At 44.9% G+C, this 57,671-nt stretch carries 50 protein-coding genes, 1 rRNA gene and 1 other annotated feature (1 of these 52 running past the window's edge); of the genes, 32 read left to right on the top strand and 19 right to left on the bottom strand.

The window, feature by feature from the left end; genetic code table 11:
- The 7 genes from xerD to FKN16_RS06610 all read left to right on the top strand — a co-directional run.
- Positions 1 to 596, top strand: partial view of a site-specific tyrosine recombinase XerD gene (gene xerD / locus FKN16_RS06640; RefSeq protein WP_005397336.1) — the 3' portion only. Its footprint begins 322 nt before the window's first position; the window shows 596 of its 918 coding nt (coding positions 323–918); its start codon lies off the left edge, out of view; its stop codon occupies positions 594 to 596.
- 59 nt (positions 597 to 655) lie between these two features.
- Complete coding sequence (gene dsbC, locus FKN16_RS06635; protein ID WP_012842135.1) at positions 656 to 1,444, top strand: bifunctional protein-disulfide isomerase/oxidoreductase DsbC; 789 nt, start codon at positions 656 to 658, stop codon at positions 1,442 to 1,444.
- A 44-nt stretch (positions 1,445 to 1,488) separates the two neighbouring features.
- Positions 1,489 to 3,228 carry a single-stranded-DNA-specific exonuclease RecJ gene (recJ, locus tag FKN16_RS06630; protein WP_170902330.1) on the top strand — a complete coding sequence of 580 codons (1,740 nt, stop codon included), beginning with the start codon at positions 1,489 to 1,491 and terminating at the stop codon, positions 3,226 to 3,228.
- A 173-nt stretch (positions 3,229 to 3,401) separates the two neighbouring features.
- Positions 3,402 to 4,500 (top strand): peptide chain release factor 2 gene (gene prfB / locus FKN16_RS06625; protein WP_100068604.1). Its coding sequence is split into 2 segments (ribosomal slippage): positions 3,402 to 3,476 and positions 3,478 to 4,500, totalling 1,098 coding nucleotides; the frame shifts between segments, so codons are not numbered across the junction.
- Positions 4,501 to 4,534: 34 nt separating this feature from the next.
- Positions 4,535 to 6,052, top strand: a complete 1,518-nt coding sequence (gene lysS, locus FKN16_RS06620) for a lysine--tRNA ligase (RefSeq protein ID WP_005397328.1) — start codon at positions 4,535 to 4,537, stop codon at positions 6,050 to 6,052.
- Between the two features lie 244 nt (positions 6,053 to 6,296).
- Complete coding sequence (vpsR, locus tag FKN16_RS06615) at positions 6,297 to 7,631, top strand: cyclic-di-GMP-binding transcriptional regulator VpsR (RefSeq protein ID WP_046873964.1); 1,335 nt, start codon at positions 6,297 to 6,299, stop codon at positions 7,629 to 7,631.
- A gap of 529 nt (positions 7,632 to 8,160) precedes the next feature.
- Entirely contained in the window at positions 8,161 to 8,412 is a 252-nt protein-coding gene (locus FKN16_RS06610; protein WP_005397324.1) for a hypothetical protein, read from the top strand.
- Between the two features lie 134 nt (positions 8,413 to 8,546).
- Here the strand turns inward: FKN16_RS06610 and FKN16_RS06605 are convergent, their stop codons facing one another.
- Positions 8,547 to 9,581, bottom strand: a complete 1,035-nt coding sequence (locus FKN16_RS06605; protein WP_170902329.1) for an NADP(H)-dependent aldo-keto reductase — start codon at positions 9,579 to 9,581, stop codon at positions 8,547 to 8,549.
- 154 nt (positions 9,582 to 9,735) lie between these two features.
- Between FKN16_RS06605 and FKN16_RS06600 the strand changes: the two genes are divergently transcribed.
- A complete protein-coding gene (locus FKN16_RS06600; RefSeq protein ID WP_170902328.1) occupies positions 9,736 to 10,047 on the top strand; it encodes a DUF6482 family protein in 312 nt (103 codons plus the stop codon).
- A gap of 15 nt (positions 10,048 to 10,062) precedes the next feature.
- Here the strand turns inward: FKN16_RS06600 and mutH are convergent, their stop codons facing one another.
- On the bottom strand, positions 10,063 to 10,743 hold the full coding sequence (gene mutH, locus FKN16_RS06595; RefSeq protein WP_005397318.1) for a DNA mismatch repair endonuclease MutH: 681 nt from the start codon (positions 10,741 to 10,743) through the stop codon (positions 10,063 to 10,065).
- A gap of 619 nt (positions 10,744 to 11,362) precedes the next feature.
- Between mutH and rppH the strand changes: the two genes are divergently transcribed.
- From rppH to FKN16_RS06570, 5 genes are all read left to right on the top strand, one after another.
- Entirely contained in the window at positions 11,363 to 11,884 is a 522-nt protein-coding gene (rppH, locus tag FKN16_RS06590; RefSeq protein WP_005381953.1) for an RNA pyrophosphohydrolase, read from the top strand.
- A gap of 2 nt (positions 11,885 to 11,886) precedes the next feature.
- Positions 11,887 to 14,133, top strand: a complete 2,247-nt coding sequence (gene ptsP, locus FKN16_RS06585; protein ID WP_170902327.1) for a phosphoenolpyruvate--protein phosphotransferase — start codon at positions 11,887 to 11,889, stop codon at positions 14,131 to 14,133.
- 6 nt (positions 14,134 to 14,139) lie between these two features.
- Positions 14,140 to 14,931, top strand: a complete 792-nt coding sequence (locus FKN16_RS06580; protein ID WP_006743341.1) for a sulfite exporter TauE/SafE family protein — start codon at positions 14,140 to 14,142, stop codon at positions 14,929 to 14,931.
- Between the two features lie 88 nt (positions 14,932 to 15,019).
- On the top strand, positions 15,020 to 15,841 hold the full coding sequence (gene lgt / locus FKN16_RS06575) for a prolipoprotein diacylglyceryl transferase (protein WP_005381948.1): 822 nt from the start codon (positions 15,020 to 15,022) through the stop codon (positions 15,839 to 15,841).
- A 9-nt stretch (positions 15,842 to 15,850) separates the two neighbouring features.
- Entirely contained in the window at positions 15,851 to 16,702 is an 852-nt protein-coding gene (locus tag FKN16_RS06570) for a thymidylate synthase (RefSeq protein WP_005381947.1), read from the top strand.
- Positions 16,703 to 16,773: 71 nt separating this feature from the next.
- Here FKN16_RS06570 and FKN16_RS06565 read toward each other — a convergent pair whose 3' ends face one another.
- Both FKN16_RS06565 and FKN16_RS06560 read right to left on the bottom strand, forming a co-directional pair.
- Positions 16,774 to 17,916 carry a flavohemoglobin expression-modulating QEGLA motif protein gene (locus FKN16_RS06565; protein ID WP_170902326.1) on the bottom strand — a complete coding sequence of 381 codons (1,143 nt, stop codon included), beginning with the start codon at positions 17,914 to 17,916 and terminating at the stop codon, positions 16,774 to 16,776.
- A 148-nt stretch (positions 17,917 to 18,064) separates the two neighbouring features.
- Positions 18,065 to 19,210: a Na/Pi symporter gene (locus FKN16_RS06560; protein ID WP_031780616.1), complete on the bottom strand. Its 1,146-nt coding sequence runs from the start codon at positions 19,208 to 19,210 to the stop codon at positions 18,065 to 18,067.
- Between the two features lie 386 nt (positions 19,211 to 19,596).
- Between FKN16_RS06560 and nhaR the strand changes: the two genes are divergently transcribed.
- A complete protein-coding gene (gene nhaR / locus FKN16_RS06555; protein ID WP_005381942.1) occupies positions 19,597 to 20,487 on the top strand; it encodes a transcriptional activator NhaR in 891 nt (296 codons plus the stop codon).
- Positions 20,488 to 20,776: 289 nt separating this feature from the next.
- Positions 20,777 to 21,079: a metalloregulator ArsR/SmtB family transcription factor gene (locus FKN16_RS06550; RefSeq protein WP_005397309.1), complete on the top strand. Its 303-nt coding sequence runs from the start codon at positions 20,777 to 20,779 to the stop codon at positions 21,077 to 21,079.
- Positions 21,080 to 21,385: 306 nt separating this feature from the next.
- Here the strand turns inward: FKN16_RS06550 and rpsT are convergent, their stop codons facing one another.
- A complete protein-coding gene (gene rpsT, locus FKN16_RS06545; protein WP_005381938.1) occupies positions 21,386 to 21,646 on the bottom strand; it encodes a 30S ribosomal protein S20 in 261 nt (86 codons plus the stop codon).
- Positions 21,647 to 21,951: 305 nt separating this feature from the next.
- Between rpsT and murJ the strand changes: the two genes are divergently transcribed.
- From murJ to ispH, 6 genes are all read left to right on the top strand, one after another.
- Positions 21,952 to 23,514, top strand: a complete 1,563-nt coding sequence (murJ, locus tag FKN16_RS06540) for a murein biosynthesis integral membrane protein MurJ (protein ID WP_046873949.1) — start codon at positions 21,952 to 21,954, stop codon at positions 23,512 to 23,514.
- A gap of 70 nt (positions 23,515 to 23,584) precedes the next feature.
- Positions 23,585 to 24,520, top strand: a complete 936-nt coding sequence (ribF, locus tag FKN16_RS06535; protein WP_006743103.1) for a bifunctional riboflavin kinase/FAD synthetase — start codon at positions 23,585 to 23,587, stop codon at positions 24,518 to 24,520.
- A gap of 64 nt (positions 24,521 to 24,584) precedes the next feature.
- Positions 24,585 to 27,413, top strand: a complete 2,829-nt coding sequence (ileS, locus tag FKN16_RS06530) for an isoleucine--tRNA ligase (RefSeq protein WP_170902325.1) — start codon at positions 24,585 to 24,587, stop codon at positions 27,411 to 27,413.
- Between the two features lie 73 nt (positions 27,414 to 27,486).
- Positions 27,487 to 27,996 carry a signal peptidase II gene (gene lspA / locus FKN16_RS06525; protein ID WP_012842131.1) on the top strand — a complete coding sequence of 170 codons (510 nt, stop codon included), beginning with the start codon at positions 27,487 to 27,489 and terminating at the stop codon, positions 27,994 to 27,996.
- A gap of 156 nt (positions 27,997 to 28,152) precedes the next feature.
- A complete protein-coding gene (gene fkpB / locus FKN16_RS06520; protein WP_012842130.1) occupies positions 28,153 to 28,584 on the top strand; it encodes an FKBP-type peptidyl-prolyl cis-trans isomerase in 432 nt (143 codons plus the stop codon).
- A gap of 23 nt (positions 28,585 to 28,607) precedes the next feature.
- Positions 28,608 to 29,573, top strand: coding sequence for a 4-hydroxy-3-methylbut-2-enyl diphosphate reductase (gene ispH / locus FKN16_RS06515; protein ID WP_170902324.1), 966 nt, complete (start codon positions 28,608 to 28,610; stop codon positions 29,571 to 29,573).
- A 46-nt stretch (positions 29,574 to 29,619) separates the two neighbouring features.
- Here ispH and FKN16_RS06510 read toward each other — a convergent pair whose 3' ends face one another.
- The 4 genes from FKN16_RS06510 to FKN16_RS06495 all read right to left on the bottom strand — a co-directional run bounded on the left by FKN16_RS06510 (position 29,620) and on the right by FKN16_RS06495 (position 34,273).
- The gene (locus FKN16_RS06510) at positions 29,620 to 30,090 is read right to left on the bottom strand and encodes a low molecular weight phosphatase family protein (protein ID WP_249370521.1); all 471 of its coding nucleotides are present in this window, start codon (positions 30,088 to 30,090) and stop codon (positions 29,620 to 29,622) included.
- 74 nt (positions 30,091 to 30,164) lie between these two features.
- Positions 30,165 to 30,893, bottom strand: coding sequence for a two-component system response regulator BtsR (gene btsR / locus FKN16_RS06505; RefSeq protein WP_006743107.1), 729 nt, complete (start codon positions 30,891 to 30,893; stop codon positions 30,165 to 30,167).
- Between the two features lie 31 nt (positions 30,894 to 30,924).
- Positions 30,925 to 32,595 (bottom strand): sensor histidine kinase, encoded by a 1,671-nt coding sequence (locus tag FKN16_RS06500; protein ID WP_046873944.1) that lies wholly within the window; start codon positions 32,593 to 32,595, stop codon positions 30,925 to 30,927.
- Between the two features lie 193 nt (positions 32,596 to 32,788).
- Complete coding sequence (locus FKN16_RS06495; RefSeq protein ID WP_048626658.1) at positions 32,789 to 34,273, bottom strand: carbon starvation protein A; 1,485 nt, start codon at positions 34,271 to 34,273, stop codon at positions 32,789 to 32,791.
- A 280-nt stretch (positions 34,274 to 34,553) separates the two neighbouring features.
- On the opposite strand from FKN16_RS06495, the gene FKN16_RS06490 reads away from it, so the two are divergent.
- Positions 34,554 to 34,895, top strand: coding sequence for a DUF2799 domain-containing protein (locus tag FKN16_RS06490; RefSeq protein ID WP_139060881.1), 342 nt, complete (start codon positions 34,554 to 34,556; stop codon positions 34,893 to 34,895).
- Between the two features lie 113 nt (positions 34,896 to 35,008).
- Positions 35,009 to 35,281: a hypothetical protein gene (locus tag FKN16_RS06485; RefSeq protein WP_170902322.1), complete on the top strand. Its 273-nt coding sequence runs from the start codon at positions 35,009 to 35,011 to the stop codon at positions 35,279 to 35,281.
- 51 nt (positions 35,282 to 35,332) lie between these two features.
- On the opposite strand, the gene murQ is transcribed toward FKN16_RS06485, so the two are convergent.
- Positions 35,333 to 36,262 carry an N-acetylmuramic acid 6-phosphate etherase gene (gene murQ / locus FKN16_RS06480; RefSeq protein ID WP_170902321.1) on the bottom strand — a complete coding sequence of 310 codons (930 nt, stop codon included), beginning with the start codon at positions 36,260 to 36,262 and terminating at the stop codon, positions 35,333 to 35,335.
- Between the two features lie 36 nt (positions 36,263 to 36,298).
- The gene (locus tag FKN16_RS06475) at positions 36,299 to 37,411 is read right to left on the bottom strand and encodes an anhydro-N-acetylmuramic acid kinase (protein ID WP_074192062.1); all 1,113 of its coding nucleotides are present in this window, start codon (positions 37,409 to 37,411) and stop codon (positions 36,299 to 36,301) included.
- Positions 37,412 to 37,510: 99 nt separating this feature from the next.
- On the opposite strand from FKN16_RS06475, the gene nagZ reads away from it, so the two are divergent.
- From nagZ to tyrA, 3 genes are all read left to right on the top strand, one after another.
- On the top strand, positions 37,511 to 38,494 hold the full coding sequence (gene nagZ / locus FKN16_RS06470) for a beta-N-acetylhexosaminidase (RefSeq protein ID WP_046873941.1): 984 nt from the start codon (positions 37,511 to 37,513) through the stop codon (positions 38,492 to 38,494).
- A gap of 207 nt (positions 38,495 to 38,701) precedes the next feature.
- Positions 38,702 to 39,778, top strand: a complete 1,077-nt coding sequence (locus FKN16_RS06465; protein WP_170902320.1) for a 3-deoxy-7-phosphoheptulonate synthase — start codon at positions 38,702 to 38,704, stop codon at positions 39,776 to 39,778.
- A gap of 21 nt (positions 39,779 to 39,799) precedes the next feature.
- Complete coding sequence (tyrA, locus tag FKN16_RS06460) at positions 39,800 to 40,927, top strand: bifunctional chorismate mutase/prephenate dehydrogenase (RefSeq protein ID WP_065645177.1); 1,128 nt, start codon at positions 39,800 to 39,802, stop codon at positions 40,925 to 40,927.
- Positions 40,928 to 41,004: 77 nt separating this feature from the next.
- Here the strand turns inward: tyrA and FKN16_RS06455 are convergent, their stop codons facing one another.
- From FKN16_RS06455 to ettA, 3 genes are all read right to left on the bottom strand, one after another.
- Positions 41,005 to 42,006: a M23 family metallopeptidase gene (locus tag FKN16_RS06455; RefSeq protein WP_005397491.1), complete on the bottom strand. Its 1,002-nt coding sequence runs from the start codon at positions 42,004 to 42,006 to the stop codon at positions 41,005 to 41,007.
- 28 nt (positions 42,007 to 42,034) lie between these two features.
- Positions 42,035 to 42,403 (bottom strand): PilZ domain-containing protein, encoded by a 369-nt coding sequence (locus FKN16_RS06450; RefSeq protein WP_046874174.1) that lies wholly within the window; start codon positions 42,401 to 42,403, stop codon positions 42,035 to 42,037.
- A 231-nt stretch (positions 42,404 to 42,634) separates the two neighbouring features.
- Positions 42,635 to 44,302, bottom strand: a complete 1,668-nt coding sequence (gene ettA, locus FKN16_RS06445; protein WP_005381894.1) for an energy-dependent translational throttle protein EttA — start codon at positions 44,300 to 44,302, stop codon at positions 42,635 to 42,637.
- 373 nt (positions 44,303 to 44,675) lie between these two features.
- On the opposite strand from ettA, the gene FKN16_RS06440 reads away from it, so the two are divergent.
- Positions 44,676 to 46,613 (top strand): transglycosylase SLT domain-containing protein, encoded by a 1,938-nt coding sequence (locus tag FKN16_RS06440; protein WP_170902319.1) that lies wholly within the window; start codon positions 44,676 to 44,678, stop codon positions 46,611 to 46,613.
- Between the two features lie 13 nt (positions 46,614 to 46,626).
- Positions 46,627 to 46,935: a trp operon repressor gene (gene trpR / locus FKN16_RS06435; RefSeq protein ID WP_012842123.1), complete on the top strand. Its 309-nt coding sequence runs from the start codon at positions 46,627 to 46,629 to the stop codon at positions 46,933 to 46,935.
- A gap of 110 nt (positions 46,936 to 47,045) precedes the next feature.
- Here trpR and yjjX read toward each other — a convergent pair whose 3' ends face one another.
- The 5 genes from yjjX to FKN16_RS06410 form a co-directional block, all read right to left on the bottom strand.
- On the bottom strand, positions 47,046 to 47,579 hold the full coding sequence (yjjX, locus tag FKN16_RS06430) for an inosine/xanthosine triphosphatase (protein ID WP_005397487.1): 534 nt from the start codon (positions 47,577 to 47,579) through the stop codon (positions 47,046 to 47,048).
- 24 nt (positions 47,580 to 47,603) lie between these two features.
- Positions 47,604 to 48,782 carry a prephenate dehydratase gene (gene pheA, locus FKN16_RS06425; protein ID WP_005397485.1) on the bottom strand — a complete coding sequence of 393 codons (1,179 nt, stop codon included), beginning with the start codon at positions 48,780 to 48,782 and terminating at the stop codon, positions 47,604 to 47,606.
- 12 nt (positions 48,783 to 48,794) lie between these two features.
- Positions 48,795 to 48,916 (bottom strand) — a sequence feature (Phe leader region).
- A 108-nt stretch (positions 48,917 to 49,024) separates the two neighbouring features.
- Positions 49,025 to 49,351 carry a ribosome-associated translation inhibitor RaiA gene (gene raiA, locus FKN16_RS06420; protein ID WP_005397484.1) on the bottom strand — a complete coding sequence of 109 codons (327 nt, stop codon included), beginning with the start codon at positions 49,349 to 49,351 and terminating at the stop codon, positions 49,025 to 49,027.
- 325 nt (positions 49,352 to 49,676) lie between these two features.
- Positions 49,677 to 51,158 (bottom strand): lytic transglycosylase F, encoded by a 1,482-nt coding sequence (locus FKN16_RS06415; protein WP_005397483.1) that lies wholly within the window; start codon positions 51,156 to 51,158, stop codon positions 49,677 to 49,679.
- Positions 51,159 to 51,302: 144 nt separating this feature from the next.
- On the bottom strand, positions 51,303 to 52,031 hold the full coding sequence (locus FKN16_RS06410) for an outer membrane protein assembly factor BamD (RefSeq protein ID WP_006743118.1): 729 nt from the start codon (positions 52,029 to 52,031) through the stop codon (positions 51,303 to 51,305).
- Positions 52,032 to 52,167: 136 nt separating this feature from the next.
- On the opposite strand from FKN16_RS06410, the gene rluD reads away from it, so the two are divergent.
- The 4 genes from rluD to FKN16_RS06390 form a co-directional block, all read left to right on the top strand.
- Positions 52,168 to 53,145, top strand: a complete 978-nt coding sequence (gene rluD, locus FKN16_RS06405; RefSeq protein ID WP_005385913.1) for a 23S rRNA pseudouridine(1911/1915/1917) synthase RluD — start codon at positions 52,168 to 52,170, stop codon at positions 53,143 to 53,145.
- Between the two features lies 1 nt (position 53,146).
- On the top strand, positions 53,147 to 53,875 hold the full coding sequence (gene pgeF / locus FKN16_RS06400) for a peptidoglycan editing factor PgeF (RefSeq protein ID WP_170902318.1): 729 nt from the start codon (positions 53,147 to 53,149) through the stop codon (positions 53,873 to 53,875).
- A gap of 144 nt (positions 53,876 to 54,019) precedes the next feature.
- On the top strand, positions 54,020 to 56,593 hold the full coding sequence (clpB, locus tag FKN16_RS06395; protein ID WP_005397478.1) for an ATP-dependent chaperone ClpB: 2,574 nt from the start codon (positions 54,020 to 54,022) through the stop codon (positions 56,591 to 56,593).
- 507 nt (positions 56,594 to 57,100) lie between these two features.
- Positions 57,101 to 57,671 (top strand): 16S ribosomal RNA (locus FKN16_RS06390); the annotation flags it as partial.

Raw genomic sequence — 57,671 nt, 5'->3', positions numbered from 1 at the left:
TCAGTCCTAAACTGCCACAACGCTTACCCAAAGATATTAGCGAAGAGCAAGTGGACGCCTTGCTCGAAGCGCCAGACCCGAATGATCCTGTGGAATTGCGGGATAAAGCGATGCTGGAATTGCTGTATGCGACTGGTTTGCGTGTGACGGAATTGGTCAGTTTAACTATGGAAAACATTAGTTTGCGTCAAGGTGTTGTGCGTGTCACAGGTAAAGGCGGTAAAGAGCGCTTAGTGCCAATGGGGGAGAACGCGGTAGATTGGATCGAGACGTTTATTCAACAAGGGCGCCCTGCGTTACTTGGTGATACATCATCTGATATTGTTTTTCCTAGCAAACGCGCAAGGCAAATGACTCGTCAGACGTTTTGGCACCGTATTAAGTACTATGCTTTGATAGCAGGGATTGACACTGAACAGCTGTCGCCGCACGTACTGCGTCATGCCTTTGCCACGCATTTATTGAACTATGGCGCAGATCTCAGGGTCGTACAGATGCTATTAGGACATAGTGACTTATCGACCACGCAAATTTATACTCACGTGGCGACTGAACGATTGAAGCAGATCCACAGTCAACACCACCCAAGAGCATAACAATGGTTAGATTCATCCATGTCTTCTTGGAAAAACGATTTTATATTAAGGTGAATTTCATGAGCGTATTACGCCGACTAACTCTGCTGACTTTACCATTTTTTGTTACCGCGTGTGGTGCAGAAGAAAGTCAGGCTAAAACGGACACTCCTGCACAGCAAGTGGCACCAGCTGCGCAAAGCAGTTTTGATGAAGCAGCATTAAAAACTAAGTTCTCAAAGCTTGGTTTATCTATCGTTGATATTCAGCCATCAGAAGTTGCTGGTTTATTGGAAATCCAAACTAATGGTGGGATCTTGTTTGCTTCAAATGATGGTAGCCATTTTATCGCTGGTACGCTTTATGCCATCAATGACGATGGTAGTTACAAAGATGTCATTGCAGAGCGCCAAGCGCCGCTTAATGCGGAGAAAATCGCGCAGTTCTCCGATAGCATGATTGAATACAAAGCCGACGATGAAAAATATGCTGTGACCGTATTTACTGATATCACTTGTGGTTACTGTGTGCGTCTGCATAGCCAAATGCAAGGCTATAACGATCTAGGTATTACAGTGCGTTACATGGCTTACCCTCGCCAAGGTGCTACTGGCCCAGTGGCAGAGCAAATGGCGACGATTTGGTGTGCTGAAGATCCAAAGTCGGCAATGCACAACGCGAAAGTGAATCGTACGTTTGATAACCCTGCGAAAGACTTAAAACAGTGTAAAGAAACCATCCAATCACATTACAATCTAGGTCGCCAATTGGGAATTTCTGGTACGCCAGCGATCTTCTTACCGAATGGCGAAATGGTTGGCGGTTACCTACCACCTGCAGAGCTATTGAAACGTTTAAAGCAACAATAATCCTTTAGGAGCAGAGCCGGCAAAGTCGCCGGCTCTTTTCAAGCATGATAGAAATTCAACGACGTCCTGAACCTGATCTTTCCCTTCTTCCTGATTCCATTCCTCCGATTCTCAAACGTATCTACATCAACCGTGGGATTACGGATCCTGCGCAACTAGAAACGTCAGCTCGTGGTTTGCATTCTTACCAAAAACTCGGGGGGATTGAGCAAGCTGTCGAGCTTTTGTTTCAGGCAATAAAAGAACAAAAACGCATCATCGTTGTCGGTGATTTTGACGCTGATGGTGCGACGAGCTCTGCATTGTCGGTGCTCGCGCTGCGTATGCTTGGTAGTCACAATGTGGACTACCTAGTACCGAATCGTTTTGAAGACGGTTATGGGTTAAGCCCAGAAGTCGTTGACCAAGCATTAGAGCTTGGCGCTGAGATGATCATGACGGTAGATAACGGTGTGTCATCAATCGAAGGCGTACGTTACGCAAAAGAAAACGGTATTACCGTGCTCGTTACCGACCACCATTTACCGGGACAAGTGTTGCCTGATGTGGATGCAATGGTGAACCCAAACCTTGAGAGCTGTCATTTTCCGTCTAAAGCGCTCGCTGGTGTCGGGGTCGCGTTTTATCTCATGATGGCACTATGCGTTCATATGCGAAAACACAATTGGTTTGCTGAGCAGGGCATGCAAGAGCCTAAGTTGATGGAACTGATTGACCTTGTTGCACTTGGTACAGTTGCCGACGTTGTCCCACTGGATGAAAACAACCGCATTCTTGTGCACCAAGGCCTGCAGCGTATTCGTGCGGGCAAAGCGCGCCCTGGCATTCAAGCATTGATTGAGGTCGCGAAGTGCGATGCGCGTCGTTTGGTGGCGTCCGATTTTGGTTTTGCTTTAGGCCCTCGTATCAATGCTGCAGGTCGCCTTGATGACATGTCATTTGGTGTTGAACTGTTGATGTGTAACAACATTCACGCCGCTCGTCGTATGGCAAGTGAACTGGATGGTTTGAACCAAACTCGTAAAGAGATTGAAGAAGGCATGAAGCAAGAAGCGATGGCTTTCTGCGAGCGTCTTCAGTTTGGTGAAGGCAGTGAGCTTCCTTATGGCTTAGCCTTGTTCCAACGTGATTGGCACCAAGGTGTGATTGGTATTTTGGCCTCGCGCATCAAAGAGAAGTTTCACCGTCCAGTCATCGCATTTGCTGATGGCGGAGAAGGGACAATTAAGGGCTCGTGTCGTTCTATTCCGGGGTTACACATGCGTGATGCGTTGGATTTCATCGACACGCAAAACCCAGGTTTGATCATCAAATTTGGTGGTCACGCGATGGCGGCAGGCTTAACAATTAAAGAGCAGGATTTCGAACGTTTCAGCCGTTTATTTGATGAAGTGGTAAAAAAGGAACTCGATGAAGCGGCGCTAAAAGGCGTGATCATGTCTGATGGTGAACTTAAGCCTGAAGAATTCTCTATGCATGTCGCTGAACAGCTGCGGTCTGGTGGCCCTTTTGGACAAGCCTTCCCTGAACCAATCTTTGATGGTGAGTTTAAAGTGTTGCATCAAAAGCTGGTGGGTGAGAAGCATCTTAAATTGATGTTAGAGCCGCTTTACAAAGGTCACCCTACCAATGTGATGATCGACGGCATTGCATTTAATGTCGATTTGCGTCGCTGGCCGGATGCATCAGTTAAAACGGTACGTTTAGCTTACAAATTGGATGTGAATGAATTTCGTGGTAATCAATCACTGCAATTGATGATCGATCATATCGAAGCTAAGTAATATCTAGATTAACCTTTCTTATAGAGTACGGTTGCCCTTAAGAGGGTGTAAAATTTTATGACCGTGCTCTCTCTAACCGCAATCTGATTTCTCATCCGAAATTTTCCTGTATCTCGGTCACATTTTTCAGTAGAATTTCTCGGTTAAATTCTATTCTAAAATGTTGAGTAAACATGTTTGAAATCAATCCAATTAAAAACCGTCTGCAGGACGTGTCTCAGCGCACAAATGTCCTGAGGGGGTATCTTTGACTATGACGCGAAGAAAGAGCGTCTAGAAGAAGTCAACGCAGAGCTTGAACAACCTGATGTATGGAACGAACCTGAACGTGCACAAGCACTGGGTAAAGAGCGTGCATCGCTAGAAGCGGTTGTTGAAACTATTGATCAACTAGAGCAAGGTGTAGAAGACGTAGAAGGTCTTCTTGAGCTGGCTGTAGAAGAAGAAGATCAAGAAACATTTGACGAAATTGAACCAGAACTTGCTGAGTTGGAAGAGAAACTAGAAAAGCTTGAATTCCGTCGTATGTTCTCGGGTGACCATGATAGTTCAGATTGCTACATCGATTTGCAAGCTGGCTCTGGTGGTACGGAAGCACAAGACTGGACCAACATGCTGCTGCGTATGTACCTACGCTGGGCAGAGGCGAAGGGCTTCAAAGCTGAAGTGATTGAAGTCTCTGAAGGTGAAGTCGCGGGTCTTAAGTCGGCAACAGTTCGCATCTCTGGTGAGTATGCCTACGGTTGGTTGCGCACTGAAACGGGCGTTCATCGTCTTGTTCGTAAATCTCCGTTCGATTCAGGCGGCCGTCGCCATACGTCATTTGCGTCTGCGTTCATCTATCCAGAGATTGATGAAAACATCGACATCGACATTAATCCTTCTGACCTACGCATCGACGTTTACCGTGCGTCAGGCGCAGGTGGTCAGCACGTCAACACCACAGAATCTGCGGTACGTATTACGCACGTACCAACGAACACTGTGGTTCAGTGTCAGAATGACCGTTCTCAACATAAGAACAAAGATCAGGCAATGAAACAGCTTCGAGCGAAGCTATTTGAGCTTGAATTGCAAAAGCAAAACGCGGAAAAACAAGCTAATGAAGACGCTAAGTCTGACATTGGCTGGGGTAGCCAGATCCGTTCTTACGTATTGGATGACTCACGTATTAAGGACCTCCGTACGGGCATTGAAAACCGTAATACTCAAGCGGTTCTTGATGGCGATCTGGACAAATTTATTGAAGCTAGCCTGAAATCAGGCCTATAAAGCTTTTCACCGACAAAAACAGGATACATCTAAAATGACTGATGCTGTTCAAAACGAAACTGTACTAGAAGAAAATAAGCTGATTGCTGAACGCCGCGCTAAACTGGATGAAATCCGAAAGAGCTGCAAAGCAAACGGCCACCCAAACGACTTCCGTCGTGACGCACTAGCGGGCGACCTTCAAAAAGAGTTCGGTGAAAAGACGAAGGAAGAGCTAGAAGAGCTTAACCACGTGGTTGCAATTGCTGGCCGTATTATGGCTAAGCGTGGTCCATTCCTAGTAATTCAAGAAACATCTGGCCGTATCCAAGCTTACGCTGCTAAAGACGTACAAAAAGAGCTAAAAGAGAAATACCAAGGTCTTGATATCGGTGACATCATCGGTGTTAAAGGTGCGCTGCACAAATCTGGTAAGGGTGACCTATACGTGAACATGGAAGAATACGAGTTGCTAACTAAAGCACTTCGTCCACTTCCTGAGAAGTTCCACGGTCTTACTGACCAAGAAATGCGTTACCGTCAGCGTTACGTTGATCTGATTGTGAACGAAGATTCACGTAAAGCATTTATTGTACGTTCTAAAGTAATGTCTGCAATTCGTAACTTCATGATCTCAAAACAGTTCATGGAAGTAGAAACGCCGATGATGCACGTGATCCCTGGTGGTGCAAGTGCACGCCCATTCATCACGCATCATAACGCGCTAGACATGCCAATGTACCTACGTATTGCACCTGAGCTATACCTGAAGCGTCTAGTGGTTGGTGGCTTCGATCGCGTATTCGAAATTAACCGTAACTTCCGTAACGAAGGTCTTTCTCCACGTCATAACCCAGAATTCACTATGATGGAATTCTACATGGCGTACGCGGATTACAAAGATCTGATGGACTTTACTGAAGAACTACTAAGCTCGGTAGCGCAAGAAGTTCTAGGTTCAACATCAATGCCTTACGGTGATGAAACGGTTGAATTTGGTGGCACTTACACTCGTATGAGCATGTTTGAAGCAATCAAGCAGTACAACCCAGATCACGCGCAAATCCAAGCGCTAACCGAAGAAGATCTACAAAACCGTGAACTGATGGTTTCTATCGCGAAATCAGTACATGTTGAAGTAGAAGACTTCTGGACATGTGGTCAGCTTCTAGAAGAAATCTTCGGTGAAACAGCAGAACCTAAGCTAATGCAACCAACGTTCATCACTGGCTACCCAGCGGACATCTCTCCATTGGCTCGCCGTAGCGATGACAACCCGTTCTTTACAGACCGTTTTGAATTCTTCATCGGCGGTCGTGAAGTGGCGAATGGCTTCTCAGAGCTTAACGATGCAGAAGATCAAGACGCGCGCTTTAAAGCACAGGTTGAAGCTAAAGAGTCTGGTGACGACGAAGCTATGTTCTACGATGCAGATTACATCACTGCACTAGAGCACGGCCTACCACCAACGGCAGGCCAAGGTATCGGTATCGACCGTCTGGTTATGCTACTGACTAACACGCACACTATCCGTGACGTGATCCTATTCCCAGCAATGCGCCCACAAGCATAATTTGGCAGGATGATCAAAAAAACCACCTTCGGGTGGTTTTTTTATGCCTTTTAGTTAAATGAGTTCAAGTTGTTGCATTTGCTTTTTAATAGGATATGCAAATAAACATTCGCCAAATCTCAATCTATTGCATAGTCTTAATACTGAGACAGACGTGGGGGCGCGGAGTCTCGATAATGTTACCCGCTCGCAAAGATAGGTTTGTGGCGCAAAATTTCTATTAACAATGAAAAAGGGTTAGAGAATGGCTGGGCAGTTTAAGATGGATTCCATCCCGGGATCGCTTGTGGTAGTTGGCGGTACTTATGAGCCTTGGTTATCAGTACTTGAGCAAGTGGGCTGGAAGTGTCACCAAGTGGGTGACTTACGCAAAGCTAATACGTTGTTAGAGGATATTGGTCCATGTATAGGTATTGTCGATCTCAGCCATGACGAATTCAGCTTGAACGGTTTGGCGAACTTAGTCAGTTCTCACAAACACGTGCGTTGGTTAGCGTTTATTCGTGAATCTCAGCTTGGCACTGACACCATATGCCAGTTCATTGTTAACTTTTGTATCGACTTTTTCACTGCGCCAATCCCGGATGCCCAGCTTTTAAGCACGATTGGTCACCAGCTTGGTATGCTCAAGTTGGAGAAAAAAGTTTGGCCTAGTTTTGGTAGCAGCTTAGACATGGGGCTGATCGGTGAATCTATCCCGATGAAGCGTTTACGCGATCAAGTAAAGCGAATCGGTCCGACGGACGTCAGTATTCTGATTTCAGGGGAAAGTGGTACAGGTAAAGAAGCAGTTGCTCGCGCTATCCACAAAGTCTCTTCACGTTCTCATAAACCGTTTATGGCAATTAACTGTCGCGCGCTCAATGAGCAACGTTTCCAGGCGGAAGTGTTTGGTATTAACGCTGATGAAGATATGGAAGCATGCATGCTCGAACAAGCGGATGGCGGTACGGTGTTGTTTAATGACATTCTTACCATCTCAAAAGAGCAACAAATGAATCTGCTGAGATTCTTGCAAGAAGGCACCATTGATACCAAAGATGGTGTAAAAGCGGTCAACGTGCGCATCCTTGCGGCTAACTCGTCAGATGTAGAAAAAGCCTTGATTGACGGAGATTTTAATGAAGAGCTTTACCACTACATTAACGTATTACGCATTAATGTCCCGAGCTTAAAAGAGCGCGCGAGCGATATTTCTTTGTTAGCGCGCTACTACTTACAAGAGTTTTCTAAAGAGTATAACTCGCAAGCAAAAAGCTTTTCTGAGGATGCACTCAAGGCACTGACACGTTATTTCTGGCCAGGTAACGTACGTGAGTTGATGAACCAAGTGAAACGAGCGGTTCTGATGTCTGACAGCGTAATGATTGAAGAGCATCACCTAGATTTGCCTCAGCGTAATGACTCAAAGCGTAGTTTGAAATCGATTCGTGAGAAGAGTGAGCGTGACGCGTTACTGGTTGTTTTGGAATCTCATTCTGGTCAAGTTTCGAATGCGGCGAAGGAGCTTGGTGTTTCACGCGCGACGATGTATCGACTACTGAACAAACATAATTTGATTTCTGATCAAGCCATGTAAATTTGTTCTTTCTGAAGTTAAATTGGTGAATGAATATCAGTGAAGGAGCGGCTACAAAGCCGCTCTTTTTGTTTTGTATTCAGTTTGATTTATAAAATCCGTAATTTCATATATTCCCTAGGTGAATATGTTATATAGAAAAGTATATGAAACTGAATTGCGGTGTATTGATTTGTTTTTAATCAAAAAGACAAAAAATGTTTGATATATATTCATCAAAGCTTACAATTTAACCGTAACTCAATGAGTTATACCTTTCATAAACGGATTAATTTTTAGCTAGGAGGCGCAAGATGAAACATTACGTTGTTAATACCACTGCTTGCGCTGATCGTATGCCTATCGCTCCGATGACTCTTAAGTCGGATGATACCAATACCACTGGCTCACAAGATAAAAATTAATCCGTAACCTATCTTATTTATTACTAGGCTGCGGAAAAGTAGCGGCTTAGTATCAACAGAGCACCTCTGTTCATTTTACGCACTATTTTTCCCAGTCGAATACATCGATAATCGGAGAAAATATTATGCGTCACTCTATTTACCTACAACTGGCAACTTTGCTATTGAAAGCAGACCTTAAACGCGAAGAAAAGCAATGGCAGCGAACCATACGCCGCACTGCTCATGATGTTCCATGGACGAATGTTCATCTATTGAGGGATATTGGTTTAGATAGCGATGGTCGTTCCACACGCGCCAATGTTCCGGATGCAGTAAAAGTTGAACGTCGAGTTCGTCACCTTCGTCGAGTTTTAACGTCGCGAATAATGACGTAATCGTTAGCGTGTTGGACTGACTGAGTTGCTATCGAGTCATTCAACACGCTTAACGTGCGATATGAAGTCATACTTCATTTGATGAACAGTTGACCTTGAAGGTCAGCTGTTTTCGTTTGAGGGGAGCTTTACTGTTAAGGGCATGGATTCGAGTAGGTTGTACCAATTGCTTGAATCTCAGTAAGGATCTCATCGCTTAGTTTTAGATCGATACTGTCGATGTTGGCTTTTAATTGGTCGAGGTTGGTCGCGCCGATAATATTAGATGCAACAAATGGGCGCTGATTGACAAATGCGAGTGCCATTTGTGCAGGATCCAAACCATGCTCTTGGGCTAAATTGACGTAAGCTTCGGTCGCTTTTATCCCCTGAGGAGTAAAGTAGCGCGCAAAACGCTCCCACTTAGTGCATCGAGCACCCTCTGGTCTCTCACCATTCAAGTATTTGCCGCTTAGGCAGCCAAATGCCAGTGGAGAGTAGGCCAGTAGCTGGACACCTTCATAGTGGCTGATTTCAGACAAGCCCACTTCGAAGCTGCGGTTCAATAAGTTATATGGGTTTTGAATCGAGACAATGCGTGGCAAATCATGCTTTTCGGCTAAACGCAGTAATGACATCACACCCCATGGCGTTTCGTTTGATACACCGATGTAGCGTACTTTGCCTGCATTCACTAGCTCAGTCAGCGCTTCCAAGGTTTCAATTAATATGACTTCTTCTTGTTTGTCTGGGTAAGGGTAGTTGAGTTGACCAAAGCAGTTAGTTTGGCGTTGAGGCCAATGTAATTGGTATAAATCGACATAATCCGTTTGCAGGCGGTTAAGGCTGTCATCAATTGCTGTATGGATGTGGCGACGATTAAGGCTCATGTTGTCTCGGATGTGAGGGACACCGCGAGGGCCAGCCACTTTTGTTGCCAGCACAACTTTTTCACGTTTGCCGCTCTTTGCTAACCAATTCCCGATGTATTGCTCGGTGAGTCCTTGGGTTTCCGCTTTGGGAGGTACAGGGTACATCTCTGCGGTATCAATGAAATTCACCCCATGATCAAGGGCAAAGTCGAGCTGTTCAAAGGCGTCCTTTTCTGTATTTTGCTCGCCAAACGTCATGGTTCCGAGGCAGATTTTACTGATCTCAAGTGATGAGTGCGGTAGTTTTGTGTATTGCATATCACGTCCTTGAAGAGTTACCGACTAAATAAGTGATTCCAATATAGGGGATTTTTAACCGCTATCGCAAATGATTTACGTATAAAGGAAGACCAAACTCGAAAGCTATACATAGCCTAACTACACTTAAATGATCGTGTGAAGGAGGTACGTTATGCAGAAGCATCAATTGGACATGTGGTTACACGGTCCCCATAAAGATACTTATAAAACTCCCAAAGTATTTGTGATTGGGTGTTCTGATGTCTCTGACTATTTGCTAGCAGTGGAGTACAAGCATCAACTTGAGCCAATTAAAGACGGTGAAGATCCGATACATTTCGGTTCGCTAGATTTGGTGAAAGAAGAGCTGCTGAGGTTAGGGGTAGATAAAGCGTACTTAAGGCTGCACAATGCGTATGACGAATGTGGCAGTGAAGAGGCAGCCTCGTACTGTGATATCGAGTTATCGCTCGTGACGCACTAAATGGCGGAAACAACATTACTCAGATGGCGTGCTGATGTAGTGCTTGAGTAAGATCTGCTCAGTAAACTGTGTTCTGAGGTAAAAACCTCGGGGCAGAGTTTTTATCGGCTTGCCATTTGAGCTATATGCTTCGGTGAGGGCTTTTGCATTCGCGGCTTTAGGGCGAAGATGCAGCGCTTCTCCGTGTCTGGCGGAAATTTGATCAAATTTCCCCAAGACGATCATCTCCATTAGCTCTTCCCAGTCGTTTCGTAAAATACGCTCTTCGTCGTCGTCTGGTGACCAAATCAGTGGGCTACCAACACGTCTTTCTGCAAGTGGAATTTCTCGTTCCCCTTCCACTGGTACCCAAAGCACACGAGACAGCTTGTTGCGTACGTGGCTTGTTTCCCATGTAAGACCATGAACACCTGTGAGAGGAGCCACCGAAACAAAGGTTGTTTCCAACGGTTTGCCAGAGTGACTGATCGGAATACTTTTCAGCTCGATCCCTAGCTTAGCGAAATCTTGTTGAGGTTTACTGCCAGCCGGAGCGCCCAAATGCCATTCGAGTAATTGACCCACCCAACCTTTATCACGTTTTAAGTTTTCAGGAACAATCATATTCGCCTCGGCGGCCAGCTCTGCAAAGCTAAGTCCTGCCATATCATGAGCGCGTTCCAATAGCTCTGCTTCTGTTTGTGGTTCTGGTTTCATAGTCACAAGGTGGTATTACAAAAAATATAGTTTATCAAACTCCGGCCAAATCTACTGTTTAAGATTTCACCGAGGCGGTGTAAGAACGATCAATTCATAACTTATCCACAGATGGAGGAGGTATTGATAAGATCCTGACGGGGTCTGTATGAATAAACAGGGGTTAAAATGCATTTTTGGGGTTGATTTTGTTGTAATCATCTAAACGAATAGCAGGTGAGTGTGGATAAATAGCCTATTGGTGGATCTTTGACCGATCTGAGTTTGGTGAAAAGATCATCAAGAAACTGAAGATCGATTTATCGTTATTTTTAAAAATAAATACTTTTCTATCAATGTTTTATGTTTATTTTCTTGTTTCTTTATTTGTTTTGCTTTTGATGGGATTGAACTGAATTACTCATTTGAATTGAATTCTTCACAAAGTTATTCACAGAAAAGGTGAATAAATGTGGGCAATGTCTCACTCTTGTGTTGATAAGGTATGATGTGATTAAAAGATATCCAAATATGGTGAAAAGGTAATAAATCTTGCTCATATCACATCAGTAAGTTTGCTAGTAATGGGGATATGTGGAAAAATCACGGTAATAAAAAATTTATTCATAGAGGTTAGCCAGTGATAGATGGCGATGGTTACCGACTTAATGTTGGTATTGTGATATGTAATAACCATGGTCAGGTCTTCTGGGCTAAACGATACGGGCAACACTCATGGCAATTCCCACAAGGTGGAATTGACGAAGGTGAAACTCCTGAACAAGCCATGTTCAGGGAGTTATATGAAGAAGTCGGTTTAACGAAAAAAGACGTTAAGATCATTGCAACAAGTCGTCATTGGTTAAGATATAAGCTACCAAAACGATTGGTGCGTTGGGACTCCAAGCCTGTTTGTATCGGCCAAAAACAGAAATGGTTTCTGCTGAGATTAGAATGCGATGAATCTCGTATTAATATGCAACGCGGAAAATCCCCTGAATTTGATGGTTGGCGCTGGGTGAGTTACTGGTATCCAGTTAGGCAAGTTGTTTCTTTCAAGCGAGATGTTTATCGACGAGCGATGAAAGAGTTTGCATCCTTAGCCATGCCTTTTCGAGAGAGAAAAGCGAAAGGGAAAAGAAAAAAGCAACGTAGAGGATAATCATGCTCAGTCAGCTAAGGGAAATAGTTGAGAAAGTCTCCAGGGTCGATGATGTGCATCTGGCACTCGATATATTGGTGAAAGAGACTTGTGCTGCCCTTCGCACTGAGTGCTGTACTATCTATCTTGCTAATGAAGAAATGCAGCGCCTTGAGTTAATGGCAACTCAAGGCCTTATTTTTGAAGGTGATAGTATTCATATCAACTTCAATGAAGGCTTGGTTGGGTTGGTTAAACGAAGCGCAGAGCCACTCAACCTTGCCGAAGCCTCAAAACATCCCGAGTTTAAATTCTTCCCTCAACTCGGCGAACAGATTTACCACTCCTTTTTAGCCACTCCAATCATTCATCGAAAACAAGTTTTAGGTGTGTTGGTGATCCAGCAAAAAACACCGCGCTTGTTCAGTGAAATGGAAGAGTCGTTTCTTGTCACGTTGTCCGCTCAGCTAGCAGTGCTTATTGCGCATGCGCAGAATCTTGGGCATTGGCAGTTGGCATCTAAACCCACGGTATTAAAAGGTTTGCCTGCATCTACTGGTGTCGCGATTGGAGAGTTTTGGTTCGACAATACCCAACCGAGTTTATCGGATGTTTTCCCATCGTCCACGTTAGATAAGGAACGTGAGCACGAGACATTGCTGGTGGCCATAGAGCGAGCGTTAAATGATTTTCGCCGTATGCGGAAAAAGCTGGACAGTGAAATCAACAAAGATGCGCTGGCGATCTTCGATCTGTTTACGCACTTACTCAATGACCCGATGCTTCGTGGTGATTTGAAGAAACAGATTGAAAAAGGAGACAGGGCAGATTGGGCGTTACGCCAAGTGGTAGAATCATACTCGAATCGATTTGCCAGAATGTCGGATGTCTACATGCGCGAGAGAGCGCAAGACATCCGAGAGTTAGGGCAAAGGCTGCTCTATTTTCTACATAACAGTGAGCAAGAAAATTCTGCAATTGATCGTCCCATTATTTTGGTGGCGAGTGAACTCACAGCCACCTTGCTCGCGTCTGTACCTAAAGAGTTTTTGTTAGCCGTCGTGTCACTAGAAGGTGGCGCAAACTCTCATGCGGCTATTTTGTCTCGCGCACTTGGAGTTCCCGCTCTCATGGGCGCCAACATTAACCCGGATGTGGTCAATGGCAAACTCGGGATAGTGGATGGTTATACGGGCGAGATCTTCCTAGAGCCAAACCGTCAATTATTGCGAGAGTATCGCAGCTTAGTGAGTGAAGAGTCAGAATTGTTTGCAATGGTAAACAAGGACCTCGGACTCCCAGCGGTTACGCAAGACAATCACTACATCGAAATTATGCTCAATGCGGGGCTCAGTGCAGACAGTAATATTGCCATCAATACAGGTGTTGATGGAGTTGGGTTGTACCGAACTGAGATTGCATTTTTACTTCAGCATCACTTTCCGTCGGAAGATGAGCAGTATCATCAATACCAAGCAATACTTAACAGCTATCCGAATCAACGAGTGGTGATGCGCACTTTGGATATTGGTGGTGACAAACCTTTGCCGTATTTGCCCATCGAAGAAGATAATCCGTTTCTAGGCTGGCGTGGCATTCGTTTTACATTGGATCACCCAGATATTTTCTTGATCCAGTTGCGTGCAATGTTAAGGGCGAGTGCAGAAAGCGGAAACTTAAGTATCTTATTGCCAATGGTGTCAGGGGTAAAAGAGCTAGACGATGCCATTAGCTTGATTAATCAAGCTCACAGTGAAGCCGTGTTGCTTGATGATAGAATTCAGTTCCCACAAGTTGGGGTCATGATCGAAGTGCCATCAATGGTGTATTTATTGCCAACGATTGCTCACCGTGTTGATTTTGTTTCTGTCGGGACAAACGATTTAACCCAGTATTTATTAGCAGTTGATAGGAACAATTCCCGCGTCGCGGATGTCTATGAATCTATGCATCCTGCGGTACTGCTAGCGCTTAAGCAAATCCATGACGTGTGCGATAAGTATCAGGTGCCAGTGTGTATTTGTGGTGAGTTAGCTGGCGACCCATTTGGCGCTCTTCTCTTACTTGGGTTAGGGTATACCAGTTTGAGTATGAACACCTCCAACGTGGCTAAGGTGAAATATTTGATTCGTCATAGCCAACAAGAAGAATTAGAAAAATTAGCGGAGCAAGCAATGACAAAGTCCTACGGGGAGGACATTCATCAAATGATGCATGACTTCTTCATCCAACAGGGTTTTGCGGGCTTTATCCGTGCAGGTAAAAAGTAGGAAATCGTGACCGTCTCTTTATTTTTGTTATTGTTGGCGCTAGGCGCTTTTGTGGGTGTGATGGCGGGGTTACTCGGTATCGGTGGTGGTTTGATAGTTGTTCCTGCCTTGTTGTATTTGCTTCCTCTTGCTGGAATCTCTCCAGAAATGAGTATGCACATGGCCCTAGCCACTTCGTTAGCGAGTATTATTGTCACGTCTGGCTCATCGGCGATGAATCACCTTAAGCTCGGCAATGTCGATATGTTCGTCGTAAAATGGTTGATGCCAGGTGTGGTTATAGGTGGTTTTGTCGGTGCCAATATTGCTGAGTGGATCCCTACGCACTACTTGCCGAAAGTATTTGGTGTCATTGTTCTTTGCCTGTCAGTACAAATGTTCCGTTCCATTAAAGTTACGAGCAGTAAACCTATGCCGAGCAGCCCGGTGACCGTTGCGTATGGCACGGGGATTGGCGTTGTATCAAGCCTTGCAGGTATTGGTGGTGGTTCACTATCGGTCCCATTTTTAAATAAACACGGGATAGAAATGCGTAAAGCGGTAGGTTCATCTTCCGTTTGTGGTTGCGTGATTGCTATTTCTGGTATGATCGGTTTCATCTTACATGGCTATAAAGTGGAAGGCTTACCTTCATACAGTATTGGCTATGTTTATCTTCCCGCATTATTAGCTATTGCCATGGCCTCGATGCTCACAACAAAAGTGGGTGCGAAGCTGGCAACTAATCTTCCAACTGCGGTATTAAAAAAGATATTCGCGGTGTTCTTAATGTTTGTAGCAGCGACCATGCTGCTCTAAGTTTGTACCCAAGTCATTCTCGCTGAACCAAGCATCTAGAGGTTACTTGGGTATATTTATTTTGTTTGTGATAAGAAGAGAATGATTTATGTCTCAGGGATATATTGAATTTCCCAATATTGATCCGGTTTTAATCTCTATTGGTCCTGTTTCGGTTCGTTGGTACGGTTTGATGTACCTTGTGGGCTTTATGTTCGCCCTATGGTTGGCGAACCGACGTGCGGATAAGCCTGGAAGTGGTTGGACACGAGAACAGGTTTCTGATTTGTTGTTCGCAGGCTTCCTTGGCGTGGTGATTGGTGGCCGTGTTGGCTACGTGCTTTTCTACAATTTTGAGCTTTTCCTGGCTGACCCTTTGTATCTGTTTAAAGTGTGGACCGGTGGTATGTCTTTCCACGGTGGCTTACTGGGTGTTATTACCGCGATGTTCTGGTATGCACACAAAAACGGGCGAACGTTCTTCGGTGTTGCCGACTTTATCGCGCCGCTTGTGCCATTTGGTTTGGGTATGGGGCGTTTAGGTAACTTCATGAACAGCGAATTGTGGGGCCGAGTAACAGATGTACCTTGGGCGATCGTTTTCCCAAATGGCGGTCCACTGCCACGTCATCCATCGCAGCTTTATGAAATGGCGCTTGAAGGTATCGTACTTTTCTTCATCTTGAATTGGTTCATCAAGAAACCTCGTCCTCTAGGTTCTGTTTCAGGGCTATTTTTAGCTGGATATGGTACATTCCGCTTCCTAGTTGAGTACGTGCGCGAACCAGACGCTCATTTGGGTTTATTCGGTGGCTTTATTTCCATGGGACAGATTCTATCCCTGCCAATGGTGGTTATCGGTGTCCTAATGATGGTTTGGGCATACAAACGTGGTCATTACAAAGACGAGTTACCACAAAAGACGAAGTAAGGTATTGGTGTGAAACAGTATTTAGATTTGTGTCAACGCATCGTTGACCAAGGTGTTTGGGTTGAAAATGAGCGTACAGGCAAGCGCTGCCTGACCGTAATCAACGCGGATTTAACCTACGATGTTGCGAACAATCAATTTCCATTGGTAACCACACGTAAAAGTTTTTGGAAAGCGGCCGTTGCAGAGCTACTAGGGTACATTCGTGGTTACGATAATGCGGAAGATTTTCGTAAGCTGGGCACGAAAACCTGGGATGCCAATGCCAACCTAAATGATGCTTGGTTAAATAACCCATACCGTAAAGGTGAAGACGACATGGGCCGTGTCTACGGTGTCCAAGGGCGCGCATGGGCGAAGCCTGATGGCGGGCATGTTGACCAATTACGCAAGATAGTGGATGACTTAACGCGTGGTGTTGATGATCGCGGTGAAATCTTGAACTTCTACAACCCGGGTGAATTCCACATGGGGTGCTTGCGTCCTTGCATGTATAGCCACCATTTTTCATTGCTGGATGATACGCTTTACCTGAACAGTACTCAGCGTTCGTGTGATGTACCGCTTGGCTTAAACTTCAATATGGTTCAAGTTTACGTGTTCTTGGCGATCATGGCGCAAATCACGGGCAAGAAACCTGGTCAGGCATTTCATAAGATTGTGAATGCGCACATTTATGAAGATCAGCTTGAACTGATGCGTGATGTTCAGTTGAAACGTGAACCATTAAAAGCGCCGACGTTCCACATCAATCCAGAGATTAAATCTCTAGAAGATCTGGAAACATGGGTCACACTGGATGACTTTTGGGTTGAAGGATACGAGCATCACGACCCTATTCGTTACCCATTCTCAGTGTAACCAGTGTTGTTTTTCAAGATATGAAAAAAGCTCCGAATGGAGCTTTTTTGCTTTTTCGTACTTTGAAGATATTACTTGAGTGCACTGACAATATAGCGGTGAATAGGGTTGGTCTGCTTCGGCGCAGACAGTGCCGGGCTAATAAACTTGGGTTGGGTGAATATTTGTTTGCTCACTAATGAGCGGATAAGCTCAAAATATTTCAGTTCTGTTTTCCCACATAGCAACAATGAAAAGTCATTGCCCAGTTTATCGTAGGCATTGAGCACCTCTCGGAACCCTCTGAGGTACAAGTAATCCTTCGTCAAACCGCCTCCTCGATACACACGAGCAGTCGTTGTAAATGCTTGAAGGTCAGACGTTTTATACTGTTCTTTTAATAGCATGAACGTATGGCGGAAATCGCGATCCTTGATCATCGACTCTACCGCCAGGACTCGTAAGGCTAAGGTTCTTAGGCGTTTGATACTGAAATGTCCTGACAGATATTCACACAATATAGCCAGCCCTTCTTGGGTGTTTGTATTAGCTGGGCACCCTAAGCTCAGGACCTTTAGCGGTTGTAGACGACCGTTAAGCGTAGTAAGAAGGTGTACACCCATTTCATGATGTGCGAGAGCCTCTAACTCATCGGTCGTGATGTATGCTGCGTGGTTAATTTTGACTCGAGATCCCGAAACGAGTGCGTTTGCTAACATCCCATCCAACACCTGTATTTCACACTCATATCCATTACGTTGAGCAAAGTTTTGCATGAAGTGTGCTATCGCGCGGCTATCATGCTGCGGTTTGCTCTCTTCTTCCGTGGGAAGGTGTAAAATGAAATGGGCGTTGGCAATATCTTTGGCGCTCGGCTCTCCGTAATAGCGCAAGGAGTTATAAAGAAACTCTTGTGTACCGATAGTATTCACTTGATCCAATTTATCTGCGTAAGACTGAATCACATCCGCGTACAGCTTTTGTAATTGGGTGTCTTGAATATTTTCTAAAGGCAGTTCATACAGACGTCGCTTTGCGCTGTGAGTATCTAGATTGGTAGTTGAGTATTGGAAGTTAGGCTCTTGAGAGTATTTGTTCTTAATAAAGCGCTCTCTTTCCTGAGCATAATTGAGAGGATTCACGCTACTGAGGATATCAATATCAGCAACCAGTTGAGTTAGGTTTTCGTCTATTGCGAGTAACTGATCAGAAATAGTGCCATTAAGCTGCGTCATGTTGTCGACTCCAAATGAGGTAGCCCAGCATAAGTATGCTGGTATGGCTCAAATTATCACCAGACAACGAATTTGAACAGCGTCATTAATGCAAAAAAGGCCCCACAATGTGGAGCCTAAACAATAAGCGATGGTATGTAAGTTATTGTTATGTCGTTAGGGCTAAGATCGCGCCTGGTAAAATAACGAATACAGACATTAGGTAGCCACCGACAACAGCTTTGTTCTTGATAGCCATTTCAGAAATCATCTCAGCGCCTTTCACTGGAATTTCACGTAGGAACGGAATACCAAAGATAAACAGCGTTGCCATGATATTAAATACTAGGTGTACCAGAGCGATTTGAAGCGCGAATACCGCAAACTCACCCGATACGGCTGTTGCTGCTAGTAGCGCCGTAATACAAGTACCAATGTTTGCACCTAGCGTGAATGGGTAAATATCACGAACTTTAAGAACGCCTGTACCCACAAGTGGAACCATCAAGCTAGTTGTTGTTGATGAAGATTGTACCAACACAGTCACGATTGAACCCGATACAATACCGTGAATAGGGCCACGACCAATCGCGTTTTTCAAAATTTCACGTGCGCGGCCAACCATTAGGCTCTTCATTAGCTTACCCATTACCGTAATTGCAACGAAGATTGTCGCAATACCCAAAACGATAAGCATGATGCCACCAACAGTATCACCGAATGTTGAAAGTGGCTCTTTAATTGCACCCACAACTGGTTTTGTTATTGGCTTAATGAAGTTGAAGCCTTTAATGCTCATATCGCCAGTAGCAAGTAGTGGAGAAACAAGCCAATGAGAAACTTTCTCTAAAATGCCGAACATCATTTCCAACGGAAGGAAAATAGCAACAGCAAGTAAGTTGAAGAAGTCGTGAATAGTTGCGCTTGCAAATGCACGTTTGAACTCTTCTTTACAACGTACGTGACCAAGAGAAACAAGCGTATTAGTCACTGTGGTACCAATATTGGCACCCATCACCATTGGAATCGCGGTTTCTACTGGTAAGCCACCTGCAACCAAACCTACAATAATAGACGTAACAGTACTTGAGGACTGAATTAAGGCTGTTGCCACCAAGCCGATCATTAGACCTGCAACAGGGTGAGCGGCAAACTCAAATAGCACCTTAGCTTGATCGCCAGTTGCCCATTTGAAGCCACTACCAACCATAGATACTGCTAGAAGAAGCAGATACAACATGAATGCCAAGTTAGCCCAGCGTAACCAACGAGCAGTGCTCGAAATTGGCGCCACTGTTGAAGTAGCTTGGTTCATCATAATTTTCTCCGTTGACCTTTCAGTTCATTTTTCGGTCTGTAGTTGAAACTGCGGGCGATGTTAGAGAACAAATATTTCAGTAATATTACAGATTTCTTGCTGTGAGTAATTTTTATTGTTCTTTTTGATAGTGGTGTGAGTAGGGAAAATTGATGGTTTTTAACTATTTGAATTTAATGAATAAATTTGAATTTCGTTTTGTGTGGTTTTTGCGTTTTCTTTAGAAAGAAAATGCGCCTCAGTTCAACTTTTATGACAGTATTAATTTTATATATTCGGTAAAACTTATATTTTTGTAATGTATTGTATGGTTTTGTCGAGTTTATTGTTTGTCTCTGTCACATTTGGTATAAAAAGCATCACTTTCTTTTCGGGACTTGATCATGTCACATCTAAACTACAACCATCTATATTATTTCTGGATGGTGTGCAAACAGGGCTCTGTAACTAAAGCGGCCGATGCGCTTTTCCTGACACCGCAAACCGTGACAGGGCAGATTAAAGCGCTTGAAGAACGCATGAAAGGAAAGTTAACCAAACGAAATGGTCGTACAGTTGAGCCAACTGAGTTAGGGCAACTTGTTTTTAAGTACGCCGACCGAATGTTTGGTTTGAGTTATGAGATGTTAGATATCGTCAATTACAGTCAGCACTCGAACATTCTGTTTGAAGTTGGCGTAGCCGATGCGTTATCTAAACGCTTGGTCAGTAAAGTACTAATGACGACTGTCCCTGAAGATAACAGTATTCATTTACGCTGTTATGAGTCAACCCACGAATTGCTACTTGAACGACTGTCTCAGCACAAGCTAGATATGATCCTCTCGGATTGTCCCGTTGACTCAACTCAAAGCCCTGGCCTTTATAGCAAAAAGCTAGGTGAGAGCAGCATGAGCTTTTTCGCCTCTTCTGAAATTGAAAATGTGCGTTTTCCTGAGATTCTGGAACAGAAAAAACTTTTGATTCCTGCAAGCCGAACAGCAATGGGGCGTAAGGTTATTCAGTGGTTTGATCGTCAAGGTCTTCAGCCTAATGTGTTGGGAGAATTTGATGATGTCGCGTTGATGAAGGCTTTCGCACGGTACCACGATGATGTGATTTTCTTAGCGCCGACCGTATACATGTCGGAGATTGAGGACGACCGAAATCTACAGCTAATTGGTCATGTCGATGGGTTAAAAGAAGAGTACTACGTGATTTTTGCGGAACGAATGATCCAACACCCAGCGGTAAAAAATGTTTGTGATGCTGATTTCAGTCAAATGTTTGAGTAAACCCGTATCGTTGCGCAAATAAATAGATTACTATCAATAAAAATATAATTCTAAATAATACCTAAGTAACTCAAGATACTTGTTTTAGTGAGCAAAACTATTAATTATTGATGGCGCATCAATTCTTCACTTTGGTGGATAATATTGGTGTATCACTAACAACTAAATTAGAGGTTCTAATAATGAAGACTCTGGAAGTGTATCTTGATTTTCTTAGATATATAAATCAGTGCAACACAACAAGCTGGCCAGGGTTGGAATAAGTAAGTTGTAGCTAGAGGTCCAACACATGAATCTACAAGAAATGGAGCAGAACTCCGCAAAAGCCGTCGTGTTGCTCAAAGCGATGGCAAACGAGAGACGCCTACAAATCCTTTGTATGCTGCATAACCAAGAGCTGTCCGTGGGAGAGCTGTGTGCAAAGTTAGAGCTAAGCCAGTCGGCATTATCTCAGCATCTTGCTTGGCTTCGCCGTGATGAGCTAGTCACGACAAGGAAAGAAGCACAAACCGTGTACTACACATTAAAGAGTGATGAAGTGAAAGCGTTAATAAAAACACTGCATAGTCTTTATTGTGCTGAAAGCGCTTAGCGCTAATTACATATACCTAATATATCGTTCATTTTAGGCTGTGAATCTAACTCGTTGGAATATTTGAGAGTGGCGTTAAACTTTTGATGGTAGAGTTGCTGCGCATCGACCAATTTGCTTTGTTCTCAAGTGTTTTATTGGTGCTTTCCAGTTTGAGCTTTATAAGGTAAATAAGCTGATGCCTTTGAATAGGCGTGCAGAAAAAAGAAAAGCTGGCATTGCCAGCTTTTTTATTAAGAAAATTTTGTAGATATAAAAAAACCGACACAAGGTCGGTTTTTTCTTCACTGTAAAATCAGGACTCTATTAAAGAGCTTTGATTTGTGCAGCGAAACGAGACTTATGGCGAGCTGCTTTATTCTTGTGAATAAGGCCTTTAGTTGCCATGCGGTCTAGGATAGGTGTAACTACAGCGAATGCAGCAGTTGCAGCTTCTTTGTCGCCTGCTTCGATAGCAGCAACAGTTTTCTTCATGTAAGTACGCATCATTGAGCGACGGCTAGCATTGTGCTGACGACGTTTCTCAGCTTGGATAGCGCGCTTCTTAGCAGATTTACTATTTGCCAAGGGTCTAACTCCCAAAAACTTAGTTCTGTGACAATTTAAGGGCGAGGAATATCCCTCATTTGCGCTTAAATGTCAAATGATTTGTGCAAAAACCGATCTAAGCCAAAACAAATTTTGGTAAGAGAGGTTATCGCGGTTAAGATGGCGGGGATTCTAACAGCATTTTTATACCAATGCTAATAATTATCCGCGAAAGGCACACTTATTCCTTACAACCCGCGGATAGATTTTTGACGTCTATTTACAGCACCTGTCAGAGAAACAGTATAGGGTTAGCTGTCTTATGGTGATATTCCGAGGTTACAGTGAGTAAACGACTACTCAAGTCTGGCATGATCGTCAGTGCTATGACATTTATTTCCCGCGTTCTTGGCCTAGTTCGTGATGTTGTAGTGGCAAATTTAATGGGGGCAGGAGCAAGCGCAGACGTCTTTTTCTTCGCCAATAAAATTCCTAATTTTTTACGACGTTTGTTTGCTGAAGGTGCTTTTTCCCAAGCGTTTGTACCTGTTTTAACGGAAAGCCATGCTCAAGGCGACATGGATAAAACTCGGGAGCTCATTGCTCGTGCGGCGGGTACGTTAGGGGTGATAGTCTCTATTGTTACCATTTTAGGTGTCCTAGGCTCCGGCGTGGTCACTGCAGTGTTTGGTTTTGGTTGGTTCCTTGACTGGATGCATGGTGGCCCGGCTGCAGCAAAGTTTGAGCTTGCTAGCGTGATGCTCAAAATCACCTTTCCCTATTTATGGTTCATTACCTTCGTCGCTCTATCGGGCGCTATCCTCAATACATTAGGTAAATTTGCTGTCTCCTCCTTTACCCCTGTTTTCCTCAATGTGATGATTATTTTGGCGGCGTGGTTTATCTCGCCGCAAATGGAAATGCCAGAAATAGGGCTTTCCATTGGTGTTTTCTTAGGTGGTTTGGTCCAGTTCTTATTCCAAATTCCCTTCCTTATTAAAGCAGGCGTCATGGTTAAGCCAAAATGGGGCTGGCGCGATCCGGGTGTAGTGAAAATCCGTACTTTGATGATCCCCGCTTTATTTGGTGTATCGGTCAGTCAGATTAACCTGTTGTTTGATACGTTCATCGCCAGTTTTTTGCAAACCGGTTCGATCAGCTGGCTATATTACTCAGACCGCTTATTGGAATTTCCTTTAGGTCTGTTTGGTATTGCGATTGCGACTGTGATTTTACCCGCGCTTTCACGTAAACACGTTGACGCACAAAGTGAAGGCTTCGCGCAAACCATGGATTGGGGGGTGCGCATGGTGATCTTGCTTGGCCTTCCTGCAATGCTTGGTCTGATGGTACTGGCAAAACCTATGCTCATGGTTCTGTTTATGCGAGGTGAATTTTCTCCTCAAGACGTACATCAAGCATCATTGTCGCTCTTTGCCTACGCTTCAGGTTTGTTGAACTTCATGTTGATCAAGGTGCTTGCGCCAGGTTATTACTCGCGTCAAGATACTAAAACGCCAGTAAAGTACGGCATCATTGCGATGGTGACCAACATGGTGTTTAACGCAATTTTTGCGTACTTTTATGGTTACGTTGGTTTGGCTATTGCGACGGCACTTTCGGCGTTTGTGAATATGGCATTGCTGTATCGTGGTCTACATATCGCAGGGGTATACCAAATCACCAAACGAACCGTCTTCTTTATTATACGTTTGGTTATTGCAGGTGCGGCGATGGTGGCTGCGATCTTATGGCAATTGGAAGACATGTCAGTGTGGCTAGATTGGAGCTTTGCTCACCGCAGCGGTGTACTAGGAATGTTGATCGGTCTAGGAGCCGTGGTTTACCTAGTGGTTCTATTTTTAACGGGTGCACGCTTAAAAGACCTAAAAGCTGGGACAGACTAAGGGTGATTAGTATATAATCCGTCAGTTTCACACAGTGTAAAGTAAAAACAGAGGCAGAAAGCAGTATCCAATGGAACTGATTAGAGGCATTCACAATATCACCCCGCGACATCATGGTTGCGTGCTGACTATTGGCAATTTCGATGGTGTCCATAAAGGCCATCAACAAGTATTGCAGCAAGTGTCTGAGCAAGCGGACAGGCTATCATTGCCTTCTGTTGTGATGACCTTTGAACCTCAGCCGATGGAGCTGTTTGCCAAAGATAAGGCACCTGCACGGTTGACGCGATTACGCGATAAGTTCGTGCAATTGAGTAAGCTCGATATTGATCGCTTGCTCTGCGTCAATTTCAATCGTCATTTTGCAAGTTTAACCGCGGAAGAATTTATCCGTGACTTGTTGGTCGAGCGTTTGGGTGTTAAGTTTCTTGTCGTTGGTGATGATTTCTGCTTTGGCAAAGGCCGTACAGGTAACTTTGCAATGCTGCAGGAAGCAGGGGAAAAGTACGGTTTTGATGTCGTGAGTACCCAGAGCTTTTGTTTACAACAATTACGTGTCAGCAGTACGGCTATCCGTCAAGCGCTGGCGCGTGACGATTTGCATTCCGCGCAACAGATGCTGGGAAGAAACTACAGCATCAGCGGTCGTGTTTCTCACGGAAGAAAGCTGGGCAGAACGATAGGTTTTCCTACTGCGAATATTCCTTTGAAACGCTGTGTTTCTCCGGTTTCCGGAGTCTATGTTGTTCAAGCGCTTGGCTTAGGAAATAAGCCAGTTGGTGGTGTTGCTAATATTGGTCAAAGACCGACTGTCAATGGCGTTCGCCAGCAGTTAGAAGTACACTTATTCGACTTTCATGCCAATTTATATGGCAAGCAACTAGAAGTGGAACTTTTGCATAAACTTCGAGATGAGCAAAAGTTTGAGTCGTTTGAAGCACTTAAACAACAAATCGAATTGGATGCTGAAGCAGCAAGGGTGTGGCTGCGTCAGCTTAAGCGTTGAGCGGTTTATTCCACCGTTCAACATAATGTCTAATTTTCGCCCAATATAACGGAATTAAGAATCGATGAGTGAGTATAAAGATACCCTGAACTTACCTGAAACAGGGTTTCCAATGCGCGGCAATCTGGCCAATCGTGAGCCAGAAATGCTTAAGCGTTGGTACAAAGAAGATCTTTACGGTGAAATCCGTAAAGCTAAGAAAGGCAAAAAGTCATTCGTATTGCACGATGGCCCTCCTTACGCAAATGGTGACATTCATATTGGTCACGCACTAAACAAGATTCTTAAAGACATTATTATTAAATCCAAAACACTTTCAGGTTTTGACGCACCTTATATTCCTGGCTGGGATTGCCACGGTCTACCTATTGAATTAATGGTAGAGAAAAAAGTAGGCAAGCCAGGCCAAAAAGTGACGGCAGCAGAATTCCGCGAGAAATGTCGTGAATACGCAGCAGGTCAGGTTGAAGGTCAGAAAGAGAGCTTCAAACGCCTTGGTATCATGGGTGAGTGGGACAAGCCATACCGCACTATGGATTTCGCAACTGAAGCGAACATTATTCGTGCTCTTGGTAAGATCGCAAGCAATGGTCACCTGCTAAAAGGTTTCAAACCTGTTCACTGGTGTACAGACTGTGGTTCAGCTCTTGCTGAAGCGGAAGTAGAATACAAAGATAAAGTATCGCCATCTATCGACGTTCGTTTTAAAGCGGCTGACGAAGCGGCACTGTTGTCTAAGTTTGAGCTGACTGAAGGTCATGAAGGTAAAGGCGATATCTCTATTGTCATCTGGACGACAACTCCTTGGACGCTTCCTGCGAACCGTGCTGTGTGTCTACGTGATGACCTTGAGTATGTACTTATCCAAGTTGAAGGCGAGCAACCTGAACGTATCATCGTTGCAGCTGAACTAGCGAAAGACGTTATGGACCGTGCGGGTATCGAGCACTTCCACAACCTTGGCTTTGCTAAAGGTGCGGAGCTTGAGCTTTCTCAATTCCAACACCCATTCTACGATTTCACTGTACCGGCGATCCTTGGTGATCACGTTACGACTGATTCAGGTACTGGCGTTGTTCACACTGCACCGGGTCACGGTCAAGAAGACTTCGCGGTTGGTAACAAATACAACCTAGAAGTAGCAAACCCAGTTGGCTCAAACGGTGTTTACCTACCAGATACAGAGCTATTTGCTGGTCAGCACGTATTTAAAGCGAACGATGCAGTAGTAGAAGTACTGAAAGAAAAAGGTGCACTACTACACCACCACGCTTACGAGCACAGCTACCCACACTGTTGGCGCCATAAGACTCCAATCATCTTCCGTGCTACACCTCAATGGTTCGTTTCTATGGACCAAGCTGGCTTACGTGCTAAAGCATTAGAGTCAATCAAGAGCGTAGAGTGGATGCCTGAATGGGGTCAAAGCCGCATCGAAGGTATGATCGAAGGTCGCCCTGAGTGGTGTATCTCTCGTCAACGTACTTGGGGTGTGCCAATTGCTCTGTTTGTTCATAAAGAAACAGCAGAACTTCATCCAAACACGCTAGAGCTGATCGAGAAAGTCGCGAAGCTGGTTGAAGAGAAAGGCATCCAAGCATGGTGGGATGTCGATGCCGCTGAACTACTCGATGCTGACGCTGACCAATACGAAAAAGTACTCGATACGCTAGACGTATGGTTCGATTCAGGTGTTACTCACTTCTCTGTTGTTGATGCTCGTGAAGAGTACAACGGCAACAGTGCAGACCTATACCTAGAAGGTTCTGACCAACACCGTGGTTGGTTCCAGTCTTCTCTAATTTCATCTATCGCGATGAAAGACGAAGCGCCTTACAAACAAGTACTGACACACGGTTTCGTGGTTGATGGTCAGGGTCGTAAGATGTCTAAATCTATCGGTAACGTGGTTGCGCCAAAAGACGTAACTAACAAGCTAGGTGCTGACATTCTTCGTCTATGGGTTGCTTCAACAGACTACACTGGTGAAGTTGCGGTTTCTGATGAAATCCTAAAACGCAGTGCAGATGCTTACCGTCGTATCCGTAACACGTCTCGCTTCTTCCTAGCTAACCTGAGCGGCTTCAACCCAGAAACAGACATCGTTCCTGTTGAAGAGATGGTTGCGCTAGATCGCTGGGCAGTTGGTCGTGCGCTAGCAGCACAAGAAGAGATTGTTAAAGCATACGAAGAGTACAACACACACGGTGTAACTCAGCGTCTAATGCAATTCTGTTCAATCGAAATGGGTTCTTTCTACCTAGACGTAATCAAAGACCGTCAGTACACAGCAAAACGTGGCGGTAACGCTCAACGTAGCTGTCAGACAGCACTTTACTACATCGTAGAAGCGCTAGTTCGTTGGATGGCGCCAATCATGTCGTTCACTGCAGATGAAATCTGGAACGAAATGCCAGGCGAGCGCGACAAGTTCGTATTCACCGGTGAGTGGTTCGACGGTCTATTCGGCCTTGCTGAAGGTGAAGAGCTGAACAATGAATTCTGGGCTGAGATCCAAGCGGTTCGTGGTGCAGTAAACAAACTTCTAGAAGATGCGCGTAAAGAGAAAACCATCGGTGGTGCACTACAAGCTGAAGTGACTCTATTTGCTGATGACGCTTTAGCGGCGAAGATCAACAAACTTGAAGATGAACTGCGCTTTGTTCTACTAACCTCTGCGGCGAAAGTTAAGCCTCTAGGTGAGAAGACTCATGCAGCACAAGCCACGGATATCGAAGGCTTGTTTGTTGAAGTAGCAGCAGCTGAAGGCGAGAAGTGTGATCGTTGTTGGCACCACACGCCAGACGTAGGCACAATTGAAGGTCACGAGAAAATCTGTGGTCGTTGTGTATCTAACGTAAAAGGCGAAGGTGAAGTACGTAAATTCGCGTAATTGCCTAGAACGACTGAACTTTTTTTAAAATTAACAGCCCCAGTATTTACTGGGGTTGTTTGTAGGTAAAGTAATGAGTGAAAAAGCACTGTCTTTAAAGCAATCTGGTATTCGCTGGTTATGGTTAGCGGTGGTTATCTTTTTAGCTGATATTGGCATTAAGTATGTTGTAATGAACAACATGGGATATGGCTGGGCAAACCGCATAGAAATTTTGCCATTCTTTAATCTTTTGTACGTGCATAACTATGGTGCTGCTTTTAGCTTTTTGAGTGATCAAGCGGGCTGGCAACGTTGGTTATTTACAGGTATTGCTTTTATCGTTACAGGTCTTTTGACTTACTGGATGAGCAAACTACCAGCGAAAGAGAAATGGAATAATATTGCTTATGCCATGATTATTGGTGGCGCAGTAGGCAACGTATTCGACCGAGTAATACATGGGTTTGTCGTGGATTATTTGGACTTTTTCTGGGGTAATTATCACTGGCCAGCATTCAACCTTGCAGACATGACGATCTGTATTGGTGCCGCGATGATTATTCTTGACGGCTTTCGAAAGAAAGACGAGGCGAAAGCCTAAGTAGTGGCAGTGTATATTGCGAAAAGTTGAATAACCCTAAGCGTCGCCCGTTGATTCGGGCGACGCTTTTTATTATGTTGGAGCGCCAATCAGCACATCAATGTATAAAAAGACCAAGCTGACAGCGTAATAACCCAAGAACAAGGAAGCAGTAACGTGACAACAATAACCAATGAATCTGTAGTAACCCTTCACTTTACGATTAAAATGAAAGACGGATCGGTTGCGGATAGTACTCATAACATGGGTAAACCAGCGAAATTTGTTATGGGTGATGGCAGCTTGAGTGAAAACTTTGAGCAGTGCTTGATCGGCCTCGAAACAGGCGCACAAAAAGCGATTGAGCTAAAAGCAGAAGACGCGTTTGGCATGCCAAACCCAGACCATGTACACCATATGGATCGCACTAAGTTTGTAGGTGATGCAGAAGTAGAAGTGGGTACAATCATGGCGTTCAGTGGTCCTGATGGTATGGAAATCCCGGGCATTATTACAGAGATTGCTGGCGATTCAGTCACTGTGGACTTCAACCATCCTCTAGCGGGACAAGACGTGACTTTCGAAGTTGAAATTTTGTCAGTAGAATAGCGAACCCAATAAAGATAATTTCCATGAGCAATGAAATGAAAATCCTATTAGCTAACCCACGCGGCTTTTGTGCTGGTGTAGACCGTGCGATTAGCATCGTAGAGCGTGCGCTAGAGATGTATCAGCCACCGATTTATGTTCGTCATGAGGTGGTGCATAACCGTTTTGTGGTTGAAGGGCTAAAACAACGTGGCGCTGTCTTCGTTGAAGAGCTGCATGAAGTGCCAGACAACAACATTGTGATTTTTTCTGCTCATGGTGTATCGCAGGCGGTTCGTCAGGAAGCCAAGCAGCGAGATTTGACGGTATTTGACGCGACGTGCCCGTTGGTAACCAAAGTGCATATGGAAGTAGCGCGAGCAAGCCGCCGCAATATGGAAGTGGTTCTGATTGGTCACGCAGGTCACCCTGAAGTGGAAGGCACAATGGGGCAGTACGCGAGTGAAACCGGTGGTATGTACTTGGTTGAAACCCCTGCCGACGTTGAGAAACTGAAGTCGATTGTGAAAGATCCATCCGATCTTCATTACGTAAGCCAAACGACTCTTTCTGTAGATGAAACTGCCGATGTTATCGAAGAGCTACGCCGCGTCTTCCCAGATATCCAAGGACCACGTAAAGACGATATCTGTTACGCGACACAAAACCGCCAAGATGCTGTACGTGAATTAGCGGGTGAAGTAGATGTGATGGTTGTTGTGGGATCTAAAAACTCATCAAACTCTACACGTCTTAAAGAACTAGCTGAAAAGCTAGGGACACCTGGCTACTTAACCGACTGTCCGGAAGATATCAAACCTGAATGGTTCGAAGGCAAAATAAAGGTAGGCGTGACTGCGGGGGCATCTGCTCCGGAAGAACTCGTTAATCAGATTCTAGAGCGAATCAAAGAACTAGTCGGTGCCGAAGCGGTTGATGAAGTGCTTGGTCGTGAAGAGAATATGTTTTTTGAAGTACCCAAAGAACTGCAAATCAAGCAAGTGGATTAATCTCCATTTATCGAATATTAAAAAGGCGACCAGTGGGGCGCCTTTTTTACATCTCACTCAGTTCATTTAGGTAATCACGAATTTGGTCTTTCCCTAAACCATCGATAATCATATCGGACATCTTCGTGATTCTTCGCTCAAGCAACTGAGCAACCCTTTCGCAATGTGCGTACATGTCTTCATCAGAGACATCGGTCGGAAAAGCATCGACTTGCCAGTTTACTCGAACGCCCCCCGCAAGCCACTGAGGAGCTGCCTCTTGATGTAAAGAGTCACAGAGAATAATAACGATGTCAGGAAGAAACTGAATTCGCTCTTCCCATGAGTGGGTGTGGATATGTGGAATGGGAAGTTGGTGGTCATCTAAATATTTTTGCACCACCGGGTGAACTTTGCCTGTGGGATGAGAGCCACCGCTGGCGACACTAAACTCTGCTGGCAGGATATGGGTTGCGATCGACTCAGCGAGCACACTTCGTCCAGCATTGTGCTTACATATGAATAAAACTTTATACATCATCGCCTCGTCTTTTCGGAGCGTCTTATTTATACGCTAGCGGAAACTCAGCGGTGATGTGTGAACTTTTTGTGTTAGTGGCTAATGCCCAGCATCTCTTTGAGCACTTTAAGGTAGCGGCGGCTTACTGGTATCTCAAAGCCAGTTTTGGTGATGATTTCTGCTAATCCGTTTTCGAGTAATTTGATTTCGCTGATGGCCTTAATACTGACTAAGTATTGGCGATGACAGCGTACCAGTGGGGTTTTCTCTTCTAGCGTTTTTAATGTTAGTTGAGTGCTCGCGGCTTGGCTGGTGGAGCGTACATGCACGCCGCTGATGTCACTGTATGCACATTCTACCGTGTCGGTGGCCATGATGACGATACGGTTGTGCCCGATGCACGGAATCTGATCTAAAGTGTCGGGCGTAATAGCAGACAGTTGTTGAGTTAGGGCGGATTGACTAATGACTTTATTTAGCCGTTTGACCGTTTTGGTTAAACGGCATGGGTCGACAGGTTTGAGCAAGTAATCAAAGGCGTTGTCTTCAAACGCTTGAATTGCATACTGGTCGTAAGCCGTGACAAAAACCACATAAGGCATGGTTTCTGGATCAAGCATTCCAAGTAGTTCAATCCCAGTGACTTGAGGCATTTGGATATCGAGAAACACCACATCAGGTTTGAGCTCATTGATTTTTTTTAGACCAAGGATCGCGTTTGAGGCATTGCCCACCACTTCAACTTGTCCTGTTTCATCCAATAACTCTGTCAGCTCTTCACGAGCAAACTGTTCATCATCAATGACGAGTGCGGTTAACATCCAACATTACCTTTATTGCTTCAGCGTGCTTTTATGATTTTGGGGGAATGATAAAGCTCATTTTAGTAAATTGATGTGGCTCGCACGTAATTTTTAGCGATGCATCACGCCCAAATTGATTAGTGAGACGTTTGTCGACAATTTCTAAACCTAGCCCGGAGTGGTTTTCTTTTGGCGGTTCAAAACTGCCTGCATTGTCTTCGACAGTAATCAAATGACCTTGTGGGTGTGCTTCGCTGTATATATGAACTTTACCACCTTCAAGCATGTTTGAAATGCCGTGCTTAATGGCATTCTCAACCAAAGGCTGGAGTGTAAAGCTTGGCAATTTGATGTCCAGCAATTCAGGCTGAATATCGATTTCAACCTCTAAGCGGTCCGTAAAGCGGGCTTTCTCGATGCTCAAATACGAGTTCACATGCGCTAGCTCTTCTTTTAGCGTCACGGTATTAATGTTTTGCTTTAAATTGCTACGGAAAAAGTGCGATAAATTTTGGATCAACTCACGTGCTTTATCAGGATCACGACGAGTAATCGCACTAATGGTATTGAGTGCATTAAACAAAAAGTGTGGATTCACCTGAGCGTGAAGCAGTTTGATTTCTGCTTGAGCGAGTAAGGCTTGTTGTTGTTGGTAGTCGCCATACAAGATTTGGCTAGAGAGAAGCTGAGCTATCCCTTCCGCCATTGACATGTTGGCCGTAGAGAACAATTTACGCTTCGGTTCATACAGCTTAATGGTACCAATGACCTCTTTTCCCGCACGCAGTGGGATGATCAGCGCGGAGCCAAGTTTGCAGTCTTTTGCGATGGAACATTGGTATGGACGTTCTGCGCCATCAAGATAAATGATGTCGTTTTTCTCCATGGAGTCTAATGTGCTTTGCGATGAAATCGGCGTGTTCGGTTTATGGTGATCATCGCCAATGCCCACAAACGCTAAGATTTTTTCTTGGTCGGTAATCGCGACAGCGCCCACTTTTGTTTCTTCGTAAATAATACGTGCGATTTTCTCAGCGTTTTCGGTGTTGAAGCCGTTGCTTAGAATTCCCACTGAGCGATCAGCAATGGTGAGTGCTCGACGCGAAAACGTCGCAGAAAACTTTTCAAAGATCGCTTTTCTGTCTTGCAGGATACTCATGAACAATGCCGCACCAAATGAGTTCGCGATGATCATCGGTGCTGCAATGGCAGACACCAGCTCATAGGCTTGATCAAAGGGTTTAGCGACGGCGAGCAGCAAAATCATTTGCACGACTTCTGCAACAAACGTGACGCTGAATACGACGCTTGGATTAAACAGCAATGCGCCTTTATTTCGCTTGATAAGGTAAACGTGGAGCAAGCCACCAATTACACCCTCGGCGGTGGTTGAAATTGCACAGGCGAGGTCAGTAAAGCCACCAAGAGAGTATCGATGGATGCCACCAGTAAATCCGACGGCGAAACCCACCACTGGGCCACCAAACAGCCCGCCCATGACCGCGCCGATCGCACGAGTATTGGCAATAGCGTCGTTGATATGCAGACCGAAATAGGTGCCGAGAATACAAAAGCCAGAGAAAAGTACGTAACAAATTAGGCGGTGGCTTAAGCGCGAAGAAATACTCAGCAAAGGTAAGATGATTGGCGTTTTACTTAGCATGTAAGCCAAAACTAAGTAAACACACATCTGTTGTAAAAGGGAAATGACCAGTTCCATAGTGAACCTAACCTAGAATCAATGTTGTTATTGTATACCTAAGTCACCTCAAGATACTTGGCTCAGATAAATAAAGACACCTAAATACATGGCGCTGCGCTCCGAGTTATGAATCTTAAAGTGACTTGGGTATAAAACAAAAAGAGCCTGCAATTGGCAGGCTCTTATCTTAGTCACTCGGATGTGACGAGTATTACGCTGTTTCTGATACGGCTTGTGGTTTCTCTTCGTCAGCCAGTTCAGTTTCACCTTTACCCTTAGAGGTTTTGATAACGTAACCAGTCACTGCTAGGGCAAACACAACACCGACGATAGTTGATAGTTGCATTGGCAGGCCAAAACCTAGCGAGCTGTTGTTTAAGATGAACGTGACACATACCGTGGTCATGAAGATAGCAGGGATAGTGGTAATCCAGTGCAGCTTGTTGTGACGTAGTAGGTAAGCGGACGCAGTCCAAAGCATCATTACTGCTGTTGTTTGGTTAGCAAAACCGAAGTAGCGCCAGATAATGCCGAAGTCTACTTGAGTTAAGATACCGCCGATAACGAACAGTGGAAGTGCCATCAGTAGACGGTTACGTAGCGTCTTTTGTTCCATGTTGAAGTATTCAGCAAGGATCAGACGGCTTGAACGGAATGCTGTATCGCCAGACGTAATTGGTAGGATAACCACACCTAGGAACGCAAGGATACCACCGAACACACCAAGCAGACCAAATGATGCGCTGTATACCACGTTACCAGGGCCACCGTTTTTCACAGCTTCTGATAGTGCGTCTAGAGAGCCGAAGAAAGACAGAGCGATAGCACACCAGATTAGCGCGATAACACCTTCACCAATCATTGCTCCGTAGAAGACGAAACGACCATTTTTCTCGTTTTCCATACAACGCGCCATCAGTGGAGACTGAGTCGCGTGGAAGCCAGAGATCGCGCCACATGCGATAGTGATGAACAGTGCTGGCCATAGTGGCATATCATTTGGGTTAAGGTTCGAGAACATGTCTGAAACTTGGAAGTCACCCATTACTGTGTGTTCGCTAGAAAACGCAACGGCTGTCATTAGACCAACAGACATAAAGATAAGTAGAGCGCCAAACAGTGGGTAGAAGCGGCCAATGATTTTATCGACAGGAACAATCGTCGCAATGATGTAGTAAGCGAAGATAGCGATAACCATAGTCGTCATGCTTACGCTCAAGCTTGTTTGATCATTGATGAGGTTAGTAATCATGCCTGCAGGTGCAGAAACGAACACTACGCCAACAAGAAGCAGTAGGACAATGGCAAAAATATTCATAAAGTGTTTTGCGCCATTACCTAGGTAGCGACCCGTAATAGTAGGTACAGATGCACCGCCGTTACGTACTGAAAGCATGCCAGAGAAGTAATCGTGTACTGCGCCTGCAAAAATACAACCGACAACAATCCAAAGCATTGCCGCTGGACCGTATAGTGCACCCATGATTGGGCCGAAAATTGGACCAACACCAGCGATGTTAAGTAGCTGAACTAGATAAACTTTCTTTGTTGACATTGGAACGAAGTCAACACCGTCCGATTTGGTGTGAGCAGGCGTTTGGCGTTTTTCATTGATGCCGAAAATCTTCTCGACGAAAGCGCCGTAGATGAAGTATCCGCCGATTAGGGCTGCGACACAGGTTAGAAACCACATCATAGCAATTGTCCTTGGTCTTAGTTGGGTAGGGTAATTTTTTAATCTCAGGATGCATGTTATGCGTCACTTGTGTTAAATGCATTCGGTTAGTAGATGAGTGGTCGAATAGAGCACTGAGTGGTCGATATACTGCTTGAGCGGTTTTTAAAAATGGCGAATGGTTGATTGCAGTAGTGAGCGGTTGATTCGAGGCGTCAGTGGTTTAATCTGCAAGCTAAGCGGCAAACGCCAATAATTAGTGGTAAGCTTATTTTTGAAAACAATTGCTTAAGGAAGAACCATGAAAAAGGCAACGTTAGGCTTGGCGCTGGCTTTACTTACAGGATGCGCTGCAACGACGGAAGATCTTGCCAAGTCAGGAGATTGGCATCAGATCGGATATCAAGATGGTGTAGCCGGACATACATCACGCACGATGAGCGAGCTGCGTGAGTTGGGTAGCGTTAAGCAAAGTGACTACGACCAAGGTTATTTAGAGGGTCTACGTGAATACTGTAACCCTGCTTTTGCGTATCAAATGGGGTTATCTGGTCAGTATTATGAAGGAGTTTGTGAAGGTACTGAGCAAGCACAAAAATTCCGTATGGAATGGCAGCGTGGCTGGAATGAGTACTCAAATTAATAGTCAATAAAGCTGCAGTGATACCGTATGCATAACATAAATGTGGCAAAATTCCTATTATTAAACTATGTTCATATTGCTTGATAGTGAGCACAGAAAAAAGGAATCACATTATGTCAACGCAAATGGCTGGTGGCTGGAGTCCATTTAATGAACTCAAAGCAGAGGATAAAGAAGTATTTGCTAAAGGTATCGAGGGGTTTGTCGGCGTCAAATACTCCCCTTTGGTTGTGGCTACTCAAGTCGTAGCCGGACAAAACTATGCGTTTTTCTGTAATGCAGAAGTTGTCTACCCTGGAGCACAACCATACCCAGCAATGGTTCATATGTTCAGCGGCCTTGAAGGTAAAGTCGGTATTACTCACATTGAACGATTGAACTACTAAATTAAGCCATAAAAGGCGCCTGACTTTTAAATAAGTGAGGCGCTTTATTGATTAAGGTTGATTCGCTTGATCGATCACGACTTTTCTTAAATATCCTTGTTTGGCTTTCAATTGCTCAGTCGCGCTTTCTTTATCCAGCCCGGTTAAAATCATCAAAATCGCTAACTTGGCGTCGTAGTCCGTTTCTTTGAGAGCCGTTTTAGCCTCTTGGTTAGTACAATCTGTTGCTTGCATAACAATACGAGCCGCTCTTGCAACTAGCTTTGCATTCGTCGCTTTCACATCTACCATTAAGTTCTGATAACTTTTACCTAGGCGAATCATGCTTGCAGTAGTGAGCATGTTCAGGACGAGCTTTTGCGCCGTCCCTGATTTTAAGCGAGTGGAGCCCGTTAACGCTTCAGGTCCAACAACGGGGCTGATCGCAATATCGGCAATATCGGCAATCGGAGAGTCAGGGTTACAAGATAGTGCTACAGTGGTGGCACCAAGTTCGTTCGCATACTCTAAGCCACCAATCACGTACGGTGTTCGTCCACTTGCCGCAATACCAACGACGACATCGCGTTGTGTTAGCGCATTCTCTTTAAGATCTTGCTCGCCTAGTGCAGGATCGTCCTCTGCCCCTTCTTTTGCACGGAACATTGCCTCTTTTCCACCCGCAATAATACCAACGACCATCTCAGGAACCGTGCCAAAAGTCGGCGGGCATTCTGAAGCGTCCAAGACGCCGAGCCGACCACTGGTGCCTGCACCGATGTAAAACAACCGACCTCCGACCTTAAATGCTTCCGTGATCTTATCAACGGCTTCAGCGATCTCAGGCAACACTTTTTCAACGGCAAGAGGAACGAGTTTGTCCTGTTGGTTGATGCGTTGAACAATATCGAGAGAAGGCAGCAAGTCGATGTCCATGGTGTCTGGATTTCGCCCTTCAGATACCAGATGGGATAAAGCTGCGATAAGTGCATCGTTCGTCATAATGAATTAAGCCTTTTTGTTTAGGATCTATTGCCCTTAATTTTTTGAATAGAGTACACCCAGTGAAGCGAGACGACTTGCCCCCGTAACTTCCGGTAAGTTGCTAGGGAGGCCGTGAATATGGCGCTGCGCAAGCCAAGCAAACGCCATTGCTTCCATGTAGTCGCCATCAACGCCTTTTTCTGCCGTTGTCGCAACGCTCCATTGTGGCAATAACTTGGCCAGTCGCTGCATCAAAAGTGGGTTTCTTGCTCCACCGCCACAGACCAATAGTTGAGGCGTGATGCCATGAGAAAACTTGTCGACTTCGTTGGCAATGGTAATCGCAGAATATTCGCAGAGTGTACGCTGTACGTCTTCGGTTGGTAAATTGTAATGAGCCAGTTGCTGATGCAGCCAGTCAATATTGAACAGTTCTCGCCCGGTACTTTTAGGTGCTGGCATGGCGAGGTAAGCTTCTTTAAGTAATTGAGTCAACAAAGTCGCGTTTACCGTTCCTTTCAGTGCAAATTGTGCATCTTTGTCGAAGCTTTGCCCAGTGTGCAGCGCACACCAAGCGTCCATCAACATGTTGCCCGGACCAGTGTCATAGCCAATGACTGGTTGCTCGGGATGCAGTACAGAGATGTTGGCTATGCCACCGATGTTCAGCACCACGGTAGTGGAATCTTGCATGGCAAAGATACTTTTATGAAAAGCGGGAACCAGCGGTGCACCTTGACCACCTAGCGCCATATCTTTACGTCGAAAATCTGCAACCGTATCAATCCCTGTTTTCACTGCGATGATGTTGGCATCACCCAACTGAGTGGTAAAGGGTAACTCTCCAGTAGGTTGGTGGAATACCGTTTGACCGTGATTACCAATCGCACGAATTTGTTCCGCGACGCAGCCAGACTTATTGAGCAGTTGTAAAACGGCGTCAGCGAAGAGGTGGCCAAGTTGGTGATCCAATTCACCTATGGCTTTTAAATTTGTGGCTTGACCGGTACAAACAGATAACAGCATTTCTTTCAGTGCAGTTGGCATTGGGTAATCGTCGTGCGCAACCAGACGAACGTGCTCATCACTTATTTCAACCAGAGCGGTATCAACGCCGTCCATACTCGTTCCAGACATCACACCAATGTACAGTTCGTTAAATTTCATAGCCGATCTCGTCAATTCTTCATTCACTTATTGTAAAGCAAATCTGAAGCGAATAACCTCATCGAATACGAGATATTCAGCCGATTTTGAGGAGAAAACATGGGGCCGTTATGGGTTGACGTCGCGGGTTATGAACTGACCGCTGAAGACAAAGAAATTCTGGAACATCCTACGGTTGGTGGCTTAATTCTATTTGCTCGCAACTATCATGATAGTGAACAGCTTCAAGCACTTACTCAATCAATCCGCAAGGCAGCCAAGCGCCCGATTTTGATCGGTGTGGATCAAGAAGGGGGGCGAGTACAACGCTTCCGTGAAGGTTTCTCGTTGATCCCTGCAGCCGAAGAATACGCCAAACATCAAAATGGTGAAGAGTTAGCACGTATGGGCGGTTGGCTAATGGCAGCGGAGTTGATAGCACACGACATTGATTTAAGCTTTGCACCCGTGCTCGATAAAGGTCATCAATGTAAAGCGATCGGTAACCGAGCATTTGGCGAAGATGCCGATACCATTCTTCGATTTAGCACCGCTTACATGCAGGGTATGAAGAGCGTTGGAATGGCAACAACAGGTAAACACTTCCCAGGTCACGGTGGTGTGATTGCTGACTCACACTTAGAAACGCCATACGACGAGCGCAGCGACATTTTTGAACAAGACATGGCTATCTTTAAAGCGCAAATTGATGCCGGTATTTTAGATGCCATGATGCCTGCTCACGTGATTTTTCCGAACTACGACTCTCAGCCTGCGAGTGGTTCAGAATACTGGTTGAAACAAGTTTTGCGACAGCAACTCGGTTTTAAAGGATTGGTTTTCTCCGATGATCTGACGATGGAAGGCGCTGCAATCATGGGTAGCCCTGCCGAGCGTGGGGCTCAAGCCTTGAAAGCCGGTTGCGATATGCTATTGATGTGTAATAAGCGTGAAGCACACATTGAGGTGTTGGATAACTTGCCAGTATCAACAGTGCCACTGGCGGATGCGTTACTGAAAAAACAGTCGTTTTCTCTAAGCGATCTCAAGTTATCTCAAGAGTGGAAAGCGGCGAGTGAAGCGATGAAACGCTTGACCAGCTAAACCTCTTGTAAACGATTCAAAACACCGATTAGAAGCCAAAGTTAATTATACTTTGGCTTTTTATTTGACTGTAAATAATAATTTACATCAAATGTTTTTTATTGTGTACGCTTGTTTTTCTTTTTTAGCCTGTTATCTTGTCGTTAAAGCTTAGTTGTCTCACCAAGGATTTGGTTGGGTGTAAAAATAAATATACAGGTTAGAGTTATGCAGAAAAGTGAGTTGAGCAATATTAATATTAGCGAAGAGCAGGTTCTTATTACCCCAGAGGAGCTAAAAACCAAGCTTCCTTTGAGTGAAAAAGCGCGCCGCTTTATTCAAGAGTCTCGCCAAACTATCGCTAATATTATTCATAAAAAGGATCATCGCCTGCTGGTTGTATGTGGTCCATGTTCTATCCACGACGTGGAAGCGGCGAAGGATTACGCAAAACGTCTTAAAGCGCTCTCTGAACAACTAAGTGACCAACTGTATATTGTTATGCGTGTTTACTTTGAAAAACCACGCACCACGGTCGGCTGGAAAGGGCTGATTAACGATCCGCACCTCGATGGCAGCTTCGATATTGAACATGGTCTGCATGTTGGACGCGAACTGCTAGTGGAATTGGCCGAGATGGAAATCCCGCTTGCGACTGAAGCTCTGGACCCAATTAGCCCACAATACTTGGCGGATACTTTTAGTTGGGCTGCGGTCGGCGCACGTACTACGGAGTCACAAACTCACCGTGAAATGGCAAGTGGCCTGTCTATGCCAATCGGTTTTAAAAATGGCACGGATGGTAGTTTGGCAACCGCAATCAATGCGATGCAAGCTGCGTCTTCTAGCCACCGTTTTATGGGGATCAACCGTGAGGGACAGGTAGCGCTATTGACCACTCAGGGTAATGCTAATGGGCATGTGATCTTACGTGGCGGCAAGCAAACTAACTACGACTCAGTGTCAGTTACTGAGTGTGAGCAAGAAATGGCGAAATCTGGCCTTGATGCATCACTAATGGTGGACTGTAGTCACGCCAACTCACGTAAAGATTACCGTCGCCAGCCATTAGTCGCGGAGGATGTGATTCATCAAATCCGTGAAGGCAATAAATCTATTATCGGTCTTATGATTGAAAGCCATATCAATGAAGGAAATCAATCTTCTGACTTAGCTCTTGAAGAGATGAAATACGGTGTATCTATCACTGACGCATGTATCAATTGGGATTCAACTGAGGCACTATTACGTCATGCACATGAAGAGCTAGTGCCTTTCTTAGAAAATCGTCTAAAGGCTAATTAATACAGGATTTAAGGAACATCAATGGCAGTTGAACTTAACGCATTACGCGATCAGATTGATGCAGTCGACAAGCAAATGTTGGAGCTATTAGCTCAGCGTTTGGCGCTGGTAGAGAAAGTTGGGGAAGTAAAAAGCGAACATGGTTTGCCAATTTATGCTCCAGACCGCGAAGCGGCGATGCTGGCTTCTCGCCGAGCAGAAGCTGAGAAAATGGGAATTCCTCCACAGCTTATTGAAGATATTCTGCGTCGTACCATGCGTGAGTCTTATGCCAGTGAAAAAGACTCCGGTTTTAAGTGTTTGAACCCTGAATTACGCTCAGTGGTCATTATTGGTGGTAATGGCCAGTTAGGCGGCCTGTTTGGACGTATGTTCAAGCTATCTGGTTATCAAGTCAAAGTGCTTGGTAGCAAAGACTGGGAGCGTGCGGATGACATCCTAAAAGATGCGGGCCTGGTGGTGGTTACTGTGCCAATTCACCTAACAGAAGGTGTGATTGAAAAGCTAGGTAATCTGCCACAAGACTGTATTCTGTGTGACCTGACTTCTATAAAATCTAAGCCACTGCAAGCAATGTTGAATGTGCACCAAGGACCGGTGGTTGGTTTACACCCAATGTTTGGTCCAGATGTGCCGAGCCTTGCCAAGCAGGTGATTGTGTACTGTGATGGGCGTGGAAATGATCAATACCAATGGTTGCTGCAACAGTTTGGTATTTGGGGCGCGAGCTTGTGTCAAATTGATGCGCAAGAGCACGATCATGGCATGACGTTAATCCAAGCGCTGCGTCATTTCACCTCATTTGCTTACGGCATGCATCTAAGCAAAGAGAACCCGAACATTGAGCAACTGTTAAAGTTGAGCTCACCAATCTACCGCCTGGAGTTGGCGATGGTAGGGCGTCTGTTTGGTCAGGATCCAAACCTCTACGGTGACATTATTCTCTCATCGCAAGAAAACATCGACATGATTAAGCGATTCCACCAACGCTTCGGCGAAGCACTTGCGATTTTGGATAGCAAAGATAAAGCCAAATTTGTCGAAAGCTTTGAGCAGGTGAGTGAGTGGTTTGGTGATTATTCACAACAATTTATGAATGAGAGCCAAAACTTACTCAAACAGGCGAATGATAATATTCATCGCGGTTAATCGCGAGTTATCTATCCGTGTGGAGCCCGAAACGAAAAGAGCAGCTGACGCTGCTCTTTTTTGTGTCGAGAGATAAATCAGTTAGTCGCGGTATTGCTGGTATCTTCACTTGATACTGTATTGATACTGGTGTCGCGATAGGGGGAGTTGGTTAAATTGACTTGCAGACGCACGACATTATCAATCAATTGAACTAAAGGGCCCCATTTCACTTTTTTCTCTTTTTCAAATACATAATTGAAGTTTTCAGGTGTCCACTCCATCAAGTATTGAGGGTTGAGTGCTCGCCCGAGAAAGCGCACCTCATAATGCAGGTGCGGGCCAGTGGAATTACCTGAACTACCACATTGAGCAATCACATCGCCTTTACTGACAAATTGGCCGCTTTTCACTTTAAAACGTTGTAAGTGAGCAAAGGAGCTCATAAAGCCAAATGAGTGACGAATAGTGACATAGTTGCCATAGCCACGATTACTCGGGCGAACGGTTTCTACCACTCCGTCTGCAGGTGCGAGGATTTCTTCTCCTCGTTTACAGGTAAGATCGATACCAGTATGAACGTGTCGTTTACCTGAAATCGGATTAATGCGACTGCCGTAGGAAGAAGAAATACGTTGGTATGTCACTGGGCTATCATTTGGAATCAAACGAAACATGGTTGCTCGAACCGCGGAATCGATAGCTGCTGCATCAATTCGCTCTTCTAACGCCATGTTGTTTTCATCGATCATCAGCTCTTCGTCAGCGAGACCTAGAACCGATTCGACGTCGAATACCCGTTTTCCTAATAGCTGAATTTGATTGTTTTTATCGGTCAATGACTGAGAAAGCGAGTGGTTGGTATCAAGCTGCTCTTCATAAAGAGCGGTTATTTCGGCCTTTTCACTTTCTAGTTTGGCGATGGTTTGTGTTAGTTCGTCTTTATTGTGTATCTGCTGTTGATTGAGATACCACGCGCCACCAACGACGGCGGGTAATGCCAATACCGAAGCAAATACTGCTAGGACCGAACTGCGGCCCAAATAGAACTGCTGATCGCCGTCTTTCGTCGGGATCTGCATGATGATTTTTTTAGACATAGTTATTGTTACTTAAATAGGCGTTCATTTATTTTTCTCCTAAATCAGAGAGATGTTCTAACTCTCGGTTCAGAAGGTCGTTATTGCCTACATTCAATTCTATAAATCGTTTTAGTTGGCTAATGCTCTCGATGTCTATCTTGATGATCTTTAACCTAATCTCACACTTAGAAACATCCACAATTTGCGCTTTTAACGTAATCACTTGTTCGGATTGATCAAATGAAAAAGTCACATGGACTGGAAGGGCTGGATCCAAAGCCTCAGTCTCTTCCACTTTCATGAGTAAACCATGTAAGGAAAGATCTTGAATCCTAGCTTCAATTGCCAAGTCACGTTGTTCTACCTTCGCTGGCGCTTGATGGAGAATGCGTGAAAAGCGTCGTCTCTCTGCCATGTGCATTTTCTCGTCATGTCTTCAAACAGAATTGAATAGTATATCAATGCGAACAAAAAATGTTCGATTGCTGTTTGAAAAGTGTCGAGGTCGCTACAGAGTGACGTAAGTGCAATGTCATGTTCTTAACGAACGAGACGGGCTAATGAGCTCTTTTTTATAACAAAGAAAACAAAGGCCGCTATGATAGCGGCCTTTGTACAAATTACAATCAAACTTTGCGGGTTGCGATTACTTCGCAATACGCTTGTATTTGATGCGGTGTGGTTCTGCGGCTTCAGGGCCCAACGTTTTCTTCAACCAGTCCATGTACTCGGTGTAGTTACCTTCGTAGAAGTTAACTTGGCCTTCGTCACGGTAGTCAATGATGTGGGTCGCGATACGGTCAAGGAACCAACGGTCGTGCGAGATAACCATTGCACAACCAGGGAACTCTAGTAGTGCTTCTTCTAGAGCTCGCAGTGTTTCCACGTCAAGGTCGTTAGTCGGTTCGTCGAGTAGTAACACGTTACCGCCCGCTTTAAGCAGTTTCGCAAGGTGGACACGGTTACGCTCACCACCTGATAGCTCACCAATGATTTTTTGTTGGTCGCTGCCTTTAAAGTTAAAGCGCGAACAGTACGCGCGAGCAGGGATTTCGAAGTTGTTGATCTTAATGATATCTGCGCCTTCAGAAATCTCTTGGAATACGGTTTTAGAATCGTCCATGCTGTCACGGAACTGATCGACCGATGCAAGTTTCACAGTGTCGCCCATTTCAATTGTGCCTGAATCTGGTTGTTCAGTACCACTTAACATCTTGAATAGGGTCGATTTACCTGCGCCGTTCGCACCGATGATACCAACAATCGCACCTTTAGGGATGCTGAATGATAGGTCATCAATTAGAACACGGCCGTCAAATGACTTCGTTAGGTTCTTCACTTCAATAACTTTATCACCTAGACGCTCACCTGGCGGGATAAACAGTTCATTGGTTTCGTTACGTTTTTGGTGATCAGAGCTTTGCAGTTCTTCAAAGCGTGCCATACGTGCTTTTGATTTCGCTTGGCGACCTTTAGGGTTTTTACGTACCCACTCAAGTTCTTTCTCGATGGTTTTTTGACGAGCACTTTCTTGAGATGCTTCTTGTTGTAGACGAGCGTCTTTTTGCTCCAACCATGAGGTGTAGTTACCTTCCCATGGGATACCTTCACCACGGTCAAGCTCTAAGATCCAACCCGCGGCGTTATCCAGGAAGTAACGGTCGTGGGTGATAGCGACTACAGTACCTGTGTAATCCACTAAGAAGCGCTCTAGCCAAGCGACAGATTCTGCATCTAGGTGGTTGGTAGGCTCATCAAGCAGCAGCATGTCTGGCTTAGAAAGTAGCAGGCGACAAATAGCGACACGGCGGCGTTCACCACCTGATAGGTGCGCAATTTTTTGGTCCCATTCAGGTAAACGAAGTGCGTTTGCAGCTCGCTCAAGTGCGTTTTCTAGGTTGTGACCATCTTTCGCTTGAATCAGAGCTTCAAGTTCGCCTTGCTCTTTTGCAAGTGCGTCGAAGTCTGCATCTGGTTCTGCGTAAGCCGCATAGACCGCATCCAAACGTTTCAGTGCGTCAGCAACGTCAGCAACCGCTTCTTCAACAACTTCACGAACGGTTTTTGATTCGTCTAATACTGGCTCCTGGGGTAGGTAGCCTACGTTTAGACCAGGTTGTGGACGCGCTTCACCGTCGATATCCGTGTCGATACCTGCCATGATACGTAGCAGTGTGGATTTACCTGCACCGTTCAGACCTAAAACACCGATTTTCGCACCAGGGAAGAAGCTCAGAGAGATGTCTTTAAGAATTTGACGCTTAGGTGGCACAATCTTGCTCACCCGCGACATGGTATATACGTATTCAGCCATTGCCGATCGTTCCTAAATTAACTGTCATTCAAACCCATCATTTTATACCAAGTGCTTTGTTTTTGTTACCGCATTGCAAGAATTTCCCTTTCGAATGGATTTCTTATTTTGAGCTGACCGGAAACTTACACGGTTAGGGTATACACTTTTGTTATTCGTTATAAATGACGAAGTGCTTTCTGCGCAAGTTAGGAACTCCTTGTCTCCATCGTCTTAAAAGTTTCACGAGTACAATTTTTAATACACTAAGTTGCTTTACATGGACATCTGCATTCTGTGTAAATAGATGCATGTGTGAAAATTGCCTTAACATCACATGAACGCTAACAAAACGAGGCTTTGGGGCAGTATATGTCTGGGGAAAATGACACAAATGAGATTCAACGTATCTGAATTGGCTAAAAACGTATGCTGTGCAGCCGCGCTGTGTGCGATGAGTTTGAGTGCTAATGCCGCGCTGAGCTTGGAAAAGCAGCGTGAAGTTTATGAACAAGCTCAAGATTTATTAGATAAAAATGACATCGACGGATACCTTTCGATCCGTCCTAAAATTTATGACTATCCACTGACGCCTTATGTGGACTACCGAACATTTATTAGACAGTTACCGGAAAAGTCGCCACAGCAGGTGAACGAATTTATTTCGGAGCACAAGTCGTTTCCTTTTTCTCGTCGTGTTCGCGCTCCATACCTCAACCATCTTTATAAGCAAAAAGATTGGAAAACCATTACTGAGTTTCAAAAAGTCATTCCAAGTGGCGAGCGTTACCAATGTATTTTCTACGTGGCTCAGTTAGAGCAAGGTAAGAAAGTCGCCGCGTTTAAAGGAGCTGAACATATGTGGTTGCGTGGCAGAAGTATTGCCGATGAGTGCGATCCATTATTCGCAGCATGGGACAAGGCAGGTGAACGTACTGATGAATTGATCCTCCAGCGTATGCTACTGGCGTTTGATGCTCGTAATGGCAGTTTGATGAGTTACTTACTTAAACTGCCTAAATCCTCGCAGGCAAGGCAACAAGCGAAAGAAATGAAGGCGTTGTTTGATAACCCTTCAAGCGTTGCGGAGTTCGCGAAGAAAAAACCGGCTAATGCTTTTAATCGAGCGCAAAGCGAATATGCGTTGGAAAAGTTAGCTCGCATGAATACCAGTCAAGCGCAGAGTGCGTATGATGCCGTCATTAAAGGGCAGAAGTTTTCTCCAGAAAAGGCACAAGTCCTGGCTGACTATATCGCATTTCGATTGACCCGTACGGAGTCTGAGCCACTAGCGAAGTGGCGCGATGATAAAACGAAAACCAGCCAGTACTTACCACTCATTGAAACTCGCATTCGCTTAGCGATTCAGAACGCGGATTGGAAAGGTGTACAAGAGTGGATTGCCGTTCTCAATAAAGAAGAACAAGCGTCGCTTCGCTGGCAATACTGGCTTGGACGAAGTGAAATTGCGTTAGGTGATGACATCGCTGGGAAACAGCGTTTAGCGACTTTGGTCGGGCAGCGAAACTTTTATAGTGTGGCAGCCGCTAATGCGATTGGACAATCAATCAAATACCCTACGCATACGGTTAAGTTTGATAAGCGAGTGGTTCAACCCTACCAAGACTCGTTAGTTCGTATTGAAGAGTTGATTGCGACGGATAAAATCGCAGCAGCGAAAAGTGAATGGGCACATTTATTGCGCCGCGTAGGGAAAGATGAAAAGGCGATGTTGGCGGCTTATGCGTCTTCTAAGCGTTGGCATAACCTAACGGTGACCGCGAGTATTCAAGCGCAGATGTGGGATAATATCGAACTGAGGTTCCCGATTGCGCATCGCTGGTGGTTTAACTTTTATGCAAAAAAACACAACATAGATCCCGTGACGATGATGTCCCTAGCTCGACAGGAAAGTGCGTTGGATGTCGAAGCCCGTTCTCCAGTTGGTGCTCGTGGTCTTATGCAGATCATGCCCGCTACAGCAAAGTACACAGCACGTAAATATAAGTTGAGTTATCAAGGTACGCAGGATCTCTACAATGTGGGTAAAAATATCGAAATTGGTAGCCATTATTTGCAAGGCTTATTAGAGGATTACGATAATAATCGTATTTTTGCTCTTGCTGCTTATAATGCAGGTCCTAACAGAGTAAAAACGTGGCGAGAGCGTACCCAAGGAAAAGTGGATGCTTATGCCTTTATTGAGGCAATTCCATTTAGAGAGACACGCGGTTATGTACAAAACATCCTGATGTTTGAAACATATTACCGTGATCTTTTGGGTATCGATGGCGCGTTCTTGAATCAACATGAGATCAATACCAAGTATTGAGTGAGGTAACTTGATGTCGCACGAACCCGAGTACAAAGACTGGCAACAGATTATTGAGCTAATTCGAACTAGCATGGACAGTGAGCAAGATGACATGCTGTTAACCATGCTGATGTCACGTGATGAGAGAGAATCATTAATATCACGCGTTAATATTATTAACGAGCTTCTTAAAGGAGAATTATCTCAACGCCAGATCAGCCAGATGCTTGGCGTAGGTATTGCCACTATTACTCGTGGCTCTAACGAGTTAAAGTCTAAATCTGATGAAGAGAAAGACAAACTCAAGGTTTTGTTAGAGCAAGTTGCGGTATCTAAGTAGCCAGTGATTCCAATTCGCTTTTAGGGATTGGTATCACAAGTGGTTAAGATAACGTGTTAAAAAGGGCGGAAATATCCGCCCTTTTTCGTACCTAGCGAATGGGGTGAGCGTTATAAATTTGAAGGGAAGTGCTCAGGGTTTGTGAATGGAATTAGAGCCAGAATCAAGGCTTGATGGTAAACCGAACTTCGAGTCAGCTGGTTTTGGGTGAGCAGGCTGATGGCACCACCTTTCTGTTTGATGTTCTCGGTACCAAACACCTCATCCATGACATCTCCCAGCTCATTCGCATGCTCGAGTTTTTCCAATACTTTGGGCGGCAGCATTAAGCTCGCAGAGCGAGATTCACCGCGGTGAGTATTCGACTCAATCACCATCCACGCAAACGTCACGTTTGTTTCAATTCCCGCTTCAAGTCCGACATAGTAATCCGCGTTTGGCATCTCTACTTTTGCGTTTTTAACGCGGTTTAGTGCACCGCGATGAGTTTCTTCATCAGTCATAGGTTGATCTGCGACCTCACTAGGTACACTGACGCCAACGAAGTTGAACTCTTGGTGCGGAAATGCACTGTTAAATGCACTTTGAACGGCATTAATTTTAGCTGGGTTTAGCGATGCGATTACGACTTTTTGGGTTGCCATGATCTTTTTACTCACTGGTGTCTATTAACTCAATTTTACTTGGGTAGGCTTTACGTTCTCACTAGGGTAACAGCCTAATACTTTCAAGTGTTTAGTTATTTTTGTTAGCTCTTCTAGTGCCTGTTGCATTTCTGTCGAAGCAAGATGGGATTCCAAGTCTACGTAGAACATTTCTTCCCATGGGTTCCCCATAATTGGACGTGATTCTAGCTTGGTCATATTGATGCCGTAACGTTGCAGCACTAATAGTGTTTCAACCAATGAGCCAGCCTCTTGGGAGGTCGACATGATCAAGGTGGTTTTTGCTGGAATCTGAGTTGAAACCTCAACTGGTTTGCGAGCAACCACGATAAAACGAGTATGGTTCTCAGTTTGGTTTGCGATGTTGCCTTGAATTGCTTGCAAGCCGTATAGCTTACCGCTTGATGCATTACCAATTGCAGCAACATCATCACGATCCATCTCTTGAACTTTCTGCATTGCATCTGCCGTGCTGGCGCAAGACTCCAGTTTTACACCTTTCATACGGCTTAAAAACTCACTGCACTGTTGGTGTGGCTGAGGATGTGAATACAGCGTTTTAATGTTTTCCAGACGAATGTCTTTTTTCGCAACCAAGCAGTGCTCGATTGGTTGAGTTAGCTCTCCAACGATGTAAAGCGTCGTGTGTTGTAGTAGGTCGTACACTTCATTAATAGAGCCTGAACTGGTGTTTTCGATTGGCAGAACGCCATAATCAGCATGGCCCGATTCTACTGTTTGAGTCACTTCTTTGAAGTGTTCGCAGTTGAGCTCGATAAGTTCTGTATTTTTACGGCTGAAGTATTCGCGGCTTGCCAAGTGTGAGTAAGAGCCTTTGGCTCCTAAGAAAGCGACGCGAGCAAGTGGCTTACGACTTTGTTGCGGGTTAACGAGGTTTTGCAGGTAACTTTGCTGAAGAAGCACAGAGTCTTCAATGATGGTATGGAAAAGTTTAGTGATGTACTGCGCGTCGAGTTCGTATTTATCTCGGCCATTAGAAATCAGCTTAACTAATAGTTGTTGTTCTCGAACGGCATCACGAACGGGTTTTGAGGTTTGTACTTTACTTTTGGCTACTTCAATGCTGAGTTTACGGCGCTCAGACAATAAGCTGAGAAGTTGGTCATCCAGCTCATTCAAGCGCAAACGAATTTCTTCGAGGGAAATAGGTTGGTCAGTCATCAATTCTTTCCTTATAAAAAAGCCTCCCGATTTGGGAGGCTTTCTGTTTGTTTTTGACTTTTCTTTCACAAACGAGTTCGCCCCTCCGACTATGGGAGGAAAAAGAAGTCAAAAATAAACAGTGAGGTTAAATGCATAAATAGTGCTTAATTTATGAGTGTTTAAACACAATAAGCAAGGCAGAGGAGAGCGTCAAGCAAAAAAATAGCGCCTTTCGGCGCTATTTCCTCAATCTGGTCAGTTTACTCTTCTTCTTCCACTAGCTCAGGCTTATTTGCACGGCGAGCTTCAGGTTTGTGGGTCAGCTTGTTCAATTGTCGTTCTAGTTTTTGCTCCACTTCGTTGATAGCTGCGTAAAGATCTTCGTGAGTTGCTGAGGCAATGAGCTGGCCTTTAGGAACTTTAATAACCGCTTCGAATTTCTTCTGTTTGTTTGGTTCCTCACTGAAAGTTGCTTGGCAACCAATTAGGTCTACTTGCCATTTCTCCAGTTTTTTAAACTTGCTCTCAATATGAGCTCGGATTGCAGAGGTGATTTCGATGTTTTTGCCAGTGATATTCATTGTCATAAGTGTTTTTCCTCTGTTGCATCCCTCATGGGTTGAGTTCAGATTACCGCTTTAAGCATAAAAAAATGTGATTTAGATCATTATTTTGTTCGGGGTTTTTATGATGAAAAATGAATGTGATCTCACTCAAGATCTGCTGAGATTTATCGTGAAATTGCTTGTTATCGGTTAGTAAATCCGTAGATTGGATAGAGTACTCAGCTGAAAACGTCTTCGTTTTTAGGGAAGTTTTACGGCCTAATATTAGAGGTGGTTAAAATTTAACTATACGTAAAGTGTGATGACAGTCACTGAGTCTCTCAGACGAATTTATTTACAAAGCCGCTTATTGTACAAGCGGCTTTTTTGTGTCTGGCGTTTGACTGACTTTTCGTAGCGGTATCATGAAGACGGGATCCTTTGGAGCTAGTGATACCCGCTCTAGACTTTTGACCTGGTCCAAACTTTCTAGCTGTTTGTATATAACGTAATAGCGATTAATACTGGTAACGTATCCAACCGTTGAGCTTAAACTTTTCCGCATAACGACTTCCACGTTATTGAACCAAACATTAGGATCGTAGCCTTGCTGGGCTGCACGTTTACGAATTCGTTCTACATTCCCGGGGCCAGCATTGTAAGCAGCTAAGGTAAAGTAGAGTTTATTTTCCGCCGTAATAGCAGGATCACTGAAGTACTGCTTACGCAAAAATGCTAAATACTTCACGCCAGCATGAATATTGTTTTCTAGCTGCCGAACGTTTTTGATATTGATATTAGGGTCTCGAGCCGTGCTGGGTAGAACTTGCATTATGCCGACTGCACCTCGACTTCCAACGAGGTCGTTATTAAAGCCGGACTCTTTATAAGCGACGGCTGCGATCAGTAAATAGTCGATATCGTACTTCTCACCATAGCGTGAAAACAACGTAGCAAGCTTTTCTAGTTGAGCAATTTTGTTGGGGTTAAGGGCTTTGTTTAGCCAACCTGTGTTATCGATGTATTTTCCGTAAATGACGTTACCGAGCAGTGTCCCAGAACGAGATTTCTGAATAAACTTGTTCACGACGGCTTTCAAACTTGGGCTGTTTTCCCGCATTGCCCAAGCGATTTTACCATTTTCACGAATAGGAATTTCTGGGTGAGCTCGAATATCATCCATCACTTTCAGCCAAAGTTTGGCTTTATGGCTATCGAGAACAATGGCTTTGACGTAGCCGTTATTGAGCATCCCAACCAGTTCGTAGTCTTGCAGTGTTTCTTCAATAAAATGTACGACAACGGGTGGCAAGCCTTTTTTATTTAGCTTCTTATTTAGTGCTTGAATACTCTCAAAGTAGCTAGAACTGGCACGTACCCAAACCTCTTTACCGCTCAGTTGCTCAATGTTAGTCATGGCTGGTGTGCTTTTGTTCGTGACTATCCACTCGTCAATACCAGTAAGAATGGGTGAACTAAAATCGACTTTCTGTTTACGTGTGCTGGTAATGGTCAGATTGGCTACGACTAGATCACCGGAGCCATTTTCTAAGGCTGGCAGAAGTTGGTCACGGGCTAGAGGAATAATTTGTACGTTAAGTTTCGGTTTGAGCTTACGAAGGTCTTTTTCGAAATGCGCCAGGAGTTCTGCACCTATTCCTTTTGGTGTACCGCCTTCAATGTAATAGAAGCCTAGATCAGCAGAAACGAGGACACGTAAAACATTCTTCTCTTTAATGACATCGAGATCCCCAGTGTAAGGAGGTTGCTTGAGTGGTGATATTTGCAGTGCGCAAACGGAAGCAGACAATAAGAGCAGCATAACTGCGCATAGCTTAGGTATCGTCACGTTCACATCCTTTTATAAAGGGGAGGGGAACTTTAAGCATATGTAGAGCCCCGTAGATCATCAAGCAAGGGCAGAACACGCTATTGCGGGTAATAAAAAACCGCCACGGTAAAAACGGTGGCGGTTTAGTTTGAAGCGGCTCAGTTACTTCACAGGGTTGAGCTCGATAAGCTTTTCAGTTCTTGCTACGGCGTCTTCCAAACCGAGTTGCTTGTAGGCCTCTAGCTGGATAGTCAGTGACTTACGTGCCGCTTCTGTGTCTGGGAATGCTTTTTGTAGCTCTTGACTGCGATTAATTGCAGCTACCCAGGCTTCACGGCGGAGGTAGAAGTCAGCCGTCGCTAAGTCATAGTTCGCTAGGCGGTTTTTCAGCGCAACCATGCGTTTTTGTGAATCTTCTGCGTATGGACTGTTCGGGTAGCGTTGAAGCAGTTTTTTGAAGTCATCAAACGCTTTTTTTACTGGCTCAGGATCGCGATCGCTTCGATCTACGCTGAACAGATCATGCATAAAGTTACGATCTTGCGCCATATGGCTTAGGCCGCGCATGTACAGTACCCAGTCCATTTTTTCATGGGTTGGGTTTAAACGCATAAAGCGAGAAATGGTTGCCAAGCCCAAAGCAAGGTCGTCGTTTTTGTAGTACGCATAGATTAGGTCAAGCTGCACCTGTTCTGAGTAGGCACCGAATGGGTAACGTGAGTCTAATGCTTCCAGTTTCTCAATTGCAGAAAGCCAATTACCACTTTGAAGAGAAATCTGTGCGTCTGCATACAGTTCCGAAGGCGGCACATCAGGAACGATTTCTTCTTTGCTTGCACATCCAAACAGAAGGGATACCGCTAAAAGGCCTGTTAAAGTCTGACGTTTCATATCAGGAGTCTGTTCCTTGAATCTAAATATTTCTTAAGCTGCCGTTACTTTCTTTCCAGTAACAGATACAATGACGTAATAGTCTATTTTTTCACAGTCGTGAGCATTAGTCTCACAGTTTTTAAAAAAGTTCGATATGGCTCAGCAGATTGTATTAACAAATACCGTAAAAGATAGCCAGTTAGGTCAACGTTTAGACCAAGCTATCGCCGAATTATTCGCGGACTTCTCTCGCTCGCGCCTGAAAGAGTGGCTGCTTGATGGGAAAGTTCAAGTTAATGGTGAAGTTGTCACCAAACCTCGCACCAAAGTAATGGGTGGTGAGGAAATTACATTGCAAGCCGAGTTAGAAGATGAAGAACGCTGGGAAGCGCAAGATATCCCGCTAGATATCGTTTTTGAAGATGACGATATTATCGTTATCAATAAGCCTCGTGACTTTGTGGTTCACCCAGGTGCCGGTACGCCAGATGGTACGGTGCTTAATGCGTTGTTGCATCATTACCCTGATATCGCAGAAGTGCCTCGTGCGGGCATTGTGCACCGTCTGGATAAAGACACAACGGGTCTGATGGTGGTTGCGAAAACCGTTCCTGCACAAACTCGTCTGGTTCGCGCACTGCAAAAACGTAATATTACTCGAGAGTACGAAGCGATCGCTATTGGTCGTATGACAGCGGGCGGTAAAGTAGACCAACCTATTGGTCGTCATTCTACCAAGCGCACGCTTATGGCGGTAGCACCAATGGGTAAACCAGCGGTAACGCACTACCGTGTCGCTGAACGTTTCCGCGAACACACACGCATCCGTCTGCGTCTTGAAACGGGTCGTACGCACCAGATCCGTGTGCACATGTCTTACCTTCAGCATCCGCTGCTCGGTGATATTGCATATGGTGGACGTGCTCGCATCCCGACAGGTGCTTCTGAAGAGCTAACGGCAATGATCCGTGGCTTCGATCGCCAAGCATTGCACGCCGTAATGCTACGCTTTGAACATCCAATTACGGGAGAAGTACTTGAGTTCCATGCCCCTGTGCCTGATGATATGGTGGCGATGACTGAAGCGCTTCGTCAAGATACGGAAGAGCACGGTTTACCGGAAGAGTTCTAAGATGAAGACAATCATTCCGAATTGGCGTGCGCCTAAAAATGTCAAAGCTTTTGCCTCAACACGTATAGGCGGTTTTTCGACAGGCCCTTATCAAGGGCTAAATTTAGGTACTCACGTTGGGGATGATTTGTCTTTAGTAGAGAAGAACCGAGCTTGGTTGGCGCAGCAGGCGAACATGCCCAATGCGCCGATCTGGTTAAACCAAACGCATTCAACCGTTGTGGCTCAAGCAAATGAACCAACAACACAGGTGCTTGATGCGGATGGTGTATTTACTTCTTCAAGCCATGTTGTTTGTTCAGCGATGATCGCCGACTGTTTACCCGTATTATTGACTAATACACAAGGTACGCAAGTAGCCGCTGTTCATGCGGGTTGGCGCGGCTTAGCAAATGGCATTGTCGAAAATGCATTAGCGTTATTTTCAGGTGAAGTGATAGCGTGGCTTGGCCCTGCCATTGGCCCTCAAGCCTTCGAAGTGGATGAAGATGTTCTGCAAGCTTTTGTTGATTTTGACTCACAGGCGCATCAAGCATTCATCCCACGCGATATCGACGGCAAATGGTTTGCTGACATGTCGGTGCTGGCAACGCAACGTCTCAATCGAGCTGGAGTGACACAAGTGTTTGACTCTGGACTTTGTACTTACCAAGATAAAGCCTCTTTTTATTCGTATCGCCGTGATGGTAAAACTGGTCGACAAGCCACCTTTATTTGGATTGAAGATTAGTTATAAGCACTAAAGTGCCAAGATGCATAGTGCTATTTTTGCAAAGCTATCTTTATTCATTCACTCCCTTGAAATTCCTCCTCTGAGTATCCATCTTTCTAACTGTCAAAAGAATTTCCTTTAGTTGAGGTTAGGAAGGTAGATATGCGTCTTGATCGATTCACAAGTAAGTTTCAAATCGCTATCTCTGATGCTCAATCACTAGCGTTAGGGCGCGATCATCAATATATCGAGCCAGTTCACCTCATGGTGGCTTTGCTTGACCAAAATGGCAGTCCAATCCGTCCATTGCTTACTATGCTGGATGTGGACGTAACGCATTTACGCTCTAAATTGAGTGAAATGCTAGATAGATTACCAAAAGTCAGTGGCATCGGTGGAGATGTACAGCTCTCTAGTTCGATGGGCACGTTGTTTAACCTGTGTGACAAAGTGGCGCAAAAGCGTCAAGACTCCTATATCTCGTCTGAAATCTTCCTGCTTGCTGCTTTAGAAGATCGCGGACCATTGGGGCAATTACTCAAAGAGATCGGTTTAACAGAGCAAAAAGTTAGCCAAGCAATCGAAAAGATCAGAGGTGGTCAAAAGGTTAATGATCCGAATGCAGAAGAGCTTCGCCAAGCATTGGAAAAGTTCACCATTGACCTTACCGAGCGAGCAGAACAGGGCAAACTGGACCCGGTTATAGGCCGTGATGATGAAATTCGCCGTACCATCCAAGTATTGCAGCGCCGTACTAAAAACAACCCTGTGATCATCGGTGAACCTGGCGTAGGTAAGACCGCAATTGTTGAAGGCTTAGCTCAGCGCATTGTCAACAATGAAGTGCCAGAAGGTTTACGTGGTCGCCGCGTGCTGTCATTAGATATGGGCGCACTGGTTGCTGGTGCTAAGTACCGTGGTGAATTTGAAGAGCGCTTGAAGTCGGTATTGAATGAACTCGCTAAAGAAGAAGGTAATGTCATTCTATTTATCGACGAGCTCCATACTATGGTTGGTGCGGGTAAAGGTGAAGGCTCAATGGATGCGGGGAACATGCTCAAACCTGCATTAGCCCGTGGTGAACTGCACTGTGTTGGCGCAACAACACTGGATGAATATCGTCAGTACATCGAAAAAGATGCGGCGTTAGAACGTCGTTTCCAAAAAGTGCTGGTGGATGAGCCGACCGTTGAGGATACAGTGGCGATTTTACGTGGCTTGAAGGAGCGTTATGAGCTTCATCATCACGTTGAAATTACTGACCCAGCGATTGTTGCAGCGGCGAGTTTGTCACATCGTTATGTTTCTGACCGTCAACTGCCAGATAAAGCGATCGACTTAATCGACGAAGCGGCTTCAAGCATTCGTTTACAAATTGACTCTAAGCCAGAGTCATTAGATAAGCTTGAACGTAAAATCATCCAACTTAAGATTGAGCAACAGGCGCTTAGTAACGAGCACGACGAAGCGAGTGAAAAGCGTTTGAAAGCGCTTAATGAAGAACTCAATGAAAAAGAACGTGAGTACGCTGAACTAGAAGAGGTTTGGAATACAGAAAAAGCCGCACTTTCTGGCACTCAACATATTAAGTCTGAGCTTGAACAAGCTCGTATGGATATGGAGTTTGCTCGCCGAGCTGGTGATCTAAACCGCATGTCGGAACTTCAATATGGTCGTATTCCTGAACTTGAGAAGCAGTTAGATCTTGCAACCCAAGCGGAAATGCAGGAAATGACACTATTGCGTAATAAAGTAACCGACAACGAGATTGCAGAAGTACTTTCTAAGCAAACTGGCATCCCAGTATCCAAGATGCTAGAAGCGGAAAAAGAGAAACTACTTCGTATGGAAGACGTACTGCATAATCGTGTGGTAGGGCAAAGCGAAGCGGTCTCTGTTGTATCGAATGCCATTCGTCGTAGTCGAGCTGGGCTTTCTGATCCAAACCGACCAATTGGCTCCTTCTTATTCTTAGGTCCAACTGGTGTAGGTAAAACAGAGCTTTGTAAGACACTTGCGAGCTTTATGTTCGACAGCGAAGATGCGATGGTCCGTATCGACATGTCTGAGTTCATGGAGAAACACTCAGTGGCAAGATTGGTGGGTGCGCCTCCAGGCTATGTCGGATATGAAGAGGGTGGTTACTTAACGGAAGCGGTTCGTCGCAAGCCGTATTCGGTAATTTTGTTAGATGAAGTAGAGAAAGCGCATCCGGATGTATTTAACATTCTGCTGCAAGTTCTCGATGATGGGCGTTTAACGGATGGTCAAGGTCGTACTGTTGACTTCCGTAATACGGTTGTGATCATGACATCGAACTTGGGTTCATCTCGTATCCAAGAGAATTTCGCAACATTAGACTATCAAGGTATCAAGAGTGAAGTAATGGATGTGGTTAGCAAACACTTCCGTCCTGAGTTCTTGAACCGTGTTGACGAAATCGTGGTGTTCCATCCACTTGGTCAAGAGCACATCAAGTCCATCGCTTCTATTCAATTAGAACGTTTGGCGAAACGACTAGAAGAAAAAGGATATCAACTAGAGGTTTCTGACAAAGCACTCGATTTGATCGCTCAAGTTGGTTTCGACCCTGTATATGGTGCGCGTCCTTTAAAACGCGCAATTCAACAGAATGTCGAGAACCCATTAGCCAAATCGATTCTTTCTGGTGAAATTGTTCCAGACAAGAAAGTGCAGCTAATCGTTACTAATGACCAAATTCGTGCCCATCAGTAATTGCACGGATACAATAAGAAATGAGATAAAAATCACATTCAAGGGGCCATTTGGCCCCTTTTCTATAATGTTTTAGAGCCTCTTGCCTGTTTTCTGTACGAATGAACTAAAAAGGTGAGTTTTTTTTAAAAATGCACTTGTGTTCCTTAATGAACGCCCTATAATGCGCCTCCGTTGTCAAGGGAAAGCAAGTTAAGCGACGTCTAGACAACAAGGCCAGTGAGTTAAGAATTAACTCGCAGATAAATAACTTAAAAAAGTGTTTGACACGATAAGTTATCTAGCTAAAATGGCCGTCCACTTTGAAGAGAAGTTCAAAGTGTGCTCTTTAAAAATATAGACCTATCAATCTGTGTGGGCACTCGTTGATGATAATCCAATTAGAAGCCTCGGCTTCAAATTAGGTTTCAATGAAACGAAGTGACCATTGAATCTTCGGATTCAGCACAGTCAATTCAAACATTACTTTATGTAATGTTCAGTATTCATTGAGCCGAACAAAATCTTAAATTGAAGAGTTTGATCATGGCTCAGATTGAACGCTGGCGGCAGGCCTAACACATGCAAGTCGAGCGGAAACGAGTTATCTGAACCTTCGGGGAACGATAACGGCGTCGAGCGGCGGACGGGTGAGTAATGCCTAGGAAATTGCCCTGATGTGGGGGATAACCATTGGAAACGATGGCTAATACCGCATGATGCCTACGGGCCAAAGAGGGGGACCTTCGGGCCTCTCGCGTCAGGATATGCCTAGGTGGGATTAGCTAGTTGGTGAGGTAAGGGCTCACCAAGGCGACGATCCCTAGCTGGTCTGAGAGGATGATCAGCCACACTGGAACTGAGACACGGTCCAGACTCCTACGGGAGGCAGCAGTGGGGAATATTGCACAATGGGCGCAAGCCTGATGCAGCCATGCCGCGTGTATGAAGAAGGCCTTCGGGTTGTAAAGTACTTTCAGTCGTGAGGAAGGCGGCGTCGTTAATAGCGGCGTTGTTTGACGTTAGCGACAGAAGAAGCACCGGCTAACTCCGTGCCAGCAGCCGCGGTAATACGGAGGGTGCGAGCGTTAATCGGAAT

This window comes from Vibrio sp. 11-4(1) (assembly GCF_013048625.1).
In the GTDB taxonomy this organism is placed as follows: domain Bacteria; phylum Pseudomonadota; class Gammaproteobacteria; order Enterobacterales; family Vibrionaceae; genus Vibrio; species Vibrio diabolicus.
The sequence above is the reverse complement of the archived record's forward strand: the minus strand, read 5'-3'. Positions and strand labels throughout refer to the sequence as shown.

Coding starts and splice junctions, on each gene's coding strand:
- dsbC (WP_012842135.1), top strand. CDS start 656: ATGAGCGTATTACGCCGACTAACTCTGCTGACTTTACCATTTTTTGTT.
- recJ (WP_170902330.1), top strand. CDS start 1,489: ATGATAGAAATTCAACGACGTCCTGAACCTGATCTTTCCCTTCTTCCT.
- lysS (WP_005397328.1), top strand. CDS start 4,535: ATGACTGATGCTGTTCAAAACGAAACTGTACTAGAAGAAAATAAGCTG.
- vpsR (WP_046873964.1), top strand. CDS start 6,297: ATGGCTGGGCAGTTTAAGATGGATTCCATCCCGGGATCGCTTGTGGTA.
- FKN16_RS06610 (WP_005397324.1), top strand. CDS start 8,161: ATGCGTCACTCTATTTACCTACAACTGGCAACTTTGCTATTGAAAGCA.
- FKN16_RS06605 (WP_170902329.1), bottom strand. CDS start 9,581: ATGCAATACACAAAACTACCGCACTCATCACTTGAGATCAGTAAAATC.
- FKN16_RS06600 (WP_170902328.1), top strand. CDS start 9,736: ATGCAGAAGCATCAATTGGACATGTGGTTACACGGTCCCCATAAAGAT.
- mutH (WP_005397318.1), bottom strand. CDS start 10,743: ATGAAACCAGAACCACAAACAGAAGCAGAGCTATTGGAACGCGCTCAT.
- ptsP (WP_170902327.1), top strand. CDS start 11,887: ATGCTCAGTCAGCTAAGGGAAATAGTTGAGAAAGTCTCCAGGGTCGAT.
- lgt (WP_005381948.1), top strand. CDS start 15,020: ATGTCTCAGGGATATATTGAATTTCCCAATATTGATCCGGTTTTAATC.
- FKN16_RS06565 (WP_170902326.1), bottom strand. CDS start 17,916: ATGACGCAGCTTAATGGCACTATTTCTGATCAGTTACTCGCAATAGAC.
- FKN16_RS06560 (WP_031780616.1), bottom strand. CDS start 19,210: ATGAACCAAGCTACTTCAACAGTGGCGCCAATTTCGAGCACTGCTCGT.
- nhaR (WP_005381942.1), top strand. CDS start 19,597: ATGTCACATCTAAACTACAACCATCTATATTATTTCTGGATGGTGTGC.
- FKN16_RS06550 (WP_005397309.1), top strand. CDS start 20,777: ATGAATCTACAAGAAATGGAGCAGAACTCCGCAAAAGCCGTCGTGTTG.
- ribF (WP_006743103.1), top strand. CDS start 23,585: ATGGAACTGATTAGAGGCATTCACAATATCACCCCGCGACATCATGGT.
- ileS (WP_170902325.1), top strand. CDS start 24,585: ATGAGTGAGTATAAAGATACCCTGAACTTACCTGAAACAGGGTTTCCA.
- lspA (WP_012842131.1), top strand. CDS start 27,487: ATGAGTGAAAAAGCACTGTCTTTAAAGCAATCTGGTATTCGCTGGTTA.
- ispH (WP_170902324.1), top strand. CDS start 28,608: ATGAGCAATGAAATGAAAATCCTATTAGCTAACCCACGCGGCTTTTGT.
- FKN16_RS06510 (WP_249370521.1), bottom strand. CDS start 30,090: ATGTATAAAGTTTTATTCATATGTAAGCACAATGCTGGACGAAGTGTG.
- btsR (WP_006743107.1), bottom strand. CDS start 30,893: ATGTTAACCGCACTCGTCATTGATGATGAACAGTTTGCTCGTGAAGAG.
- FKN16_RS06500 (WP_046873944.1), bottom strand. CDS start 32,595: ATGGAACTGGTCATTTCCCTTTTACAACAGATGTGTGTTTACTTAGTT.
- FKN16_RS06495 (WP_048626658.1), bottom strand. CDS start 34,273: ATGATGTGGTTTCTAACCTGTGTCGCAGCCCTAATCGGCGGATACTTC.
- FKN16_RS06490 (WP_139060881.1), top strand. CDS start 34,554: ATGAAAAAGGCAACGTTAGGCTTGGCGCTGGCTTTACTTACAGGATGC.
- FKN16_RS06485 (WP_170902322.1), top strand. CDS start 35,009: ATGTCAACGCAAATGGCTGGTGGCTGGAGTCCATTTAATGAACTCAAA.
- murQ (WP_170902321.1), bottom strand. CDS start 36,262: ATGACGAACGATGCACTTATCGCAGCTTTATCCCATCTGGTATCTGAA.
- FKN16_RS06475 (WP_074192062.1), bottom strand. CDS start 37,411: ATGAAATTTAACGAACTGTACATTGGTGTGATGTCTGGAACGAGTATG.
- nagZ (WP_046873941.1), top strand. CDS start 37,511: ATGGGGCCGTTATGGGTTGACGTCGCGGGTTATGAACTGACCGCTGAA.
- FKN16_RS06465 (WP_170902320.1), top strand. CDS start 38,702: ATGCAGAAAAGTGAGTTGAGCAATATTAATATTAGCGAAGAGCAGGTT.
- tyrA (WP_065645177.1), top strand. CDS start 39,800: ATGGCAGTTGAACTTAACGCATTACGCGATCAGATTGATGCAGTCGAC.
- FKN16_RS06455 (WP_005397491.1), bottom strand. CDS start 42,006: ATGTCTAAAAAAATCATCATGCAGATCCCGACGAAAGACGGCGATCAG.
- FKN16_RS06450 (WP_046874174.1), bottom strand. CDS start 42,403: ATGGCAGAGAGACGACGCTTTTCACGCATTCTCCATCAAGCGCCAGCG.
- ettA (WP_005381894.1), bottom strand. CDS start 44,302: ATGGCTGAATACGTATATACCATGTCGCGGGTGAGCAAGATTGTGCCA.
- FKN16_RS06440 (WP_170902319.1), top strand. CDS start 44,676: ATGAGATTCAACGTATCTGAATTGGCTAAAAACGTATGCTGTGCAGCC.
- trpR (WP_012842123.1), top strand. CDS start 46,627: ATGTCGCACGAACCCGAGTACAAAGACTGGCAACAGATTATTGAGCTA.
- yjjX (WP_005397487.1), bottom strand. CDS start 47,579: ATGGCAACCCAAAAAGTCGTAATCGCATCGCTAAACCCAGCTAAAATT.
- pheA (WP_005397485.1), bottom strand. CDS start 48,782: ATGACTGACCAACCTATTTCCCTCGAAGAAATTCGTTTGCGCTTGAAT.
- raiA (WP_005397484.1), bottom strand. CDS start 49,351: ATGACAATGAATATCACTGGCAAAAACATCGAAATCACCTCTGCAATC.
- FKN16_RS06410 (WP_006743118.1), bottom strand. CDS start 52,031: ATGAAACGTCAGACTTTAACAGGCCTTTTAGCGGTATCCCTTCTGTTT.
- rluD (WP_005385913.1), top strand. CDS start 52,168: ATGGCTCAGCAGATTGTATTAACAAATACCGTAAAAGATAGCCAGTTA.
- pgeF (WP_170902318.1), top strand. CDS start 53,147: ATGAAGACAATCATTCCGAATTGGCGTGCGCCTAAAAATGTCAAAGCT.
- clpB (WP_005397478.1), top strand. CDS start 54,020: ATGCGTCTTGATCGATTCACAAGTAAGTTTCAAATCGCTATCTCTGAT.